Here is a 57671-nt window from a genome sequence, read left to right as displayed (position 1 = left end):
TACAGGCGATATTTTAAGCAAAATATGCGTGGTGGGTGGCTAGAATAGACACAGTTTATGAGATAAAGAGAGTTAATTGTTATGGGACCAACAAAACTGAAATAGCCAATAAAGGTTCAGAGGCATGAAGATAGATAGGGAGGGTCGGAAATAAAAAAGTGGCCTGCAGGTGATAGGCCTGCCGACCACTTCACGTTCTTCGGTATGTTTCTTTTATCGACCAATATTATCCGACGTAAGTCAGTAATCCTGCCGAGGAAGGAACATTAAAATCAACCGACATCATGACGCTCAATGACGTAATGGCAATGATAGAGAATACAAAGAGTTTTCTCGCCCATACGATGTCATTGGTTGCCTTATAACCGCGTAATGCCATGCCTAGCCACCAAACACTCACTGCTGCAGCAACGACTAGGTATTTATAGCCAGCATAGCCACTCAGTGTCAGCATCAGGGTTGCCACCATAAATGCCAGAATATAAAGGGTAATATGGTTTTTGGTGACCGATATTCCTTTTATCACGGGCAATACTGGGATGTTGGCAGCCTGATAATCCTTAAAGCGGAAGATCGCAATGGCGTAAGAATGGGGCATTTGCCACAGGCTGAAGATCAGCAACAGGATCAATGCACCCATATCGAACTGGCCCGTAACAGCGCAGTAGCCAATGACGGGCGGTGCGGCACCTGACAAACTGCCAATCAACGTCCCGTAGACTGATTTACGTTTCATGTAGAGGCTATAAACCCCGACATAGATAACGAAACCAATGACTGCCAGCATCATCGCTAATGCATTCGCGGCGACATAAAGTAGCAGCATGCCAGCAATACCCAATACTGAAGCATAAATCAGGCTCACTTTCGGATCGATAAGCCCTTTGACCAGGACGCGATTCTTCGTTCTCTCCATGATGCGGTCGATATCGCGGTCGATATAGTTGTTAAACACACACCCGGAGGCGACAACTAACGAGACACCGAACAGGGTGGCGAGAAATAGGGGGTAATCAATCACGCCCTTGGACGCAAGAAGAAATCCCCCAACGACAGAAATTAAATTGCCGAAGATAATTCCTGGTTTAGTTACTTGCAGGTATTGCTTAATCATCACATGCAGCTCTTTAGTCAACCATCATATTGATGTTGAGGTTGTACATAATCCAGAGTGAGCCCACAACAACGATTGCAATAATCATAGCGGTGAACAGGAACGCCACCAGATTCCAACGCTCTTCGGATGATCCATTCATATGCAGGAAGTACACTAAGTGCACGATAATCTGCACAACGGCTAAACCGACCACCGTGGCCAGAATAGTGGTATGAGAGGCAGTCCCGCTCATGACCATAGCGAATGGAATAACGGTCAGAATGACCGATAGAATGAAGCCAATAATATATGACTTCAAACTACCGTGGCTGGCTCCACCGTGAGACGTCGTTGAATGGCTAGATGTTGGATGGCTCATTACATGGCTCCTAACAGATAGACAACGGTGAATACGCAGATCCAGACCACATCCAAGAAATGCCAGAACAAGCTTAGGCACATCAGACGGGTACGGTTCGTTTCATTCAGGCCGCGTTTTGCTACTTGGATCATCATAATGATGATCCAAACCAGGCCTGCGGTAACGTGAATACCGTGGGTGGCGACCAATGCGAAGAAACTAGACAAGAACGCACTGCGATCTGGCCCGTAACCTTCGGCAATAAGATGATGGAATTCGTAGATTTCCATCGCCACAAAGCCTAGACCGAACAAGAATGTCAGACCCAACCAAGTATTCACTTGGTTTTTATGGCCTTTATTCATGCCCAGCATAGCGATGCCGTAAGTGATGCTACTGAACAGCAACAGGAAGGTTTCGACCAGAACAAAGTTCAAATCGAAGATATCCCGTCCAGAAGGACCGCCAGCTGTTCCGTTTACCAGCACTGCATAGGTCGCGAACAAGGTCGCAAACAAAATACAGTCGCTCATCAGGTAGATCCAGAAGCCGAATACTTTGGTGGCTCCTGCATCGTGATGCCCATGCTCGACATGGGCGACGTTATGGTTAGTCAGAGTTTCAGTTGACATGATTCACGCCTGCTTTGCTGATTTGTTCATGATGAAGATCTTCAATGCGCTCAACTTCTGCAACTGGCACATAGTAATCAACATCCTCGTCGAAGCTTTTCACAATCCAGGTCACAATCATGCCGACGAAGCCAACAATGGCCAGCCACCAGATATACCAGATCATGGCAAAGCCAAAGATCAAGCTGAAGCCAGCAATAATCACACCTGCACCAGTATTCTTCGGCATGTGGATTTCTTCATATTTAGCCGGACGTTTGTACGCTTCGCCTTTCTCTTTCATGTCCCAGAATTCATCACGGTCGGTCACTTCAGGTACTACAGCGAAGTTATAGAACGGTGGTGGGGAAGAGGTAGACCACTCCAACGTACGGCCACCCCATGGGTCACCGGTCAGATCGCGGTTCTGTTCACGGTCACGGATACTGACGAAGACCTGAATAACCTGACACAAAATACCGCACGCAATTAATGCTGCACCACCAGCGGCTACCATTAACATCGGATGGAACTCTGGATTGATGTCTTGGCTTAAACGACGGGTCATCCCCATAAAGCCCAGCACGTACAGCGGCATGAAGGCAACGAAGAAACCAATGATCCAGAACCAGAACGCACGGATGCCCCATTTCTCATTCAGCGTAAAGCCGAAGGACTTAGGCCACCAGTAAGTCAGGCCAGCGAAGCAACCGAAGACTACACCACCGATAATAACGTTATGGAAGTGAGCAATCAGGAACAAGCTGTTATGCAGAACAAAGTTTGCACCCGGAACAGCAAGCAGAACGCCAGTCATACCACCGATAGAGAAGGTGATGATGAAACCAACAGTCCACAGCATTGCGGAGTTAAACTGAATACGGCCTTGGTACATAGTGAACAGCCAGTTGAATATTTTCACCCCTGTAGGGATGGAAATGATCATCGTGGCGATACCGAAGAAGGCGTTAACGTTGGCACCTGACCCCATGGTAAAGAAGTGGTGCAGCCAAACGATAAACGACAATACGGTAATCGCGATGGTTGCCCAAACTAATGAGGTGTAACCAAACAGACGTTTTCTTGAGAAGGTTGCGGTAACTTCAGAGAACACCCCGAACACCGGCAGAACCAAAATGTACACTTCCGGATGGCCCCAGGCCCAAATCAGGTTGATGTACATCATCATGTTGCCACCCATATCATTAGTGAAGAAATGGGTGCCAAGGTAACGATCCAGTGTCAGCAACGCGACGGTTACTGTCAGAATCGGGAAAGAAACGATAATCAAAATGTTGGTGCAAAGTGCCGCCCATGTGAAGACAGGCATCTTCATCATAGACATACCTGGCGCACGCATCTTCAAGATAGTAGCGAAGAAGTTAACACCGGTCAGCAAGGTCCCTAAACCGGAGATCTGTAGACTCCAGATCCAGTAATCGACTCCGACACCTGGATTGTACTCGATACCCGACAGCGGCGGATAAGCCAGCCAACCAGTTTGTGCAAATTCACCGACCCCCAGAGAGATGTTAATCAACACCACTCCGACAACGAAGAACCAGAAACTGAGTGAGTTCAGGAACGGGAAGGCTACGTCGCGAGCACCGATTTGTAGCGGTACAACGACGTTCATTAAGCCCACAACAAAAGGCATCGCCATGAAGAAAATCATGATGACGCCGTGAGCGGTGAAAATCTGATCATAATGGTGAGGTGGTAAGAACCCAGCCTCACCAGCAGAAGCAAGTGCTTGCTGGCTACGCATCATGATGGCATCGGCAAAGCCACGCAAAAGCATGACCATGGCGACCAGAATATACATGATACCGATTTTTTTATGGTCAACTGACGTGAGCCATTCGCTCCATAACCATTTCCATTTGCCGAAATAGGTCAGGGCAGCGACAAGTGCTAATCCACCCAGAACGATTGCAGCAACGGTAACCATAATGATTGGTTCGTGTAGCGGAACCGCATCAAGTGTTAATTTTCCCAACATCGTTTTATTCCTCGGCTCCGGCGTGAGCGGCGTGTTCGCCCATATCCATGCCCTGGCTCATATCCATACCTTTATGGGGATCATTGCCTTTACTGTGCATGTTCATATCACCCATAAATTTGCCAATGATTCCTTTAAACATCTCCGGTTTAACACTGGAGAAATACTCAACCGGGTTATTTTCGCTCGGTTCAGCCAGCTTATTGAAATCGTCAGTAGTATTCAGGGTATTCGGCGATTTTTTCACCTGTGCGACCCATTGGTCGAAGTCTTCTTGCGTTGGTGTTGCAATCGCAGTGAATTTCATACCAGAGAAGCCCTTACCGCTGAAGCTACTGGAAATACCATTGTATTTTCCGGCTTCGTTGGCAATCAGATGCAGCTTGGTTTGCATCCCAGCCATCGCGTAGATTTGCCCGCCTAACTGAGGAATAAAGAACGAGTTCATTACTGAGTTAGAGGTGATTTTAAAGTTCACCGGAACACCAGTAGGGAAAGCCAGTTCATTTACTGTAGCGATACCTTGTTCTGGATAGATAAATAACCATTTCCAGTCAAGGGAGACCACTTCAATGGTAATCGGCTCTTTGCCGGCTACTTCAAGTGGTTTGAACGGGTCAAGTTCATGAGAGGTTTTCCAAGTTATCGTCGCCAAAATCGCGATGATAATGATTGGAACAGCCCATACAACAAGCTCAATTTTGTTGGAATGGGACCAGTTTGGGGTGTAGGTCGCACTTTTGTTGGATGCGCGATACTTCCATGCAAAAGCGAACGCCATAAAAATAACCGGAATCACGACGATCAACATCAAACCGATAGCAGTGAGTATCAGTGTTTTTTGTTCGACTCCGATTGCGCCTTTGGGATTCATCAATACCATATCGCAACCACTAAGCATTACCGTGGCTGCAAATAAAGACAACATACCCATATTTTTAATGTATTTCTTAAGTCTCATCTAACGACCTCAATAACAAAAGGGCTCTATTGTCGTTTCATGTGTGCGGGCATTTTACGGGAAGGTTGCGAGACTGTAAACATGCTTAAGATTGTGTCAGCGGCTTGTTGACACTTTATGTTAAGGGGGTCACAGATGTTGACTGGTGTGATAATTTACTAATAGCAACAATATGTTGGCGTTAAGCTTGGGTAATCACACAGAGATACTAAGGAAAAACAACGTCAATTAGCGTTTTATTTAGGTGGAATACTGATTTTAAATTCGTAAGTAGACTTATTTTCTGTGAAAAATATGTGATGAGAAAGTAAATTAAAATATATCCCGAGGTGACATATTTCAGCACCTCGGAATCATTTAGTTAGAAATTATATTTAATTGAATAAATGATGCCATCTTGTAAAAAGTCTTCGCCTAATTTGTTATAAGCATAACGATACTGAATACCCGTGGTGAATTGTTTAATGGGTGTCCACCAGAGTGCGATGGCACCATTTACCCCGTTACGCCCTCCATTGCCTGCGGCGTAGCGCTCTGCGCGGTTGAACTCCAGTTCATTCCAGTTGGTGATGCTAAATTTCTCATCAAACGCAGTAAAATCATACCCAGCAACCCAGCCTACGACATAACCGTTATTGCCTGAATAGTAAGTTTGGTCGACATAATGTAGCGCAACGAAAGGCTTCATCCACACGCCTGCGATCGTTGCATTATAGCCAATACCATACAGCGTATTCACTTCATGGAAGTTGCTGTAATCGTTGCCTTCTGCACTTGGCAGCGAGTAAGTACCATAGATGTGACCATAAAGATTGAAGCCGGTATCACCCAAATAGTAGCGACCTGTAGTTTTGAAGGTATAACGCTGGTTGTCACCCGGCTGAGCCGTTTTGGAATTGAACGGGTTTTCTAAATCAAAAAAGCCGTAGATCTCACCCCAGCTATAACCTGCACCGCCTTCCAACTCAATATAGGCAAAGTCATCTTTATGCGATGAATCACCTGATTTATGCGTAGTACTGCGCGTCCAGTCGAGATAGTTCATGCTGATATTACCGAACCCCCATTGGTATTCAGCTTGTACGGCTGGCGCTAAAGTAACCGTGCTCAGTGCGATAGCACCGATAAGAATTTTACGCATAAATGCCTCTGTGCAGTTGAAAGATGTCAGTGAAAACAAAAGGACACAGTCCTTAACAAAAAGTGCGCTCATCATAATCTCACCGCACGAAAGGATAAACCCACCAAAGTGACACTGATCTCGTTTTGAATATAATGTTTTGCAACTGTTACCGATTCATGTGACTTGAGTCACTAATTTTGCGGGGTAGTTTCAAAAGGGCTTATCGAGAGACACTGTTTTATTGGCTGATAAAAACAAAAAAGGCCGGTGTTAATGCCAGCCTTTGAATGTTAATTTAGTGGATTAAGCTAGTTTTTCTCGCCGAAGCGCCAGATAATCTAATACGCCGCCAAAAACCATTCCGACCACGCTAAGCTGAATGCCTCGAAGTAGTAAGATGTCCGCTATCTGTGGTGCAGCGGTCCAATCCAATGCGTTACTTATCAGTAGAATCAGCCACGCGGAAAGCAATATGCAACCTACTGTTAAGAAGCGTAGTGCCCAACGATACGCCGTTTTAAATTCAGTTCTTGGCATAAACTCATCTGTCTGCTGAGTATGTTCGAGAGTTTGACGACAAACATAGAGCAGCAATAAGCCGGGGACGGCTGCGGCAATAGAGAACAAGTAGAACTGCGGCCAGCCATGGGTTTCAACAAACCAGCCAGCGATAGGGCCAACGTAAACACGACCGACTGCGGATAGCGCAGAAAGCAAAGCAAATTGCGTGGCAGAAAAGGACTTGTTACACAGCGTCATGAGTAAGGCAACGAATGCTGCAGTGCCCATTCCTCCACAGAGGTTTTCTAGGAAGATAGCGCTGCCCATCGAGAATATATTCTTATCAGTGATGGATAAAAGCCAATAGCCCACATTGGAAATGGCTTGTAAAATGCCAAATATCATTAATGCTCGGAATAAGCTCAACCGCTGCATTAACAGACCGCCATAAAGCGCACCAATAATGGTGGCAATCAATCCTAGCGTTTTATTGACCAGACCTACTTCACCGGCATCGAATCCAACACCACGTATTAAGAAGGTCGTGCTCAGACTCGCCGCAAAAGCATCACCCATTTTGTAAAATACAATTAGTAGGAGAATTAGCCATGCATTGTTGCGGCCAAAGAAATCACGTAATGGGGCAACAACTGCTTGCTCCAATGTTTTGGGGGGGGCAATACGAATATCGGGTTCGGGAGCGAATAAGGTGGCAAATACCCCAATGAGCATCAACCCAGCCATTAACCAGTAGGTTGATTGCCAGCCGAGGTAGCGATCGGCTATCCACAGCGCTAATCCGCCTGAAACCAACATGGCCAGACGATAACCTAAGACTGAAACTGCCGCCCCAGTGCCTCGTTCCTCAGATGTAAGTAAATCGGTCTTATAGGCATCAAAAACAATATCTTGAGATGCAGAGCAAAATGCGACTAATACGGCAATAGCCGCTAGCCACCATAAATGCTTAGCAGGCTCCATAAAGCCCATAGCGATAATTGCTACAATCAATAGTACTTGGCTTATCAATAACCAACCGCGTCTACGGCCAAGAAACGAAGGTGTGTAACGGTCCATCAGGGGGGACCAGAGGAACTTAAACACATAAGCTTGACCAACCAAAGAAAAGATACCAATGGTTTTCAGATCGACGTTTTCAACGGTCATCCATGCTTGTAGCGTACCGCCAGTCAGGGCTAAAGGTAGGCCCGAAGCAAACCCCAACAGCAGCAGGATGAGTGAATTACGTTGGGTAAAAAGGTTTGAATAGCGATTGGACATGTGAGACCTACATGCTCCACCCGATCAAAGAGGGCGGAGCATTCTGTTAAGCAGTAATGATGATGCTAAGCAAACGCCTTATTTAGCGCGCGTTTTGTTTAATAAAGCTGCTGACACTGGTGTCTTGCGCCATATCCGCAATCACATCGCTTAGCACGGTATTGACGGCATCAGTGATTTTTTCGTTAGTGGCAGTAAATGCACCTTGGACATTGTAGCTGGCACGATAGTTTTTCACCTGCTTATTGCCATTTTTCGCGGTGGCAGTAATAGAGATATCTGCTTTAGTGGTGATGTTATAACGCAGATTACCTTCCTGAACATCGGCAAAGAGCTGGTTCACAACGATTTGCAGGTCAACAGGGGCGTCGGAGCCAATCATGTAACCACGGGCCGTCATCTGTTTCTCTAACACTTCTTGTAACAAGAAACGAAGGTCGCGAGAAGGTGTTAACACGACCAGTTGCCCATCACGATTGACTCTTGCCAGCGCGGAATCTTGGCGTTGATCAGCACCATTGATACTGATAGTGACTCCCATTAAAGTTGGATCTTGCGGTGGCAATACCACTTTGGGCGTGACATTCAATGTGTTGTTGCTGGCAGCACAACCCGCCAGGATAAAAACAGCCAACAGCGGGAAAAGAATTTTCTTTAGCATGTTCACTTTATCTCAATAGTTATGGAATTCTTTAATAATCAGAGCGGGATAGCAGCCATGTTATTTTGCAAGTTTGCAATGGCGACATCATAGCACCGGGATTGGCCGGTGGAAGATCCCGATGCAGAGAATTTCAGCAAAAAAGGCAATTTATACTCAAGCGGGAGTGTAATTGACATAAAGACCTTACAAGTCACGTTTTTACCTGACTATCAGATTCACCTCATATCTAACGTTAGTTTCATACCCTCAGCGACCTGACAGTAGATATACGGGCTATTTTGTATCTGAAATGTTATAAAACAACGAAAATCAGCTAATATTGCATTAGAGAGTAGGCAGTTTTTTGCCTTGGCAGTAAGGAGAATATGATGATTTTGATTCGAGAACAAATTGAAGAAAAACTTAAAAAGGCATTCGAACCGGATCATCTGGAGGTCATTAATGAAAGCTACCGCCACAATGTTCCTGCGGGTTCCGAAAGCCATTTTAAAATCGTGATCGTCAGTAATAAATTTCAAGACCAACGCTTTTTGAGCCGTCATCGTGCCATTTACAGTGTGTTAGCTGATGAGTTGGCTGGCAGTGTCCATGCACTGGCTTTGCACACTTACACATCAAAAGAGTGGGCTGGTTTACAAGATACTGTTCCCAATTCACCCTCTTGTCGTGGTGCAGGGACATTGGCTTAAACTGTGGATTTAATCAAAAACAGACTGGATAACAGTAGTAATTCTGGCCTGATTTAGGGTATTAGTAGATGAGAATTTCGCAAGCGGCCTAAGGGCCGCTTGTTTTTCTGTATAGGCGACACCGCTGTTTTTATTCGTGCGTGACAGGAGTTTTAGCCGAGGGAACGATTCACGCGTGAATTTTACCGCGACAACATTCGCTTGCTTTCCTCGACTCATACCTTGAGCGCCGCTATAATGTCGCGTCTTATTTTTCCGGAATGGTTTCGGGACGCTTCTGACATCTGGGATACTCGGTTCTGTTTAATGCGGCCGTCCCGGTTCTTAGAGGGTGTTTTCAGAGTTTGCATCATTCCTGAAAAGGTAAATGGTGCTGCTTCGTTTGCAGCTTCTGGAGTTGACCGAGCACTGTGATTTTTTTGAGGTAACAAGATGCAAGTTTCTGTTGAAACCACTCAAGGCCTTGGCCGCCGTGTAACAATTACTGTTGCTGCTGACAGCATTGAGAAAGCAGTAAAAAGTGAATTAGTGAAAGCCGCTAAAAGTGTTCGTATTGACGGTTTCCGTAAAGGCCATGTGCCAATGAACATCGTTGAACAGCGCTATGGCGCATCTGTTCGCCAAGACGTACTGGGTGACCTGATGCAACGTAATTTCGTTGACACGATCATTAAAGAAAAAATTAATCCAGCTGGCGCGCCAAATTATGTGCCAGGTGAATACAAGCAGGGTGAAGATTTTACTTTCTCTGTTGAGTTTGAAGTATACCCAGAAGTTGAGCTGAAAGATCTGGAAAGCATTGAAGTCGAAAAGCCAGTTGTTGAAGTCAATGACGCTGACGTTGATACCATGCTGGAAACTCTGCGTAAGCAACAAGCAACGTGGAAAGACACTGATGCTGCAGCAACGGCTGAAGATCGCGTAACACTGGATTTCACCGGTTCTATCGACGGTGAAGTATTCGAAGGTGGCAAAGCGACTGATTTCGTGCTGGCAATGGGTCAGGGTCGTATGATCCCAGGCTTCGAAGAAGGTGTTATCGGCCATAAAGCCGGTGAAGAGTTCACCATCGACGTTAATTTCCCAGAAGATTACCACGCAGAAAACCTGAAAGGTAAATCAGCTAAATTCGACATCGTGTTGAAGAAAGTTGAAGTGCGTGAGCTGCCAGAATTGACTGAAGAATTTATCAAACGTTTCGGCGTTGCTGATGGTTCAGTTGCTGGCCTGCGTGCCGAAGTGCGTAAAAACATGGAACGTGAGCTGAAAGGTGCTGTACGTAACCGTGTTAAAACTCAGGCAATCGACGGTTTAGTCAGTGCAAATGAAATCGACGTTCCTGCTGCACTGGTTGAAGGTGAAATCGATGTTCTGCGCCGTCAAGCTGCTCAGCGTTTCGGTGGTAATGAGAAGCAAGCTGCTGAACTGCCACGTGAACTGTTTGAAGAACAAGCGAAACGTCGTGTTGTTGTCGGTCTGCTGTTGGGCGAAGTTATCAGCAAGCATGAACTGAAAGCTGATGAAGATCGTGTTAAGGCATTGATCGAAGAAATGGCTTCTGCTTACGAAGATCCGCAAGAAGTTGTTGAGTTCTACAGCAAAAACAAAGAGCTGATGAACAACATGCGCAGTGTTGCTCTGGAAGAACAAGCTGTAGAAACTCTGCTGGCTAAAGCCAAAGTGACTGAAAAACCAACGACCTTCAGTGAACTGATGAATCAGACCACTAATGCGTAATGTTTTTTAGCGCATCAAGCTGGATATAACCCATCTCCTAAAACTGGAAAGGGTGTAACAGTTTTTGATTGATGAAGCCCGTTGCCTTTGGCCACGGGCTTTTCTTTTGGTAACAACAATCACTCAATAGTATGATTAATCTGGCATGTTGCTGTGTAATTTGCGCTATATTTGACAAGTGATATACGGATAAAAAACAATTTGGCGTCTGGATTAGGGTAGGGATAGCGAACGGTTGTTAGGCTAAAAAATGTGAGGGGACTTGAAAAAGAAGATTAATCCCCAATTTATTTAGTGAACGTTCATAAGATGTTGATGAAACACGGGCTGATTACCGCTGTAGAATGCGTCTGGATAACCAGGCAGTTTGCACGCACCTTGATGCATGGACATAGTCATCATTACTTATCTCAAGTAGAATCGGTTATGAATGGCGCCAAAGTAAATTCTATTAGGAGACGGTAATGTCATACAGTGGCGAACGAGATCAATTTGCACCTAACATGGCTCTGGTGCCAATGGTGGTTGAGCAGACTTCACGTGGGGAGCGTTCTTACGATATCTTCTCTCGTCTGCTTAAAGAACGTATTATTTTCCTGACCGGTCAGGTTGAAGACCATATGGCCAACCTGATCACAGCGCAGATGCTGTTTCTGGAAGCAGAAAACCCAGAGAAAGATATATTCCTGTATATCAACTCACCAGGTGGGGTGATTACGGCTGGGATGTCAATTTATGACACCATGCAATTTATTAAGCCTGATGTCAGCACTATCTGTATGGGGCAAGCGTGCTCAATGGGTGCATTTCTGTTGACGGCTGGCGCGAAAGGTAAGCGTTTCTGTTTGCCGAATTCACGGGTAATGATTCACCAACCGTTGGGTGGTTTCCAGGGCCAAGCCACAGATATTGAAATTCATGCAAGAGAGATTTTAAAAGTGAAATCACGCATGAATGAACTGATGGCACTTCACACGGGAAAATCTCTTGAAGAAATAGAGAGAGACACTGAGCGCGACCGTTTCTTGTCAGCCGAAGAGGCTGTAGAATATGGATTAGTGGATTCCGTGTTCACCCGTCGTGACTAACGACTTATTTCTGTGAGCCGATAGACTATAATTGGATGTAAATAGAACAGGTCGTGTGTGTTATTAGAATAAATTGTGGCGCTTAAGGTGCTTAATGACTGGTTGCTCGTACACGACCCAATATATCGGCTGCCCGTTGAAGGCTAACGTGGTGTCCAGAAATAGCGATAATAGTCTCCCTGCCACTGTGTTTTTGGGTGTGGCAGATACTGAAAAAGAGGTTTACTGATGACAGATAAGCGCAAAGACGGTTCTGGAAAGCTGCTGTATTGCTCTTTCTGCGGCAAAAGCCAGCATGAAGTGCGTAAGCTAATAGCCGGGCCGTCAGTGTATATCTGCGATGAATGTGTCGACTTGTGTAACGACATTATTCGCGAAGAGATCAAAGAAGTTGCTCCGCACCGGGAGCGTAGTTCGCTGCCTACACCGCATGAAATTCGTCGCCACCTAGATGACTATGTCATTGGGCAAGAACCGGCGAAAAAAGTGCTGGCTGTTGCGGTATATAACCACTACAAGCGTTTACGCAACGGCGATACTAGCAATGGTATCGAGCTGGGTAAAAGTAATATCCTGCTGATTGGTCCAACAGGGAGTGGTAAAACGCTTCTGGCGGAAACATTAGCTCGCTTCTTAGATGTGCCATTCACAATGGCAGATGCCACCACGTTGACCGAAGCAGGTTACGTGGGTGAAGATGTGGAAAACATCATTCAGAAGCTTTTGCAGAAATGTGATTACGACGTTCAGAAAGCGCAACGTGGTATCGTCTATATCGATGAAATTGACAAAATTTCGCGTAAGTCTGATAACCCGTCAATCACCCGTGATGTTTCGGGTGAAGGTGTGCAGCAGGCTCTGTTGAAGCTGATAGAAGGTACAATTGCTGCCGTACCACCACAAGGTGGTCGTAAGCATCCGCAACAGGAGTTTTTACAGGTTGATACCTCTAAAATTCTGTTTATTTGCGGCGGTGCTTTTGCTGGCCTAGACAAAGTCATTGGGCAACGCATTAACACCGGTACGGGTATTGGTTTTGGCGCTAAGGTTAAAGGCAAGTTAGAGAAGGCAACGGAAGGCGAGTTATTAAGCCAAGCTGAGCCAGAAGACTTGATTAAGTTCGGTTTAATCCCTGAATTTATCGGTCGTCTACCTGTGGTTGCAACCTTGAGTGAATTGAGCGAAGACGCACTGATTCAAATCTTGAAAGAACCTAAAAACGCACTGACTAAGCAGTATCAGGCGTTGTTCAATCTGGAAGGTGTAGAGCTTGAATTCCGTGATGAGGCGCTGACAGCCATTGCCAAGAAAGCGATGGCACGGAAAACAGGTGCTCGTGGCCTGCGTTCTATCGTAGAAGCTGCATTACTGGATACCATGTACGATCTACCGTCAATGGAGAGTGTGGAGAAAGTGGTTGTAGATGAATCCGTTATTGCGGGTCAATCTGCACCGATGCTGATTTATGGCCAACCCGAAGCTCAAGCTTCTGGCGAATAATTAGCCAAATAATCCAGATGGTTAGTATGACAATGGGGGATTTTATCCCCCATTTCTTTTTCCTCGCATTGTAATCGTTGAATGTAAGACATTCGTCCCCATATACTCAATTACCTATTTAGTGAAACTCGTGATGATTCGTGTTTCACGAGATTTCCAGTAATCTGGCGGAAGCTAAACTAAGAGAGAGCTCTATGAACCCTGAGCGTTCTGAACGCATAGAAATCCCCGTATTGCCTCTGCGCGATGTGGTGGTTTATCCGCATATGGTGATCCCACTGTTTGTTGGCCGGGAAAAGTCGATTCGGTGTCTGGAAGCTGCAATGGATCATGATAAAAAAATCATGCTGGTTGCGCAGAAAGAAGCCTCGACAGATGAACCTGGTATCAATGATCTGTTTTCAGTTGGCACCGTAGCTTCGATTTTGCAAATGCTGAAATTGCCTGATGGTACGGTCAAAGTGTTGGTCGAAGGGCTGCAGCGTGCACGCATCACCACGCTTTCTGATAGTGGTGAGCATTTTGCTGCTCAGGCGGAATACCTTGAATCGCCTGTGATGGATGATCGTGAACAGGAAGTATTGGTTCGCACGGCCATTAATCAGTTTGAAGGCTACATCAAACTGAATAAAAAAATTCCACCTGAAGTGCTGGCATCGTTGCACAGCATTGATGATGCAGCACGTCTTGCCGACACGATCGCGGCGCATATGCCGTTGAAATTGAATGATAAACAAGCTGTTCTGGAAATGTTCGATGTGACTGAACGTCTGGAATATCTGATGGCGATGATGGAATCAGAAATCGACCTGCTACAGGTTGAAAAGCGGATTCGCAATCGCGTCAAACGGCAGATGGAAAAGAGCCAACGCGAGTACTATCTGAACGAGCAAATGAAAGCTATTCAGAAAGAACTGGGCGAGATGGACGATGCGCCTGACGAACATGAAGCGCTGAAGCGTAAAATCGAAGCGGCTAAGATGCCGAAAGATGCACGCGAGAAAACCGAAGCTGAGTTGCAGAAGCTGAAAATGATGTCGCCGATGTCGGCAGAGGCCACAGTAGTTCGTGGTTACATCGATTGGATGTTGCAGGTTCCATGGAACAGTCGCAGTAAAGTTAAGAAAGATTTGGTCAAAGCGCAGGAAGTTCTGGATACCGATCACTATGGCTTGGAACGGGTTAAAGATCGTATTTTGGAATATCTCGCAGTGCAGAGCCGAGTCAGCAAAATTAAGGGGCCAATCCTGTGTCTGGTAGGGCCTCCTGGGGTGGGTAAAACCTCTCTGGGGCAATCTATTGCCCGTGCGACAGGTCGCCAATATGTGCGTATGGCATTAGGTGGGGTGCGTGATGAAGCGGAAATCCGTGGTCACCGCCGTACCTATATCGGTTCTATGCCGGGTAAATTGATCCAGAAAATGGCAAAAGTTGGCGTCAAGAATCCGCTCTTCCTTTTGGATGAGATCGATAAAATGGCGTCCGACATGCGTGGTGATCCGGCTTCTGCCTTGCTTGAGGTATTAGATCCGGAGCAAAACGTTGCATTCAACGATCATTATCTGGAAGTGGATTATGATCTGTCTGACGTTATGTTTGTGGCGACGTCTAACTCCATGAATATTCCGGCCCCTTTGCTGGATCGTATGGAAGTGATTCGTCTGTCAGGCTATACCGAAGATGAAAAACTCAATATTGCCAAACAGCATTTGCTGCCGAAGCAATTTGAGCGCAATGCGATTAAGAAAGGCGAACTGACTATCGACGACAGTGCCATTATGAGCATTATCCGTTATTACACCCGCGAGGCAGGGGTACGTAGTTTGGAGCGTGAAATCTCCAAATTGTGCCGTAAAGCAGTCAAAAATCTGCTTATGGACAAAACGGTTAAGCATATTGAGATCACTGGCGAAAACCTGAAAGATTTCCTTGGCGTACAAAAGGTTGACTATGGCCGTGCGGATACCGAAAACCGCGTTGGTCAAGTCACTGGCTTGGCATGGACTGAGGTTGGCGGTGATTTGCTGACCATCGAGACCGCCTGTGTCCCAGGGAAAGGTAAGCTGACTTACACCGGTTCTCTGGGTGAAGTGATGCAAGAGTCTATTCAGGCGGCATTGACCGTGGTTCGCGCGCGAGCGGATAAATTAGGTATCAACCCTGATTTCTACGAGAAGCGTGATATTCACGTGCATGTGCCAGAAGGCGCGACACCGAAAGATGGCCCGAGCGCAGGTATCGCAATGTGTACTGCATTGGTTTCTTGCCTAACAGGTAACCCTGTGCGTGCAGATGTTGCTATGACCGGTGAAATCACCTTACGTGGTTTAGTTTTACCTATCGGTGGTTTGAAAGAGAAGTTGCTAGCCGCTCACCGCGGTGGGATCAAAGTTGTGCTAATCCCAGATGATAATAAGCGTGATTTGGAAGAGATTCCTGATAACGTTATTGCTGATCTGGAAATTCATCCGGTTAAGCGAATTGATGATGTTTTAGCCATTGCTTTGCAAAATCCTGCCTTCGGGGCACAGCCGGTAGCGTCAAAATAGTGACGTATCGCAAGAAGTATTGATAAAACTGATGCTGGTAAGTGAAATGCTACTTGCCAGCTATTTTTTGTGCCGCTAAGTTAGTTCGGCTGTCCGGTAAAAGTTTTGGCCTTCGGGCTGCTTGCTAAGGTCGGACAGGATTGATATAACAGCTGCGCTGTCGTGTTGTCCGTAGGGATTTTCGGCGCGACGATAGAATTCTAAAGGGGATGAAAGAGTGAATAAGTCACAACTGATCGACAAAATTGCCGCTGGTGCTGATATTTCTAAAGCGGCCGCTGGGCGTGCATTAGATGCAATTATTGCTTCTGTTACTGAATCTTTGAAAGAAGGTGATGACGTAGCTCTGGTTGGTTTTGGTACTTTTGCAGTCCGTGAGCGTTCTGCACGTACTGGCCGTAACCCTCAGACAGGCAAAGAAATCAGTATTCCAGCGGCTAAAGTACCAAGCTTCCGCGCCGGTAAAGGTCTGAAAGACGCTGTAAACTGATTTTTGCTTCAATTCTCACCTGTGTCTTTGTTTAAAAACTTGGGGTAGTGACCAGCATCTTCGCTACTTCAAATACAAAGGGTATATTGTTTGCTATAAACAATAACCTGACGCAGTTGAGCTGGTAAGGTAAGATACAAGGCGCATCGTTATTGATGCGCTTTTTTTCGTTTAGGTCGTAGTTTTTACGCGCAGCAGCACGAATGGCTGTCGCAAGGAATGCTGGGTTTATTTAGACCTGCGCAACAGTTTTAATTCATATTACAGCGGAGTATTGTCACATTATGATGGACAATTTACGCGCGGCTGCTAATAACGTCGTGCTCAAAATCCTTCTGGCCCTAATCATGCTGTCCTTCATCCTGACCGGGGTTGGCAGCTATCTGATTGGTGGTTCCAACGACTACGCAGCCAAAGTTAATGGCCAAGAGATTAGCCGTGCTCAGTTAGAACAAGCTGTGCAGAGTGAACGAGGCCGTTTGCAACAGCAATTAGGCGAGCAGTTCTCCGCGCTGGCCGCTAACGAAGGCTATATGTTGCAACTGCGTCAGCAAGTTCTCGGCCAGTTGGTCAATAACATGTTGCTTGACCAATACGCTAAAAAATTGGGTCTGACAGCCACTGATGAACAAGTCAAAGATGCCATTCGTCAGGCACCTTATTTCCAGACTGATAATAAGTTCGACAATAACAAATATCTCGAACTGGTGAATCGGATGGGCTACACCCCCGATCAGTTTGCTCAAATGCAGCGTCAGCAGCTTATTAACCAGCAATTGTTGCAAGCCTTTGGTGATACTGGCTTTGTTCTGCCTATCGAAGCACAGGCTATGTCAGAGCTGATTTTGCAGCAACGTGACGTACGATTGGCAACTATCGACCTTAAAGCGCTTCAAGCGCAGCAAAAAGTCACGGAAGATGAACTAAAAGCCTATTACGATCAGAACAAAAATAGCTTTATTGCACCGGAGCAGATGAAAATCAGCTTCATTGAGATGGATGCTGCGGTAATGCAAGACAAAATTACGGTGACTGAAGAAGATATCGCCGCATATTACGAGCAGCATAAAAGTAGCTACACCCAACCTGAGCGCCGTAACTACAGCGTTATCCAGTTTAAAACCGAAGCTGAAGCAAAAGCGGCGTTGGATGAGCTGAAAAAAGGTGCGGATTTTGCCACGATGGCAAAAGAGAAATCTACCGATATCATCTCCCGTAAGAATGGTGGCGAACTAGGTTGGTTAGAACCAGAAACAACAGCAGATGAGCTGAAACAAGCTAATCTGAGCGACAAAGGTCAGTTATCTGACGTGGTGAAATCCTCTGTTGGCTACTTAATTGTTCGTTTGAATGACATTAAGCCAGAGCAGGTTAAGCCACTGTCAGAAGTGCATGATGCTTTGGCGAAAAAGGTTAAGCAGGAAAAAGCGGTTGATGCATATTACGCGTTACAGCAAAAAGTGAGCGAAGCAGCAACCAGTGATAACGAATCCCTGGCTTCTGCTGAAGAAGCCGCTGGCGCGAAAGCAAAACAAACCGATTGGTTTACCCGTGATTCAGTCCCAGCCAACGTTAATTTTAAACCTGTTGTACAGGCTATCTTTGATGGTGGTTTAGTGGGTGAGAATGGTGCGCCTGGCAGCAACTCAGATGTTATTACTGTTGATGGCGATCGCGCTTTTGTGATCCGTATTGACGGCCATAAACCAGAAGGTATTGAGCCATTTGATCAAGTTCGTGATCAGGTCACTGAATTGGTTAAACGTCAAAAAGCTGAGCAGGTTGCACGTGTTGATGGTGAGAAGCTTCTGACCGCGCTGAAACAAGGCAAAGGTGAAGAAGCGATGAAAGCCGCTGGTATCGCCTTTGGTGAGAAGAAAGCCATGTCACGAGCACCTGATGACGATCAGTTAGTGCAAACGATCTTCACACTGCCGCACCCGAAAGAGGGTCAGCCAGTATATGGGTTGTCTCAAGACCGTCAGGACAATATCGTATTGATCGAGTTGTTATCGGTGACGCCGGGTAAATTACCGGAAGGCGAAATGAAGGCCTTTATGGCTAAAATGCTAGAAGGGTCGAGCAGTGTGACCTTTGATGCCCTGATGGCGAACCTGCACAAACAGGCAACCATCAAGATGGGCCCTGCGGAGCAACAGCAGCCACAGTAAAGAATAACCGCAATAGCTCTCGCATTCATTTGCAACTCAATGTAACAACGAAAGGTCGCTTTGGCGGCCTTTCGCATATCTAAAATCTGTCCTTTGCGATTAACAGGCTGTTGGGGCAAGGTAGCCACGCTGTCAAACACAAGGAGGATACAGCATGAAATTCATAGGAAAATTGTTCGTTATCACTGCATTGTTAGTTGGCGTTAATCTCCAACAGTTCGCTCATGCCGCACCATTAAGCTCAAATAATCCTGCGCAGGATAAAGCGCTAAATCAGCCTAACGATGTGAAAAAGGTCAGTCAGACCAATTCGGGCCAAACGCCTTTAAAAACGGTAGAGAAGGAGAGTGGGCTGTCCAATACCTCAGCCGCGTTAACTGCTGGCCATCTCTCTAGTGGCTCACAAGATCAGGCCAATATTAATAGTGACAATGCCGAACAGCTGGCTCAGAAGCTCAGTGGAATTGGTAAAAAGAAGGCTGATGCCATTATTCATTACCGAGAGCAGTTTGGCCCTTTTACTGATGTGGAACAGCTGCTTGAAGTGCAGGGAATTGGCCCTTCGTTTATAGAGCGAAACGGCGGAAAATTGAAACTGTAATCTAAATGAGTGGTGATTAACTCAGGTGCCAGGCAAGCGCTAGATGTGTTTGTCTGGGCCTTTTCGCCGCAAACAAATCCCAACGTCTCATAATGTAAATCGACGCCGTAAGGTCAAACTGTGATGTTGCTCCAGATTATATAATTAACACGCTATGTAGTTATTTTCCTCTGCTAATCTTGCTTTGAGGTCATACCAGTTGTGCTGGTAACTTGATAATGATTATTTCTGTCTGGAGACGTACGCCGCTATGCATACACACATCAAAGTCCGGGGCTACCACATTGACGTTTTTCAACATGTTAATAATGCCCGTTATTTAGAGTTTCTCGAAGAGGCTCGCTGGGAATGGCTTGATGATGAGCCAGCAGCACAGTGGATGGCGGAGAATCAAATTGCTTTTATCGTGGTAAATATCAATATTAGCTACCGCCGGCCTGCGGTGTTGGGGGACTTACTGCGTATTGATAGCCAGCTATTAAAACTCAACGGTAAAAGCGGGGTGATGAAACAGACTGTTTCGCTAGAACCTGAATTAACCCCTGTTGCAGATGCGGAATTAACCTTCGTTTGTATCGACTTACGTAGCCAAAAAGCAGTGCCATTGGAAGGGGAATTACGTGAGAAGTTGCAAGAGTTTGTCGACCGAAGCTTATAAGTGAACCGCACTGAGTTCGAATACTGTCATCGTGAATACAGTCATGGCAAATAAAATATTATCCCTCGCTCTAGTAGAGCGAGGCTAGGGTGCTATAACCGAAACGATCTGTGCTAGCCAGCGATTAAAACGATGAATGCATCAAACCAGCCCAGTTTTTTGTTTCAGGCTTAAAAGAACATTGGGTTTGTTTGCCAGATAAAACTCAAGCCCTTTGGCGCGTAGATGGCAAGCAGCACATTCGCCGCACCCATCACCTTGAATGCCGTTATAGCAAGTGAGGGTTGAGCTTCGTACACGATCGAGCTGCTGATAGTAGTCCGCTAACGCCCATGTTTCGGCTTTATCGAGCCACATTAGCGGCGTAATGAAGTCGATATTTCGGCCGATGCCTAAATTAATCGCTTGGTTAAGTGCTTTGACGAACTCATCGCGGCAATCGGGATAACCAGAAAAATCTGTTTCGCAAACCCCAGTGATCACTGCCTGTGCTTGTACCTGATAAGCGTAGATAGCCGCCAAGGTGAGAAATAGAATATTACGGCCGGGAACAAAGGTACTGGGAATGGCATCAGCATCTTCTTCGTCATGGTGGGGTACAGGAATATTCTCACGGGTCAGGCTACTGACGGCTAACTCATTGAGCATCCCCACATCCAATACTTTATGGGCTTTCGCGCCAAGTTGTGTGGCTAGCTCGCGGGCAACATCTATTTCTGCGCGGTGGCGCTGCCCATAATCAAATGTAATGCAATGGACTTCATCATATTGCTGCAATGCTTGAATTAAGCAGGTGGTGGAGTCTTGTCCACCACTAAAAACAACTACGGCACGTTTCATACTGCGACCTCGTACGACTGCGGTTTTGAATGATATAGCCCGCAGCAAAATAAAGAACTGACGGTATGGTACTCAGTTCGCCTGCTAAAAGGTAGCAGCCTGCGCTTGCTTGTCAGCTTGTCGTTGGCGGTAGCCATGCTTGGCTAAAATCGAACCAACCATAAGCGGTTAAAGTGACACCATTAATACGTGGCGGAGCATTAACCTGATATTGATAATTGAATAGCGGCAAAATCAAGCCTGATAGCATCAGGTTATTGTAATACGCCTGTAACTGACGGAATCGTTCCGATTCCAGTTCGATTTGTTGAATATCAGTTAGTATTTTTTGCTGTTGCAGTAATTGTGCAGGGGAAAGAATGCCGCGCCAAATTGGATCGAGGCGAAGCCAGCTTTCCATTGTAGCTTCAGGAGACTCACCGACTAGGTGGTCTGCTAATAATAAGTCTGCACTTTCAATTTGATGAGTACCTTTCCACCGTTTATCGTGGCTGGCTCTGATTTCTAATGTACAACCCTGCGCCGCTAATAGGTTTTTTAGTTGTTCAGCGACACTTTTGAGTTCCATCGGAGGTTGGTAAGTCAATATCAGATGAGTGGGTAATGCAGGATTATCATCAGAGACAAAATGCGGGATCGGCCAACCCGGTAGCATTTCATGGCTGGGAGTTATGACTCCACGGCTCATGGATAATTCTTCCAATATGCCGGAGGTTTGCACAATCATCAGTAGTTTGGTTATTTGCTGCGGCGTCATATTACTGAGGTGCTGGTTAATGGCCAGATAGCAAAAGCCTAGACTCATACTGCGTTGAACGGGACGGGCTAGCGGGTAATCCTCTTCTTGGCCGATGGTGATACGCACGGGATGTTGGCAACTGCCATCAGTAGAAGGCATCACAAGATTTGGTGTTATCCAGTATTCAATAATTTCCAGATATGGATGCTGTAAATGGTAATACTCATGTTGTTCTAGCCGGACCAAACGTTGGTCAAAGGTAGCCAACTTGAATGGACCTGCGCCCCACTGCGGATTATCAGGATGAAACAGTCGGCATGGTAAGTCTGCCAACCGATGCGCTAGCCAGTAGTCAGGCTTGAAAAGTGTAAATTTAAGACACAGTGCATGGGGGAGGTCGATGGCTGAGATATTGGCAAAATTCGGCTCGCTGCGCGGATTTGCCCGTAACAGTGCCAATGTTTGTAATAATTGTTCTCCGCGAATGTGCTCCCCATTATGCCAACGCAATTGGCTGCGTAAGAAGAATTGCCAGGTTAATCCATCGTCACTGACTTGCCAATGATGTGCTAAATCTGGCTTTGGCTGTGGATCGCCGGTATTAAAGCGGGTCAACCCCGCATGTAAAGTATAAATCAGATGTTGTTCCGCCCGGCCAGTACTGAGCATCGGGTTTAAGGGTTCAAGTTCGCGGTAATAAGGAATACGCAGTATTGGGCTATCGGCTTGCCATTGCCCCCCCATATGAGGGTTGAGTAGCGTTTGTAGACGTTCAGGTTCCAACTGGGCTAACGCAAGCACTGCTTGATGGTCGCCTTGCTCAAGGAACAATTTAAGGTAGGTTGCCCGTAGCGTATCAGGGTTTTTCAGGCATTTTAGCTGCGCACGTTTCCCACGACCCACTTGCGAATGCCAACTGAGCCAGTCGTTTGACTGTAGCTGCTGGATAAGGGTTCGAGTATGCCTTTCGCTGCAAAAGAGTAATTCTGCCAGTTCCCCGACGGTGGTTGCTGCGAGTTGGTCGCCAAATTTCTGATACAACCGCTGGTATTGAGTGAGTCGGTGAATAATGCGCATATTTAAAGGTCTACCTTCAACAATGGCGTCTAGTCGGGTTAACACTAAATACGGAATAGTTTAAATCATTTGTTCACTATTAGTTCCGTAAATAGTACGCCATAATTCAATCTATACCACCAGAATGACTCTCAGTGAGGTTTTGAATGTACCGTTTAGCCGCTTTTGATATGGATGGAACCTTACTGATGCGCGACCATAATATTGGTGGCGCGACATTGAATGCATTGCATCAGTTAGTGGATAGCGGGATGATCCTGACATTCGCAACCGGCCGGCACTACATTGATATGAAAGGTATTTTATCTCATTCCGGTATTAACGGTTATCTGATTACCGGCAATGGAACACGGGTTTGCGATCTGAATGGTGCACCTTTATATGGAATGGATTTGCCCGCGGAGTTGGTGGAGTTTGTGCTGCGAACGCCTTGGCAGACGAATGCCAGTATCCATTTATTCCGCGATGAGGGCTGGTTTACTGATTTTCATGATCCCGCGCTGCTTACCGCTCATAAAACCAGTGGTTTCCAGTATCAGCTTACGGCATTGGATGCATTACCGTTAACGGGCAATCACAAGATTTGCTTTATTGCTTCACATCAAGAGTTAATTGAGCTTAAAGCTCAGTTGGAGCAACAGATGGGTGACAAAGCTGATTTCTGTTTCTCTGCTGTTGAGTGCCTTGAAGTGCTTCCCCGTGGTTGCAATAAAGGCGCGGCGTTGGAACAACTCAGTCATCACCTTGATTTAACTCTGGCCGATTGCATGGCTTTTGGTGATGCAATGAATGATAAAGAGATGCTGTCACGGGTCGGGCGTGGATTAGTGATGGGGAATGCCTTACCGCAATTGAAACAAGAATTGCCTCAGCTACAAGTTATTGGCCGCTGCGAGCACCAAGGCGTGGCGCACTATTTGCAACATTGGCTAAGTTCACCACACCTCACCTATTCCCCCGAATTCTGAGGTTAATACCCAATGCTTGGTGCAAAAACATCAATGACAAAGGGTATAGCTATTAGCCAACCGGATAACCATCCGGTTTTTTTCTTCCTCAAAGGGGGCACTTAACGCCCCTTTTTATCGGCAAGTTATAGGTTATTTAACTCATTGCGGAAGGGGGTTAAATCACCAATATTGCTACTCACCCATTGGGTGTCGTAATAAGTGTCCAGATAGCGTTCGCCACTATCACAAAGCAGTGTCACAATCGCGCCCGTTTTGCCTTGTTCACGCATTTGTTTGGCTAATTGCAAAGCTCCCCAGACGTTAGTCCCTGTCGATGCTCCGACTTTGCGCCCTAGAATGCCTTCAAGCCAATGAATCGTTGCAATACTGGCGGCATCGGGTACACGTAACATGCTGTCGATCACTTCGGGAATAAATGAAGGCTCCGCTCGTGGGCGGCCGATCCCCTCAATACGACTACCACAACTGCCAGTGACTGCGCGATCACGGTTGCAGAAGCAATCATAGAATACTGAATTTTCTGGGTCGACCACCATCAGTTGGGTGTCGTGACCTTGATAGCGGATATAACGACCCAAGGTGGCGGAAGTCCCACCCGTGCCCGCGCTCATCACAATGTAGTCCGGTACCGGGAAAGGCTCACGTGCCATTTGGCGGAAGATACTATCTGCAATGTTATTATTGCCACGCCAGTCAGTTGCTCGTTCCGCATACGTAAACTGGTCCATATAGTGGCCATTTAGTTCACGCGCCAATTGCTCCGATGCTGCATAGATTTGCCCTGCATGGTCGACAAAATGGCAGCGGCCGCCATAGAAAGTAATCTGCTCAACTTTTCGCTTCGCAGTGCAACTTGGCATGACCGCAATAAAAGGTAATCCAATTAGACGGGCAAAATAGGCTTCAGACACGGCTGTACTGCCTGAAGAAGCCTCAATGATAGTCGTCCCTTCCGTGATCCACCCATTACACAGCCCATAGAGGAACAATGAGCGGGCTAAACGGTGCTTTAAGCTACCGGTCGGATGAGTACTTTCATCTTTTAAATAGAGATAAATACCAGGAAAGGTCGGCAGGTTGAGGCGAATCAAGTGGGTATCAGCGGAGCGTTGAAAATCAGCTTCTATTTCACTGATAGCATTTTTTACCCAAGTATTGGTCATTTGCTGGCCTGTATATTAAGAGTCATCTAATGATAGCCATGATATCGACTTTCAAAGAAAAAAACGTTGCCATTTTTCCTTCTTTGTCGCCAAATGGTAGAAAATTATTCCATGGATAGTAGTTATGCTAGATAAAACAGACCGCAAGCTGCTGTGTATGTTGCAACAAGATTGCACGCAGTCACTGCAAGTTCTGGCGGAAGCAGTCAACTTGACGTCAACACCCTGTTGGAAGCGCCTGAAGCGACTCGAGGATGAAGGATTTATCCGTGGCCGCGTTGCCTTGCTGGATAGCGAAAAGTTAGGGCTGGGGCTGACGGCATTTGTGCTGATTAAGACGCAGCAGCATAATAGCGATTGGTATCAAGCTTTCGTCGAATTCACCAAGAAAATGCCTGAGGTGTTGGCATTCTATCGTATGGCGGGCGAATATGATTACCTGATGCAGGTAGAAGTCGCCGATATGAAAAGTTACGATAACTTCTACAAACGTATGGTGAATGGTGTGCCGGGCCTGATTGATGTGACATCGAGTTTTGCGATGGAGAAGATCAAATACACAACGATGCTACCGGTGCCCGAGTGAGAAAACTTTTTGAGTCAAAAGCCATTTTAACGATGGTACTCTACTTTCCTGTCGCTTTGAGCGAAATAATACCGACGCTATTCGGTATCAGACCATGGAATAAAACTGCGTGAGATTGTTTGCACAATTAGGCTGGTACTTCCGCCGAGAGTGGCGTCGCTATGTGGGTGCGGTGTTGCTGTTGATCATTATTGCTATCTTGCAATTACTGCCGCCCAAATTGGTAGGCGTGATAGTGGATGGCATCAGTACAAAACAGATGTCGACCAACATGTTACTGGTGTGGGTCGGTGTGATGTTAGTGACGGCAATCGTGGTCTACTTACTGCGCTATGTCTGGCGGGTTTTACTCTTTGGTGCATCCTATCAATTGGCTGTAGAGCTACGATCGAATTTTTATCGCCAACTGAGTCGCCAGGCTCCCGGTTTCTATTTGCGTCATCGTACTGGTGACTTAATGGCGCGTGCCACTAACGATGTCGACCGTGTGGTCTTTGCTGCGGGTGAAGGTGTGCTGACGCTAGTGGATTCGCTGGTAATGGGCTGCGCGGTGCTGATTGTCATGAGTACCCAAATTAGCTGGGAACTGACGTTGTTGTCGTTGTTACCCATGCCGGTGATGGCAATAGTGATCAAATACTATGGTGACCAACTACACCAGCGTTTTAAATCGGCGCAGGGGGCATTTTCTAATCTCAATAATCAGGCGCAAGAGAGCTTGACCAGTATCCGCATGATCAAATCCTTTGGTCTGGAAGATAATCAATCACAGCAATTTGCGCAGGTCGCCGCCGAAGCTGGCGCAAAGAATATGTATGTTGCGCGTATTGATGCCCGTTTTGATCCCACCATTTATATTGCGATCGGTGTAGCTAATCTGTTAGCCATTGGTGGTGGTAGCTGGATGGTGGTTAATCACAGCATTACGCTGGGGCAACTAACCAGTTTTGTTATGTATTTAGGATTAATGATATGGCCAATGTTGGCGCTGGCATGGATGTTTAATATCGTCGAGCGCGGCAGCGCGGCATATAGCCGTATTCGTAGTTTGCTGGATGAAGCACCGGTGGTGAAAGACGGTCACATCGAATTGTCTAACGAACGTGGTTCGTTAGTCGTCAATATTCGCCACTTCTACTATCCAGGAGCGGAGCAGCCAGCATTACATGATGTGGCACTGAAATTGGCGCCAGGGCAGATGTTAGGGCTTTGTGGACCAACAGGCTCAGGTAAAAGCACCTTACTGGCATTGATTCAGCGGCAGTTTGATGTTGATGACGGCGCTATCTGTTATCAAGGGCATTCACTGTCTGATATTCGTCTGCATGACTGGCGTGGGCGTTTATCTGTGGTCAGCCAAACCCCCTTTTTGTTCTCTGATACGGTCGCAGGCAACATCGCGTTGGGTAAGCCTGATGCCACTCAGGAACAAATCGAACGGGCCGCGCGTTTAGCCAGCGTACATGAAGATATTTTGCGTCTTCCTCAGGGGTATGACACTGAAGTTGGTGAGCGCGGTGTGATGCTGTCCGGCGGGCAAAAACAGCGGATTTCCATTGCGAGGGCACTATTACTGGAGACGGAGATCTTGATTCTGGATGATGCCCTTTCTGCGGTTGATGGCCAAACAGAGCATGACATCTTAAAAAATCTGCGCCTCTGGGGTGAGGGTCGTACTGTGATTATCAGCGCTCATCGTCTTTCAGCTTTAACGGAGGCCAGCGAAATTCTGGTGATGCAACACGGCGGTGTGATGCAGCGTGGCGCACATAACTTATTGGTCAATCAATCGGGTTGGTATCGCGAGATGTACCGTTATCAGCAATTAGAAGCTGCGCTTGATGATGGTGAACCGGAGGCTAAAACGGATGAGTAAGTCTCAACAAGTTTCGCCGACGGTAAAGTTTTTGCCAGTATTAAAACTTTGGCCGACATTAAAACGCTTACTTTCCTACGGTTCCCCATATCGTAAACCATTAGGGTTAGCGGTATTGATGCTATGGGTCGCCGCTGCCGCTGAAGTCAGTGGCCCACTCTTAATCAGCTATTTTATTGACCATGTAGTGGCAAAAGGCACGCTACCCCTCGGTTTAGTCGGTGGGTTAGCGGTGGCATATTTACTGCTGCAATTACTGGCTGCTTCATTGCACTATTTTCAGGCATTACTGTTTAACCGTGCTGCCGTCGGGGTCGTTCAGCGGTTACGCATTGAAGTCATGGATGCTGCTTTGCGCCAGCCCCTCAGTGCATTTGATACCCAGCCCGTGGGTCAATTGATTTCCCGCGTTACTAATGACACTGAAGTCATCAAAGATTTATATGTGATGGTGGTATCAACGGTACTCAAAAGTGCGGCATTAATTGGCGCGATGCTGGTGGCGATGTTCAGTCTAGATTGGCGCATGGCGTTGATTTCGATCTGCATTTTCCCCGCAGTATTGGTGGTGATGGCTATCTACCAGCGCTATAGCACACCCATAGTCAGGCGTGTTCGGGCTTATCTCGCTGATATCAACGACGGTTTTAACGAAGTTATCAATGGTATGGGTGTCATTCAGCAATTCCGCCAGCAAGCACGTTTCGGTGAGCGTATGGATTCTGCTAGCCGCGCGCATTATATGGCGCGGATGCAAACATTGCGCTTAGAAGGTTTTCTATTACGTCCCTTGCTGAGTTTGTTCTCTGCCATGGTGCTATGCGGTTTGTTACTTCTTTTCGGTTTTAGCCCTGAAGGTTCGGTTGGGGTAGGGGTGTTGTATGCGTTTATCAACTACCTTGGTCGGCTTAATGAGCCATTGATTGAACTGACGTCTCAGCAGTCAATCTTGCAACAGGCAGTCGTCGCTGGGGAGCGTATTTTTGATCTGATGGATCGCGCTCAACAAGGCTACGGAACAGATGACCGTCCGCTGACCAGCGGCCGCATCCAAGTGAATAATGTCAGCTTTGCTTATCGTCACGATAAAATGGTGCTGCAAAATATTTCGCTTGAGGTACCTTCACGCGGGTTTGTCGCTCTGGTCGGGCATACGGGCAGTGGTAAGAGTACGCTGGCTAATTTATTAATGGGCTATTATCCGGTGCAGCAAGGCGAGATATTGCTTGATGGTCGACCGTTGTCCGAGCTATCCCATCAGACTTTGCGCCAAGGCGTTGCCATGGTGCAACAAGACCCTGTGGTGTTGGCCGATTCCTTTTTTGCCAATGTCACCTTAGGTCGTGACATTAGCGAGCAGCAAGTTTGGGATGCTTTGGAAACGGTACAGCTTGCGCCATTGGTTCATGCGCTACCTGATGGGTTGCATAGCCTGTTAGGGGAGCAGGGCAATACCTTATCGGTTGGGCAAAAACAGCTACTCGCGCTGGCTCGGGTATTGGTACAAGCACCGCAAATTTTGATTTTGGATGAAGCAACCGCGAACATTGATTCTGGTACTGAACAGGCCATCCAACGGGCATTGCAGCTGATTCGGAAAAAAACCACTTTAGTCGTGATTGCTCATCGCCTCTCAACTATTGTCGATGCCGATACCATCTTAGTTCTGCACCGCGGTGTGGCAGTTGAGCAAGGTACGCACCAAGAGCTGCTCGCGGCTCATGGCCGTTATTATCAAATGTACCAGTTGCAGCTAGTCAGCGAAGATTTAGCTGCCATTGACCAATTAGAAAGCGCAGTAAATTAAAGGGTAAGCTGCGGGGCCAAATGGCCTCGCTTTCTTTTAGGCGCAGCACGTCAAACTCCTTTTCCATCGAAACACCCTGCAAATGCACCAAAATCTGGAAAAATAGCGTCTATAGCGCACCAATATCTTGCAGCCTAATCACGCATCGATACGTCCGTGCACTTTTGTGACGCGTGTCGCACTAATTTGGTGCGCAAAAAACACACAGCACTATCAGTCCAACGCCATCGTATCTGGGTTGCCTATCTCAACCGCCCTCTGATCGCCATTTTTAGACTAATTCTCTGCAATTAATATTTATGGCATAGCCTTTGCTTTATCTATTTCGTGGAGACTTAAATTCGACTTAATTCGAGAAGGGGCAAATATGAAGCTGGTTACCGTGGTGATCAAACCATTCAAGCTGGAGGATGTGCGTGAAGCCTTATCCTCTGTGGGTATTCAGGGGCTGACCGTAACCGAAGTGAAAGGATTTGGTCGCCAAAAAGGACATGCAGAACTCTATCGGGGAGCTGAATACAGCGTTAATTTCTTACCCAAAGTTAAAATTGATATTGCCATTGCTGATGATCAATTGGATGAAGTCATTGATGTGATCAGTAAGGCTGCCTATACCGGCAAGATTGGTGATGGCAAAATTTTCGTTGCTGAATTGCAACGTGTTATTCGCATCCGTACTGGTGAAACAGACGAAGCAGCACTGTAATTTGCAGGCTCAAATTTAGTGAATAGGGATGGGTTGATGATGAAAAAACTTTTATCCGTGTTGGGCCTGAGTGCGGTAGCGATGCTGCCTTCTTTGGCAATGGCTGCTGAAACGGCTGTAGCTGACAAAGCTGATAATGCTTTTATGATGATTTGCACCGCGTTGGTGCTGTTTATGACCGTACCCGGTATTGCCCTGTTCTACGGCGGCTTGCTGCGTTCCAAAAACGTATTATCGATGATGACGCAAGTCACTGTCACTTTCGCACTCGTCTGCGTGTTGTGGATTCTCTACGGTTACAGCTTAGCCTTCAGTGCGGGTAATGCTTTCTTCGGTGGCTTTGAAACGGCGATGTTGAAAGGCATCGGTTTGACCAGTTTAAGTGGCACGTTCTACCAATATATCCATGTGGCATTCCAAGCTTCATTTGCCTGTATCACTGTTGCACTGGTAGTCGGTGCGTTCGCTGAACGTATTCGTTTCTCTGCGGTGCTGATTTTCGCGGTATTGTGGTTCACCTTCTCTTATCTGCCAATGGCACACATGGTGTGGGGCGGTGGTTTCTTGGCAATGGACGGCGCGTTGGACTTTGCGGGTGGTACAGTGGTGCACATTAACGCCGCTATTGCAGGTCTGGTCGGTGCTTACTTGCTTGGCAAACGTGCTGGTTTTGGTAAAGAGGCATTTAAGCCACACAACTTGCCAATGGTCTTTACCGGTACTGCGATTCTGTATATTGGTTGGTTCGGCTTCAACGCGGGTTCAGCGAGTGCCGCTAATGAAATTGCTGCCCTTGCGTTCTTGAATACTGTAGTCGCCACAGCGGGTGCCATTCTTTCTTGGGTATTTGCTGAGTGGATTTTACGTGGCAAACCTTCATTACTGGGTGCCTGTTCAGGTTGTATCGCAGGTTTGGTTGCGATTACGCCAGCGGCAGGGACTGTGGGTGTAGGTGGTGCGTTGATTATCGGCTTGATCGGTGGTGTTGCTGGCCTATGGGGTGTGGTACTACTGAAAAAATGGCTGCGAGTCGATGATACATGCGATGTGTTCGGTGTCCATGGCGTATGCGGGATTGTCGGTTGTATCCTGACCGGTGTCTTCACTTCCGCTTCATTGGGTGGTACAGGTTACGCCGCTGGCGTCACTATGGGTCATCAAGTTGGTGTACAGTTGTTCAGCGTTGGTGTGTGTTTGGTCTGGTCCGGTGTTGTTGCATTCGTTGCCTTTAAAATTGCTGACTTGATTGTGGGTCTGCGAGTACCAGAAGAGCAAGAACGCGAAGGTCTGGATGTGAACAGCCACGGTGAGAATGCTTACAACCAATAAGAATATTAGTCAGAAAGATGTTTGTTAGACGGTCGAAACAGACTGAGATGTAAAAGATAAATAATAATGATGATGGGCAGAAGGGGCGATGGAAACATCGCCCCTTTTATTTATTGAGTACTACCGTTATTGAGCAGCACCGTTATTCAATATCACCGATGTAAACGAATAACACCTTCCTGCACGGTAGACGCAACCAACACACCTTGCTGATTGTAGATCTGTCCACGTACAAACCCGCGAGCACCAGAAGCTGATGTGCTTTCTACGGCATACAACAACCAGTCATCCAAACGGAACGGACGGTGGAACCACATCGAGTGGTCAATAGTGGCAATCTGCACGCCAGGTTCTAGGAAGCCAATACCATGTGGTTGCAGCGCGGTGGGGAGGAAATTAAAGTCTGAAGCATAGCCCAGTAAATACTGATGAACTCGGAAGTCATCGGGCATCTCGCCGTTGGCACGGAACCAAACATAGCGATTTGGCTCTTCTACCGAGCCTTGCAGTGGGTTATGGAATTTCACGGGGCGCATTTCAATGGGCTGGTTACCAATAAACTTCTCGCGCACTTTTTCAGGGATCAAATGTGCAAATTGACGTGCTATGTCAGTCTCTGACATCAAACCATCCGGCTGTGGTACGTTCGGCATGGTGTTTTGATGCTCAAACCCGTCTTCCTGACTTTGGAACGAGGCGGTCATGTAGAAGATAGGTTTACCATTTTGAATCGCGCTGATCCGTCTGGCGCTGAAGCTGGTGCCATCACGCAACGTTTCTACGTCATAGATAATAGGCTTGCTACTGTCCCCTGGACGGAGGAAATAACTGTGAAATGAGTGAACGATGCGATCAACAGGGACAGTTTGTTTGGCGGCATAAATCGCCTGACCGACGACCTGTCCGCCAAAAACTTGGCGTAAACCGAGATCTTCACTTTGGCCACGAAAGATCCCTTCTTCAATTTTTTCCAGATGGAGTAGATCGAGCAGTTTTGCTAATGGCTGGCTCATGATTGTGGCCCTTGATGATGAGTACTGCCACAGTGTGCTGAATCTGTTGGGGGTGCGTCAATATATTGCTGTGATCCCGGTTGTGTTTATCTACATATTTTAAGGAATCGTCTGATAAATGGCTGAATCTTGGCGTAAACGGTCAGTATCAGCAGATCGTGCTATAATTAGCTTGCTAGGTGGTTGAAGCCACTTATTAAACGCGGGCTTATTCTGTGAATAGTCAGCATCTTAATAATAAGAAGGAGTGCGACCTATGAAACCTTGGCAATCCATAAAATTTTGGCAAATAGCGAGTGGGGCAGCACTTGTGATGAGCTTAACCGTCGGTGCGCAACAAGGGGTTGAAGTACCGGTTCCTGCGCCTGCTGGTGCAGCGACGGCAGCGCCTATTGCACAACCTGCGGTGCAGGGGACATTGAACATCCGCGAGCGCATTGCATTGCCACCTGATGCCGTTGTGACGGTGACGCTGTCGGATGCTTCATTGGCTGATGCACCGTCACGGGTCATTGCTCAGAAAGCCATTCGCACCGAGGGTAAGCAGGCTCCGTTTACATTTACGCTGCCATTTAACCCCTCAGATATCCAACCTAACGCGCGCGTTATTGTCAGTGCGGCTATCACCCATAACGGACAGTTAATGTTTATCACGGATACTTTCCAAGAAGTGATAAATCATGGTGCGGGTACACAGGCCAATATAACGTTGGTCCCAGCCACTGCTGTTGCGATAGAAACGGTTCCGGCGACCACCTCAAGTGAGGCGACAATACAGTAGTTGAGATTGCTGACAATGTGCCTGTTGTGGCGAGAATAAGCAGATCGTAAAGACGCCGTAAAATCATCCCTGATGGCTCGAGCCACGCCATCCTTGGCGCGGACGCTTTACTCTTCGGCTTGTTCTCGCCGTTTGCGATAGGGGCTGCTGGTATTTGTCAACAGTCTGGTCGTTTTTGGTTGTTATGCGTCGTGATTGGACGTTTTCAGTCGTCACTGCATTCCTACTATGCGGTGGCGCTGATCTTAACGGTATTGCCAACGATAGCGTTGTAAATCGATTCTACCCGTTACCTCAATTTCAATGCCTTCGTCCAATAAGGCGTTTTTTTGCCTAAGATAATCATCACCAATTAGCGATATTTCACCGTGTCGGTTAATGACTCGATACCATGGCAATGCAGAACCTTCCGGTAAACGCTTTAAAACGCCACCAACTTGACGCGCTGCTCTAGGTGAACCAATTAGCCGCGCGATATCCCCATAAGTCGTCACCTGCCCATAGGGAATTGCGGCAACCACTTGGAATACCCGTTGGCGAAAGCTGTCCATTATTGGTGGGTTATCATGCTCATCCTGATTTTTCGACATGGCTGGATTACTCTGACTTTTAGGATGGTTTTCAATAATACGACGGCATCATATTGGGTTGTATTATCGCCACAAAAGATAGCTTCGCACGAAATAAATAACAGTGGCGATGATATTTTTGTTGGAATAAATGCTGAGCTAAAGGTGAGTGAGCAATAATCCACCGGTTAGCTTGTGTTACCTTGCTATTTGGCGGGGCATGGCTGATAATGCCCACCGCTCCAGAGTACAAGGAGCCGTCAACGTCAATGGAGGTCCTGTTGGTTCTCCCGCAACACTAACTTGTGAACTCGGTCAGGTCCGGAAGGAAGCAGCCGCAGCAGGCGAGGTGTGTGCCGGGATGTAGCTGGCAGGGCCTCCACCATTTCAGCTAACTGCATGATATTCATCATGTTATCCCCTTGTTCTTTGCATTGAACGGCAGTGATATAACTTTTGTTTATCACCTAAGGCGCTAATCAATGTAGTTCAATCACCTATACGTGGTACGGGAAAGGGGTTGCTCGCTATTGTCGGGTTGATAGATGCCCTTAAAATACAGGGCAACATCACCCAATGGGTTGATCAGTTCAGCACTGAGATTTCTGTTATCTCCATGAGCTTTCCCTCGCCACAGTTGATTACAACTCGCTTCAGATCCCGGCTCACTTCAGGTACTTCAGCTTTTACCGCATGAGGTGTAATCATCTGCGATACCATTGCGTCGGCGGGTGGTGGGACGATTTTGAGATCCAACGTTACAATAGCAGGATTGAGCTCTGTTTCACCATGCTCAAGCGTAACCTCATACCCACCTGTAGAAGTCTCAACCTCACCCAACACGATAAGCTTGGCTGGACCGGACTGTTGCATATTGACAGATGCCTTCCATTCGCCGGGTGATAGGGCTCGGCATTGCGCGGGTATTTCAGCCGCAGCAGTGCTGGTACTCAACATCAAGGATGTCGTCAACACGCTAACGAGTATTAGTGCAGTTTTGTCCAACATAGTCTATATCTCCTAAATAATCGCAAGTGATTGATTTTAAAAACCCGTTCTGATGGGGCTGGGCATGCTGAAAAATAAAGTTTTGTAATGAAATTCTTACATTGAAACGGCTGCGATACAACTTTTGTGTATCAGTTGGGACACATAATTAATGTCGCATCATATGCTTTCCCATCACGGAATTTTGTCCTGTCGTAGAGTCTACCTGACACCTCGGAAACGCGACGAAATTCGAATTTTTTTCACACATCCAGAAAATATAGAATACTCAAATTTGATTGAATTTGATGAAACTATTGTAAATGAAATATAAACGACACATTAAGTTTAGATGATCTTAATCAACTAATTACCACTTATTTTAATCCGCCTAATAGGTGGCTTTAAGTCAATGCATTGAATTTAAATTGAAATAAATTAATTCGATATGGCTGTAGGAAGATTCATACAAGAAGGGGTGGCGTGATCCTACATTATTGTCTTACTGGTTGGTGATATATTTCTCTAGAAGTAACCAAGATGTTTTTTTCATAAAAATAAAAGAAAGAGTGAATTTTTAATAGAAATTCACGAAGGTTATTATTTTCTATTTTTTAGTTTTTCACCGAGCAACCAGGACATTAATATGAAGAATTCCCCAGCTAAAACGTTTAAAAAGAAAAGAATAACAATTATCATTTCATTGGCGGTGGGTTTGTTTAGTACCCCTGGTTTTGCCGGATGTAATTTAACCATTTGTACTGACACAACTTTTTGGGACGGTATTTTTGGGGATGATTACTCTATCACTAATACATTTGATTTAGTTTCCAGTCCGACTAATGCTGTTGTCGGGTTATATAAGAACCAAGCTGGTGAGATGAAGTTTGGCAATAATCTCTACATCAGTGTATCGGGCAACAAAGCTGATGCCATACAGGTAAAATCAGGGGCATCTGCTAATAATCCTGCCATCATTACTGTGGGCAATAATGCCACTATTTACGCATTAGGGGCTTCGGGTGACGGCATAAATGCGGGAAACAACACCGGTTCAAGTCTCATTACACTGGGTAGTGATGCTGAGATTTTCGCTAAGTATGGTATTGGTGTACGTGCCAACCTGACCAATACCGCAGGGCAGTATAATAATATTGTCTTGGGCGACAGGGCTAACATCACAACCGAAGGTTCAGGATCTAATCTTCTTGATGGTCTAGGTTATGGTGTTTATGCCGGTAACCGTGAGATGGGGGATTCTGGGCAAACAGGATCGGCCAGTGTGACTCTCGGTAAAGATAGCTCAATCACCACCTCTGGTAATTCTGCTGATGGGATTTTTGCCAATAAAAGTGGCGTAGTAAATCTAGGTGATGGCACCAAGGTGACGACCAGTGGTACAAATGCCAACGGTCTAAAAGCAAGTACAGGGCTTTATACTAATACCAGTGGCGGCATTATTAATATACTGGGCGGCCTGACAATTAATGTCAGTGGCAGTAATTCTAATGCCATTTACGCTACGGGTACAGGGTCAGAAATAAAGTCTTATGATGCTGTTAATCATCAATCAACTACCGGTGTTTTCAATGTTGACGGTAATATTCTGGCAGAAAAAGGTGGCTTAATTGACTTGAACCTTGCTGAAGGTTCTGTTTTTAGCGGAGCGACTAAAAGTCTTGGCAGTACCAGCAGCAATAATGGCATTATTAATCTGGCAATGAGTGGTAATTCCAGTATCTGGAATATGTCTGGCAATTCAGATCTGACCTCATTGAATTTAGCCAATGGCGCCATTGTCAATTATGTTGATAACAGTTCTACCTTTAAAACACTGACCGTGACGGGGAATTACCACAGTGATGGCGGCTATATCTATTTTAATACTGCGCTGAATGACGATACTTCTGAAACCGATAAGCTCTTAATTGAGGGCAACACCTCTGGGACCACTTACGTCGTGGTACGGAATGCGGGTGGGGCGGGTAATGAAACCCTAGAGGGTATTGAGTTAATTCGGGTCAATGGTGATTCTGATGGTGAATTTATCCAATCAGGTCGTATTGTTGCTGGTGCTTATGATTACAGCCTGAATCGTGGGCAGGATAACAGCTTAGGCCGCAGCCATGATGGTAAGAGCAGCCACTGGTATTTAACGAATGTTTCAGCTCCGATCGTTACACCGGTCGACCCGCCTGAGACAGTCGACCCCACACCTCCGGTTGAGGTAGGACCGAAACAGAAAGTTGAGCGCCCAGAAGCCAGTGGTTACTCCGCCAACCTAGCCGCAGCAAACAATATGTTTGTCACACGTTTGCATGATCGTGTGGGGGATACTCAATATATCGACGCCTTTACGGGTGAGCAGAAAGTCACCAGTCTGTGGATGCGTAATGAGGGCGGGCATACTCGTTCTAGAGACAGCTATGATCAATTAGGTACCCAGAGCAACCGCTATGTATTGCAACTGGGGGGAGATATTGCTCAGTGGAGTAACAATGATGTGGACAGTTTCCATCTGGGCATCATGGGGGGCTACGGTAACAGTAAAAGCCGGACCGAATCCCGTTTATCCGGTTACAGCGCGCGCTCCTCTGTCGATGGTTATAGCCTTGGCATGTATGGCACTTGGTATGCCAATGAGGCCGACAAGTCGGGTTTATACGTGGATAGTTGGGCGCAATACAGCTGGTTTAATAACCGAGTTGAAGGGCAGGATCTAGCAACTGAAAGTTATAAGTCCAGTGGTGTTACAGCCTCAATTGAGAGTGGCTATACCTTTAACGTGGGCGAGAATACCACTAAAAATGCGACCTATTTTATCCAACCTAAAGCGCAAATTACTTGGATGGGCGTGAAAGCTGATGACCATAAAGAAGATAATGGAACTCAAGTTTCCGGTGAAGGTGATGGCAATATTCAAACTCGTCTTGGAGTGAAAGCCTTTATGAAAGGCTACGCCGATCAGGATAAAGGAAAAAACCGTGTATTCCAGCCTTTTGTGGAAGTTAACTGGATTCACAATACCAAAGACTTTGGTACCACTATGGATGGCATGACGGTGAAGCAGGACGGTGCTGCCAATATTGGCGAGTTGAAGTTAGGTGTTGAAGGCCAGTTGAACAAAAATATGAATATCTGGGGTAATGTTGGACAACAATTAGGCAATAAAGGTTACAGTGATACGGCAGTGATGTTAGGGGTTAAATATCACTTTTGATTTTGACTAAAAATTGTCAATAACCAGACCGGGCAATTAAGCCCGGTTTTGACTTTTACACTTCGATAAAACAGCTTCTACTGATAATGGTCTAGGATTTATTGGGCCATTGGATACTCTGTTTCAACACTCATCTGACAACAAGGTCATAGCCAGTGATTAACACATGGGACTGCTAAGCTATACGCATCAATGCGTGCTTGTATGGTTAACACACGAGTGAGGATATAGGGTGTTTTGATACACCATTTTAAGATGTGCCCCGCTAAATCTTATTGAGTATATCCGGGTCTCTAGCCCTTCGATAGCATGCTATTTCAGTCATTTTATTCATCTGTTTGATATCGTTGATAGACTAAAAGTTGAGCATTAAAATAAGATTTATCTTATTCAATATGGAAATAAAATTTTTAATAGCACAGTAAATCTAACATATGAGTAATAATATCTTAGAATAAATAGCAGCTAGGCAAAATTTTTATAAATAGAGTGTTAAATCATTTGGGCTGGATTTTTTGACATCAGCCTGATAAATCACAGAATTTAATCTAATTACTAGTAGCGCTAACGCGATAACATACTACGCCTTCAATATTTACATCTTATTTAGGGCATTTATCTTAAATTAATACACATACAAATCACCTAGTGCATTGAAGCCGATAGCGGTTATCGGCTCAACGTTGTTGTGCCTTGACCAGCGTTAAGCGGACTATTTTACATGCTGCCAAACTGTAGGTGGAATTTTATCATAAAGCTTATTCATTGTGAGCTCAGCTAAGCGATGATCGGCTGCTGAGTAGAATAACTCCAACTCATCGTCAGAAAGTTCATATTTATTTTTTTCAATTACACGCTCAAGCGTGTCAATAGTCGTACACTTTCTTAAACGCATCAGGTAGTCAGTTTTAGTCATGGTGATTTTTCTTCTCGATATACAAATTAATATAGGAAAACTATCTCTTAACTTTTCATCAGCGTACAGATGTATTCCCCTGAGAAAAGTCTGAATAAACGCTCTTTAGTTTTTTGCCAGCGACGCAATTCGGGATCGTTGATCCCGTAACTACTAAACAGAGTATAAGTATCGTCTAAATATTCTTCCACTAGCTCTGATAGGTCGCCGTCGTCTGGGTATTTTATTTTAAAACTCATCACAAATGAAGCTATATGCTCGATCAAATCATTAAGTTGCAGATTGACAGCTGCTGTGGGGTCGTTCACCCACCCATGATGGCTATCGCCGAGCGTAGCAATACCTTCATCATACAAACTCTCACAGAGAAACTTCAGTTGGGCAATATCATGCCTTTTTGGCGAGTACTCATCCATATCATCCCCTCCGTAAAGTCTTTATTCGGTGTTGATAACACAATGTGAGCAGATTGATTGTCATATAAATGATGAAGCTTATCGTTAACGTAAATAAGCTTGCCTTTCTATGAATATAAATCATTTCCTCGTTTACCGCGAAACTTTATTACTTAATCTTACAATTCATCAGCAGTGGAAGGTCGGTCATTGTTAATTATATCAAAGATGATTTTTTCTGGATGTACAATAAATGTTACAGCATTTGTTAGGGATTCTTGAGTGTTGATATCCAAACAGGGGTTGAAAATATGCCACTGATAGCGGTAACTCATTGAATATCGGTCTCCTTCTAAAGGGTAAATATCCAGAACCTCTAATGAGCCGGCTGTGTATCTGGCATTTTCCGAATAATACATTAAGCCGGAAACTAAACTTCCTTCAATGTCAGAGATATTATTGCTGATAACACACTTGAGTAATGAAATCGAATAACCACCTGATGAGAAGTCACCAGCTATTTCATTGTTCATTAATTGCCCGCTTATTGTTAATGACATTAATTTATTATTGCATGAGCATTGTGGCAAAAAGTGCGATGAAAGGGGATGTTTTCAACTATTTTCATGATTTGAATGAAAAATTTCAAATTTAATGAGGTTTTTCAACCAATGTTGAGCCTCTACATGCTTTGAAATAATTTGACCCTAATCTGTCAATAACACTATTTGCCAATAAAATAACAATCTTGACAGAGAGTTTCTCATATTGGGGCTTATTACAGAGTATTGATGTCGCAATAGACTATTAATTTAGAATGCTTTGCGAGTTTTATCAAGCTAAAGGGCCACTGCATGGCTTGGTTTCTATGGCGTCATTAGTCTTATCCATCATTTTGAGCGTCTTGGCAGTCAATCCGACGCAAGAGTAGCAAATTCAAGCCCAATTCTGCCAGTTAAGTATCAGTAAAGAAAACTTCATTTAGTGTAACTGATGATGTAATTCCTTCCCGCTTTCCGATCCTCAGAAGCTTTCTTTCCGCCGGTTGATCAGCATGAATCAAACCAAGCGGTAAGACTCATTGTTTTTGGTACTGATTATTCATCGATGTTGCCTTGAAATTCACAATGACATGTGATGTTATAATGTATCATTATCTGGTGTCGCTTATTAACATGAATAAACATACTTTTTTTGCTCGATTAAATCTTTTTCCTGAGTGGACATTGTTCTCGCTCTCATCCTTACAGCGAATCTGCGGGGCAGTAGTGCTTTGCTCATTACTGTGGTGTGCGATTTATTGGGCGAATGCATTACCATGATTAATTTAAATAAGGCTGAAATTGGTTATGAGCGCAATGCCATTACCGCACCCATTGATGGCTGTTTTTCCGCAGGTTCACTCACCGCTATCATTGGTGCAAATGGAGCGGGTAAATCTACATTGCTCAAAACGCTGGCTGGTTTACAGCCGCTGGTGGCAGGAAAAATCGTTTTTACTGCTGGGTCACCGGCTCAAATGGCCTATCTTCCTCAGCAAGTTGAAATCGATAAGCAGTTCCCGATGATCGTGCAAGATGTGGTTGCTATGGGGTGTTGGCCGCAAAGTGGGTTACTAGGTGGGATTAATCGCGCATCACGTGAGCGAATAAAGCAAGCACTCAGCTTGGTCGGTATGCAGGATAGGGTCCGTCATCCTGTCGGGGAACTTTCCGGTGGTCAGTTGCAACGAGTGTTGTTCGCTCGTCTATGGGTACAGCAGGCCCCGTTGATTTTGTTGGATGAGCCTTTTACCGGTATCGACACCCAAACGGTACAACTTCTTCTTAAGGTCATCCATCAGCTACATCAAGAGGGGAGAACCGTTATTGCCGTTTTGCACGATATGTCTATGGTGGCTGAACATTTCCCCCAAGCGCTTTGGCTGACTCCTCAGGGATATCGCTGGCAGCATTCTGAGCAGGTTTTAATCGAATTGCATCGCTCGCACAGTGACACTTGTGCACTCTCTTCCGTGACTCAGCAGCCCAACTCCTCGAAAGTGATCAACGTATGACATTAATCCATCTACTTATTGATCCCTTTATGGATTTTGGATTTATGCGCCGAGCATTAGTGGCATGTTTGGCCCTTTCACTCAGTTCTGCGCCTTTAGGTGTTTTCTTATTATTGCGGCGAATGAGTTTAGTTGGCGATGCGCTATCTCACGCCGTACTACCGGGCGCGGCTATTGGTTACTTAATTTCTGGCATGTCACTGGTTGCAATGGGGGTTGGCGGTTTTATCGCGGGATTAGCGGTTGCGGTGATGTCGGGGTGGGTCAGCCGTCGAACGCCATTAAAAGAAGATGCCAGTTTTGCCGGTTTTTATCTGGGGTCATTAGCGTTAGGGGTCACGCTGGTATCGCTACGAGGTTCGAGCATGGATCTGCTCCATGTGCTATTCGGTTCAATTTTAGCGGTAGATATTCATGCCATGACGATGGTGGGCGTGATAACGACATTTTCGATGTTGGCATTAGCAGCGATTTATCGTGCACTCGTGGTTGAGTCTTTTGATCCTGTCTTTCTGCGAGTCAGCATGGGGCGTTGGTTGATGCTGGTTCATGCACTGTTCTTGTCATTGGTGGTGCTCAACCTAGTGGCTGGTTTTCAGATCCTCGGAACGCTTATGTCGGTCGGGTTAATGATGCTCCCAGCTGCGAGCGCTCGCTTTTGGGCCAAAAATTTACCACATACATTGGCTATCGCCATGGTGATCGGCATGGTCGCCAGTATCGTTGGCCTACTGTGGTCTTATTACGCCTCGCTTCCTGCGGGTCCAGCGATTGTACTCAGCGCTAGCCTGATTTTCTTTTTGTCGATTCTATTCGGTACGCGCGGTGGTGTTTTGTCCACTGTACGTCGTTAAGCAGTGCCTGTTAATAAAGGAGAGAGAAATGAAGGGTTTATCAATTAGTTTGGCGGTAGCTGCCCTACTGTCAAGCCCACTGGCGATGGCGAAAACCGTTGAAGTTGTTGCCAGTTTTTCTATTTTAGGGGACATCGTTCAGCAAGTGGGTGGGGAGCATGTCAATGTGACTACCTTAGTCGGGCCAAATGGTGATCCTCATGGTTTCGAACCGACACCGAAGAATAGCCGGCAGTTATCTAAAGCGGATATCGTGTTTATCAGTGGGCTGGGGCTAGAAGGGTGGTTGGAACGGTTGATCAGTGCGTCAGGCTATAAAGGCCAAGTCGTTATCACTTCCACGGGGGTGGATACCCGCAAACTGGATGAGGACGGTAAGATGGTCACTGATCCCCATGCATGGAATAGCATGGCGAATGGCATCAAGTATGCCAATAACGTGATGAATGCATTAATTGTTGCTGATCCAGAAGATGCTGATTATTTCCGCAAACGGGGCGGGGAATATATCCAGCAACTAGAAAAATTAGATGCCTATGCGAAGGCACAATTTGCCGCGATCCCTGCCGAGAAGCGAAAAGTCCTAACCAGCCATGATGCATTTGGCTATTTTAGCCAAGAGTATGGTGTTAACTTCTTGTCACCAGTGGGGTTCTCAACGGAATCTGAAGCCAGTGCCAGCGGTGTGGCTGCTTTAATTAACCAAATCAAGCAAGAGAAAATCAAAACCTATTTTATTGAAAATCAAACTGATCCACGCTTAGTTAAACAGATTGCGACTGCCAGTGGCGCGAAAGCGGGTGGGGAGCTCTACCCTGAAGCTTTGTCTCCAGCAAATGGACCCGCCGCGACTTACGCCGACGCTTTCAAGCACAATGTGGATACTCTTGTGGGCAGCATGAAATAATTGAATTAACGATACGATTTTCGTCAAAAACCCCGTTGGGCAGCAACGGGGCTTTTTATTATCGGTGAAAACGAACTCAGTCTTAACGCTTCTTATGAGTTCCACCTTGAACGGCTTTAAAGCGAGGATTACTTTTACAAATGACATACACCCGACCACGGCGACGAACGATTTTGCAATCAGGGTGACGATTTTTTGCTGAACGTAATGAACTCAATACTTGCATGATTAACTCTCAAATTTAGCTGGCTTTTTTAGTGAGGAAGCGGCCAAAACGTTGTTGGAACCGCGCAGTACTTCCTTCTTTGGAGAACTCTTTTTGTTTTCCTGTGTAATACGGATGCGAGGCTGAGGAAATATCCAGCGTGACATACGGATAGGTCTGTCCATCACGTTCAATGGTACGAGTTGTCGCAATGGTCGAACCGACAGTGAAATAAGTATCTGCACTGGTATCGTGGAAAACGACAGTCCGATAGTTAGGATGAATACCCGATTTCATAAACGCTCCAATTGTTATGTTATAATATAACAATAATTATGCACCTTTCATTTTCTCGTTTCAAGGCCAGAATAAAGAAAAACCCGCGAACGTCAGTTAGCGGGTTTTTCTTTAAGATGAACGGTGGAAGGTTTGAGGCTATTCCATCAGTGATGAGTTCGGGTCAGTTGCTGCCAAAATGATTGGCCATTTTGTGGGGCGGGTGCGGAGAAAAACTCACAGACGGTCGCGCCAACATCTGACATTGTTTTTCGAATTCCCAGTTGAATGGCTTGCTGCGGTAAATTTTTTTCTTGTGCAAGATAAACCAACAAGGGGACTTGCTCTCGCGTATGTTTGCTGTGACCGATAGTGGGGTCATTACCGTGATCAGCCATAACGACTAAACAATCACCGGCTACCATCGCCTCTGTTATCTTGCCTAGCATGTTATCGACCAACTGCAGACGTTCGGCGTAACGTTCAACGTCCTGCCCATGACCGGCGAGATCAGTTTCTTGAATATTGGTGCAGATAAAGGCACTCCCTGCACGTTGAACTTCTGCCAGAGTAATATCTAAAATAGTTTGGGAATCAACTAAACGTTGGTAGTTACGCCCTGCGGGATTCGCGACGATATCTGCAACTTTGCCAACGAGGACCGTGGGGATATTGATTTTCTCAAGCTGGGAAGGAACCTGTACTTCGGCATCGACACCATAGCCCAGATGGATAACCTGAAAACCATTGTCGTAAACACCCGATTTTGGGCTATTGATGCCAATATAATGCTGCTGCTTGATTTGTGCCGCACTGACTATCGCTTGGCTATTCGCCAGTTGTCCACCGTATGCAATCACGCGGTTTACGGCCACGCAGCGACGGACTATCTGGCCAATCTTTTCCACCTGCTCAAAATCAATGGCGGCTAAATTAGCGCAAACATTAAAAACTTGCCCTAAATCTGCTTCAAGATTATCGCCAATCGCCACGGCATCATTAACCCAAAGGAATTGCAGGTCACTGTTATCATGTCGGTCACTGTTATCATGTGGCGCATTACGCTGTTCAACTTGATATCCCGCCAGACTTAGAGCATCCGCTACCTGAGATTTTACCGTAGAGAAAGGCATGCTTAGTGGCGAACGCGGTAAAGTGCCCATGATTTCTTGATGGCCCATGAAAGTGTCGCCACCTTCATGCTGCAATAAAGCCACGCCAAAGTTGGCCTGCTCATCGTCTTGCATGATGCTGTCGTTAAAATCCGGTGAGCCGATATGCAGGGCATTTAGCAACCCTAGTTTTTCCAATTGAGGTAAACGCATATTGGGATAAGTTTGCAAAATATGAGCGCAGGTATTGGCGGTAATATCTTGTGGGCGAACATCAGCAACATCTGGCATAGCGCCTACGCCAAAACTGTCGATGACCAAGACGATAAATTTACTCATAACCTCTCCTGTCCGGTGGACGATGGAATGGTGTTACCTTGGCTATCAAAAACGCCGAGTAATTTAGGCTGACCTGACTGAATTCCTACAACGAGGGCCACATCACTACGGGTGACAAAAATTTGAGTGCGAAAACACATGACGACAGGCCTGCCCACCTCGAAACGCTCGGTGAGGCTTAGGCTGTAATCGATGCAGTCAGGATCAGGGCTAAGTACCTTGCTTGGTTGCCACTGTTTGTCAAATATCAACGCATGACTCAAATGACCGCGTTGATAGTAACCGCCCCCGTAGCAGTAGCTTTTGCCTTGATGGATATGGGATATTTCGGTCAGATAGAGCATGGCGATAAGCTCCGGCTGTTCACCTTGCTGGTTGGATGGCATGGTACCGGTCAACGAATGGCCCGGTTCTGCATGGGTGATGCCATAGCGTGCCAACAGCGGAATACTTTCTACGCAAGTTGCAGAAGGGCCATTGACCTGTTCTACGTGAACACCTTCTCGCGTAAGAATATTTTTTGCTTCAATGAGCGTGTTGAGATTTGGACTGGGTAAGGTTTTACCCTGCTCGTCATCAAAAAGCATACAAGGGAAATGTGTCACCCCGACAAGCCTGACACCGGTTAAGGTTTTTATCTCACGGATCACGTTAGGTAGTTCATCCAGTGAAAAACCTGCTTCTTGGCCTGGATAAATAAGATCGTTGGGGTGCCATACTTTGACCAATAGTGCCTGTTCAGTGCCTTGGCGAAGCGCAGCGGCGGCAATCTCACGAGCTTTGGCAATACTGTATACCGTGATGACATCCGGTTGATGTGAGACAACTTCATCCACCATCCCACTAGGGATTTGCACCAAATGACCGATGTGGGCGACGGGGAGATTGTGTTGATAGAGCTGGCGGGCTTCTTTGAAATCCACGGCAACGATACCTTTATAACCGCACTCCAGCAGCAGTTTGCAAAGTAGCGGGTTTCGGCCAAACTGCTTACTCATCAGATAAAGAGTCATGCCGTGGCGAGTGGCTGTTTCTAGCAGCAAAGCGGCATTTTTTTTGACTTGATCAACGTCAATCACATAGCTGTCTGGCTTTATCTCTCCTTGCTGCCACAATAAAAGAGCGGCATTCATAAGCGCAGGATTCTGTTTTTGTAACGCTTTCAGTAGCATTGATGATCCTTAAATTACTGCATAACTATCATTTTTTTGAATATTTAATTTATGCAGGAACGATCAGTGTTCCGTTGACTGAGAAAGGGATAATCCATAGAGGTTCGCTAATAAATAGCCGATTTCATTTTCATGGATATCGAAGGTAAACAAGGCCAGCAAATCATTGTTAATGATGACGACTTCAGAAAAAGTTGCTGTGGTTTCAATCTCTTTTAATATTTCATCATCAATAGCCTGAATCACCTCCCCACGACGTGACCGCATCAATGCGTTAGCCATGTGAGTGATCAATATTTCTCCCTGAGGGTGGCGCACGGATAATTTCCAATGTTGCTCTAAACGCTCGAGAACGTTCAACATCCCCAGATAGACCCCTGAATCAATAACCTGTGCGTCACAGAGAATTTTTAATCTAGTTTCCATTTATGATTGTCCGATGACTGTCATTATCTTCAATTTTATGAATATTTATATCATAGTTATTTATGGGGGTACTGCAAATCCTCAATAGGCTATTTGGCATAGAAGTCACAATATATTCCAATTGACCGAATTGGCTGCTTTCTATGGTGAGTTAAACCCTGTTTTCTACTGTGACAATTCTGGGAGGAGGGGCAAAGAAAAAGGCCGCTAAGTGCGGCCTTTAAGAGATGACATTGGTGGTGAATAAGGTTTACTTCGCCTTATGGTCAACAGGATGTGCGTGTTCGATATCTTCACTTTTCCGGCTAAAGCGGCGGCGAACCACCACAAAGAATACCGGAACGAAGAATATTGCCAGTACAGTCGCGGTCACCATCCCGCCCATTACCCCTGTACCAACCGCATTCTGTGCACCTGAACCGGCACCACTACTGATAACCAGCGGTAGAACCCCAAGGATAAAGGCCAGTGAGGTCATCAGAATTGGGCGCAGACGCATACGCACCGCTTCCAATGTTGATTCCACTAAACCTTTACCTTCTTTGTCCATCAAGTCCTTAGCGAACTCGACAATCAAAATGGCGTTCTTCGCCGATAGCCCAATCGTAGTCAACAAGCCGACTTGGAAGTAAACGTCGTTGTTTAATCCACGCAGTGAGGCAGCCAATAGCGCACCAACCACACCCAATGGAACCACCAGCATGACCGAGAATGGAATAGACCAGCTTTCATACAAGGCCGCCAAACACAAGAAGACCACAATCAGTGAGATAGCATACAGTGCGGGAGCTTGGTTACCCGACAGACGTTCCTGATAGGACATACCAGTCCAGTCATAACCTATGCCACTTGGCAATTTAGCCGCCAAATCTTGCATCAGGTCCATGGCTTCACCGGTACTTTTCCCTGGTGCTGCTTGGCCCAGAATTTCCATGGATGGCAAACCATTGTAACGTTCAAGCCGTGGTGAGCCGTATTCCCATTTCGCGCTGGAGAAGGTAGAGAACGACACCATTTGGCCGGAACTGTTACGGACATACCACTTATCAATATCACCCGGTAACATGCGGAATGGCGCGTCAGCTTGCACGTAAACTTTCTTAACACGACCACGGTCGATAAAGTCATTTACATAGCTACCACCCATTGCAGAACCGAGCGTGGTATTGATATCAGAAATGGCGACGCCAAGTGCCTGTGCTTTTTCCTGATCAACTTCCACTTTGAACTGCGGTGTATCTTCCAGTCCGTTAGGACGCATACCGACTAACATATCGGGATGTTGCGCCGCCATGCCAAGCAGTTGGTTACGTGCTTCAGTTAATTTCTGATGCCCAACGTTACCCTGATCGATCAACTGGAAGTCGAAGCCACTTGCTGTACCCAGTTCCACAATGGCTGGCAAGTTAAAGGCAAAGACTAAACCGTCTTTAATTTGCGAGAAGGCAGCGGAAGCGCGGCCCACAATCGCAGGCACTTTGTTTTGCTCACCCGGACGCTCATCCCAGTTTTTCAGACTAACGAATGCCAGACCGGTGTTCTGACCTTGACCACTGAAACCGAAGCCGTTAACGGTAAATACCGAGTTAACTACGTCTTTTTCTTTGTCGAGATAATAGTCAGTCACCTGATTGAGCACTTTCTGAGTACGCTCTTGTGTCGCACCAGCAGGCAGCTGCACCATGGTCAAGAACACACCCTGATCTTCTTCCGGCAAGAATGAGGACGGCAAGCGCAAGAACAACACGCCCATACCGATCACGATCGCCAGATAAATCACAAGATAACGCCCCGTGCTGCGCAAAATATTGGCAACACTGTCGGTATAGTGGTGAGTACTTTTCTCGAACATGCGGTTAAACCAACCGAAGAAGCCAGTTTTTGGCCCATGCTCGCCTTTAGCGATAGGTTTCAGCATCGTTGCACACAATGCTGGTGTCAGAATCAATGCCACCAAGACCGAGAGCACCATCGCGGAAACGATGGTAATGGAGAACTGACGATAAATTGCCCCTGTAGCCCCACCGAAGAAGGCCATTGGGATAAATACCGCAGACAGTACCATCGCGATCCCCACCAAAGCACCTTGGATTTGCTCCATGGATTTTTTGGTGGCTTCTTTCGGCGGTAACCCTTCCTCTTGCATAACACGTTCGACGTTCTCGACGACGACGATGGCGTCATCCACCAATAGACCTATCGCCAACACCATCCCGAACATCGTTAGGGTGTTTATCGAATAGCCCAAAGCGGAGAGAATGGCGAATGTCCCAAGCAATACCACCGGTACCGCAATCGTTGGAATCAACGTTGCACGGAAGTTTTGCAGGAACAGATACATAACCAAGAACACCAGAATAATGGCTTCTACCAATGTTTTAACCACTTCGTTGATAGAGATTTTAACGAATGGTGTGGTGTCATACGGATAAACCACTTTCAGCCCAGCAGGGAAGAACGGCTGTAATTTTGCCAGTTCCGCTTTTACCGCAGCAGAGGTGTTCAGGGCGTTAGCCCCTGTCGCCAGCTTGATACCAATACCCGCAGCTGGCTTACCGTTATAACGGGCAATAATGTTATAGTTTTCAGCACCCAACTGCACGATTGCCACATCTTTTAGCCGAACTTGCGAACCATCTGTATTCACTTTCAGCATGATCTGGCTGAACTCTTCTGCGCTGGTTAAACGTGTCTGCGCAATGATAGATGAGTTCAGTTGCTGGCCTGGTACCGGAGGTGTTCCGCCCAACTGGCCTGCGGCGACTTGGTTATTTTGGACTTTAATGGCATTGATAACATCAACTGGCGTCAGGTTGTAGTTATTCAGTTTGTGCGGATCCATCCAGATACGCATCGCATACTGGGAACCGAATAGCTGAACATCACCTACACCTGCGGTACGGCTGATAGGATCTTTAACGTTAGAACCCACATAGTCAGCGATATCTTCTTGTAGCATGGTGCCGTCTTCAGAAATAAAACCGGCAACCATTAGGAAGCTACTACTGGACTTTTCAACGCTCACACCTTGTTGCTGCACTTCTTGCGGCAATAGTGGCATGGCTAATTGCAGTTTGTTCTGAACCTGAACCTGAGCGATATCCGGGTCAGTGCCAGAGTTAAAGGTCAACGTCAACTGAACGTTACCGGATGAGTCACTGCTGGAAGACATATACAGCAAGTTATCGATACCATTCATGTTCTGTTCGATAACCTGCGTAACTGTATTCTGAACAGTAGTCGCATCGGCGCCAGGGTAGTTGGCGGAGATTGAGATTGCCGGTGGCGCAATAGTTGGATATTGCGCAACAGGTAATTTCATTATCGCGAGTATACCGGCCAACATCAGGATGATAGCCAGAACCCACGCGAAAATAGGGCGATCTATAAAGAACTTAGCCATGAATTACCGGCTCCTTTTAAGACTTCTTCGCTGTATCAGCTGGGGCTTCTTTTGGTGCTTCTGCCGTAGCTTCTTGCACTTTTACCTGTACGCCCGGTCTGATTTTCTGCAAGCCGGAAACAATCACGCGATCACCTGCTTTAAGCCCTTCAGTGACCAACCACTTATCACCAATAGCTTGGTTAGCAACTAACGTGCGCAATTCAACCTTGTCATCTGCACCAACAACCATCGCGGTAGCTTCCCCACGTGGGTTACGTGTTATGCCTTGCTGAGGAACTAACAACGCATCCGGTCGAACACCTTCATCTAAACGAGCGCGGACAAACATCCCCGGTAGCAACGTTTCGTTCGGGTTAGGGAAAATGGCACGAATCGTAATCGAACCGGTGGTTTCATCAACGGTCACACCTGAGAATTCCAACGTACCGATTTCTGGATACTCCGCGCCATTTTCCAACAGTAGGCGAACCTTAGCTTTACCGTTTTCTTGTTTCAGCGTGCCATCAGTCAGTTCTTTTTTCAGGCGCAGGAATTCATCGCTTGATTGCGTGACATCAACATACATCGGATCAAGTTGTTGAACCGTGGTCAACGCCGTTGCCTGACCACTGGTCACCAACGCGCCTTCAGTCACGGTAGATTTACCTGTACGACCACTAATCGGTGAGGTTACTTGGGTATAAGCCAAATTAATGCGCGCAGTTTCTACCGCAGCTTTTGCAGCAAGCACTGTCGCATTTGCTTGCATAGCACTAGAGACCGCTTGGTCATATTCTTGCTTACTGATGTAGTTTGTACCCAGTAATGGTTTGTAGCGATTCACTGTCAGACGCGCAATTTCAGCAGCAGCTTGCGCTTTGGCTAAATCACCTTTTGCACTGTCATAAGCTGCCTGATAGGTAGCTGGGTCAATTTGATAAAGTGACGTTCCGGCGGTGACATCACTGCCTTCAACATAGTTACGTTTGAGAATAATCCCACTAACTTGTGGGCGAACTTCTGCAACACGAAATGCGGACGTGCGGCCCGGTAGCTCGGTTGTGATATTCAGTGGTGCCGCTTTCAATGTCACAATGCCGACTTCAGGTGCCTGTTGAGCATGGGCTTGCGCCGCATCTTTGTCATTACATCCTATAAGTACTAAGCTGCCTGAAAGTACCAGAATTGCAGCCAGAGGCATTACCCCTCTGTTTTTGCTCATAGATAAACCTCAAGTGTCCGATTTTTAATTTAATTCAATGGATCACAAGCTTTAAAACCCATTGCTGCGTAAATTATATGTGCGTGCTATGGTACATACATTCGTGAATGTATGTAAATCGCACCCCTTCGAAAAAACAACGCTATGGCACGAAAAACCAAACAGCAAGCCGAAGAAACTCGGCAACAAATTCTAGATGCCGCAGTGCGGGAGTTTTCTGCGCATGGCGTTTCCGGCACTTCGCTGACTGATATTGCTGCGGCAGCAGGGGTAACCCGTGGCGCAATTTACTGGCACTTCAAGAATAAGGTAGACCTGTTTAACGAAATTTGGGAGTTATCAGAGTCTAAAATTGATCAACTCGAATCAGAGTATCAGGCAAAATATCCCGATAATCCACTCCGAATATTACGTGAAATACTTATCTATGTTCTTGTTTCTACGCAGGTGGATTGCCGACGCCGTGCTTTGATGGAAATCGTCTTCCATAAATGTGAGTTTGTCGGAGAGATGTCCTCGGTCCATGATGCACGTAAAGTCCTTGATTTAGCTAGTTATGATCGTATCGAATCTGTTTTGAAAGGCTGTGTTGACGCCCAGCAATTACCTGCCAATCTTGATACTTATCGTGCTGCGATTATCATGAGAGCTTATATTACAGGTTTGATGGAAAACTGGCTCTTTATGCCAGAAAGTTTTGATATAAAACAAGAAGCACCAATATTAATCGATGCTTATCTGGATATGTTGGTCCACAGCCCTTCATTGCTTAAGAAAGCGGAATAGCAAGGCATCGGATTAACTGTAGTGGATTATTATAAGGAGCGTGTTATGAGTTCAATGGTTGTGATTGCAAACGGGGCTGCTTATGGTCATGAATCACTCTTTAATGCTCTGCGTTTATCTATCGCACTAAAAGAGCAACAAACCGATCTCGATTTACGCCTATTTCTCATGTCTGATGCTGTTATTGCAGGGATTAACGGGCAACAGCCACGAGAAGGTTATAATTTACAACAGATGTTGGAAATTCTTAGCGCGCAGAATGTACCGATTAAATTATGTAAGACCTGTGCAGATGCTCGTGGCGTAAGTGGGCTAACACTGGTAGATGGTGTGGAAATAGGCACATTAGTTGAGTTGGCTCAGTGGACATTGGCGGCTGAGAAAGTGCTAACGTTCTAAGTGAGTTAATGAATAGCGGTAAGTTAATGGATAGCAATTTAACAATTTCCTATCCATTCGGTTTTCTATCTCGTCGCTAATGCTGGCAGTTGCATGTTATCCAATAACAAATGCGTAACAGCCCGCATTATTACAGTTATTCACGCCCAGAAAGAATTTTCTTACTGATGGCTTGAGACTGAACGTGATAGGATTTCAGCCTTCTTGTTGAAATGAAGTTCAATATGAACAGCAGATTTCACAATCAATTCTCTCTATCGATCTCGTGGCCAATCATACCGTCGGCAGGCGTAATAGTATTACGATTCCAAACGATGGTTTTCCTGCTAATTATTTCATTGCTATTTTCATCGTTCAGCGAGGCGGCCAATATCAATGTCGATGTGCCGACTCGTAGTGAAGTGTTGAGTCAACTTGATGCCTTGTCAAAACAGAAAGTCTTATCGCCCACAGAGAAACTCACCCAGCAAGATTTGACTAAAACGCTGGAATACCTTGATACGATTGAGCGAACTAAGCAGGAAGCTAACCAACTTAAACAGCAAGTTGCACAGGCACCGGCAAAATTACGCCAAGCAACTGCCGAACTGGATGCTCTCAACAACAATTCAGCGGATACTTTAACGCGTGAAACACTGGCTAATTACTCATTGCGGCAGCTAGAGTCACGCCTGAATGAAACGTTGGATGATTTACAATCTGCTCAAGAAGATCTCTCGGCTTATAATAGCCAACTTATTTCCCTGCAAACACAGCCAGAACGTGTACAGAGTGCGATGTACAACGCATCGATGCGATTAATGCAGATTCGCAATCAACTCAATGGACTATTACCTAATCAAGATGTTCAGCGCCCGACTGAACAGCAAGAATTACTGACTGAGCAGGTTATGCTAAACGCACAGTTAGACTTGCAACGTAAATATCTGGAAGCCAATACCACGCTGCAAGATTTGCTTCAAAAACAGCGGGATTACACCACTGCGCACATCGATCAACTTGAGCGTTACATTCAGCTACTGCAAGAGGTGGTCAGCGGTAAGCGCTTAATTCTTTCCGAGAAAACAGCCAAAGAAGCGCAAGCCCCCAGTGATGCCACTGATATCCAAAATGACCCATTGGTGAGTCGCGAACTGGCCATTAACAAACAACTTAGCCAGCAGCTGATTAGTGCCACGAAAGAAGGTAATACGTTGGTACAACAGAATATCCGAGTCAAAAACTGGTTAGATCGCGCCCTACAGTCTGAACGAAATTTAAAAGAGCAAATCACGATATTACGTGGCAGCTTGCTGCTTTCCCGAATTCTCTATCAGCAGCAACTCAATTTGCCGGCATCGGGTTTGATAACCAATATGGGGCCGCGCATTGCTGACCTGCGCCTTGAGCAGTTTGAAATTAATCAGCAGCGTGACCAGTTATTCCAAGGGAATGATTATATTGAAACCCTGATGAAGGATAGCAAAGAAACTATCAGCCCTGATGTTGAGGAAGCACTGGGGCAGATCGTTGATATTCGCCGAGAACTCTTAGACCAACTGAATAAGCAACTCGGCAACCAGTTGACGCTGGCTATAAATCTGCAAATTAACCAACAGCAGTTACTCAGCGTAAATGAATCATTGCAACATACACTGACGCAGCAGATCTTTTGGGTAAGCAGCAATAAACCGATGGATTGGACTTGGTTAAAAGCATTACCGAGTGCACTAAAGGCTGAGTTGAGTAATTTTCATTTTACACTGTCACTGGATGATGTTTTAGCTGGCTTACTCAAGTCATTGGTTTTTCTGATTCCGATGATGATTGTGGTGGGGGTCCTCCGGTCCCGCTATAAAATTATCGATGAGCATTTGACAAGGCTAGCCGCTGATGTCGGGCAATTAAAGCACGATAGTCAAATGCACACTCCAAAAGCCATCTTACTGACCTTACTGAAGGTGATACCAGGTAGCTTAATTATTCTTGGCATCGGCTATTGGTGCCTACGTTCGGGTTTCAATCTCAGTGATTTACTCTGGAGCTTCTTCCAGCGGTTGTCCTTGCTCTGGCTGGTATTTGACCTCACCTACCGTATGCTATCCCCAGGAGGCATCACTGAACGGCACTTTATGATAGCGAGTGAACGATGCGCGCATTATCGCCGTCAATTGGTGCGTTTGGCGATGGCATTAATTCCTGTGATTTTCTGGTTTGCGTTGGGGACAAAAAGTCCACTTCGGTTAGTAGATGATGTCATCGGGCAGGTGGTCATTGTCATTGCGTTGGCACTACTGGCATTATTCGTCTATCCATTTTGTCGTGATAGCTGGCGGGAAAAGGACACTCATGCCGTAAGGCTAGTGATTGTAACCGCCGTGGCTGTTACCCCCATAGTATTGATTGGATTAATGGTTGCTGGGTATTTTTATACGGCACTTCAACTGGCCGGGCGTTGGATTGATAGTCTGTACTTACTCTTTTTATGGAATATTGTTTATCTTACGGCGATCCGTGGCTTGGGCGTTGCGGCACGGCGTCTGGCATATCGTCGGGCGATTGCTCGGCGGCAAAGCATGGTGAAAGAAGGGGCTGAGGGTAGTGAGCCTGTCGAAGAGCCACCGCTGGCAATGGATCAAATCAACCAACAGTCATTACGTCTGACCACCTTGGCACTGTTCCTGATTTTCGGTACCTGTTTCTATTGGGTATGGGCTGATTTGATAACCGTGATTTCTTATCTGGACAGTGTCTCATTGTGGCATTACACCTCAACCGTGGCAGGGGCAGTTGTCACTCAGGCTGTCACATTAGGTAATTTCCTCGTAGCCTTATTGGCATTGGCGGCCGCCTATATTTTGACGCGTAACTTACCGGGCTTACTCGAGGTATTGGTGTTGTCGCGTTTACAACTACGCCAAGGCACCTCCTATGCGATTACCACGATCTTGACCTACCTCATTACCGCTATTGGGGGAATCACAGCACTCAGTTCACTCGGCGTTTCGTGGGATAAATTACAATGGCTGGTGGCCGCACTTTCTGTTGGGCTAGGTTTCGGTTTACAAGAAATTTTCGCTAACTTCGTGTCTGGCTTGATTATTCTGTTCGAACGCCCTGTCCGTATTGGCGACACCATTACCATTGGTACCTATTCGGGTAAGGTCAGCAAAATACGTATTCGTGCGACAACCATTACCGATTTTGATCGTAAAGAAGTGATCGTTCCGAATAAGGCGTTTGTGACTGAGCGTTTGATCAACTGGTCGCTGTCAGACACGGTTACCCGTATCATTATTAAGGTTGGGGTCGCGTATGGCTCTGATTTAGCAAAAGTAAAAGAGATCCTTCTTCAAGCCGCTCATGAGAATCCACGGGTCATGACTGATCCTGAGCCGCACGTCTTCTTCTTGGATTTTGGCGCTAGCACCCTTGATCACGAGTTACGTGTGTATGTGCGTGAACTTGGCGATCGTAGCTATACGGTAGATGAATTGAATCGAGCGATTGATAAGTTATGTCGCGAGAATGACATCAATATCGCCTTTAATCAGTTAGAGGTGTATTTGCATCAACCGGATGGGACCCAAGTTCAGGAAGTTAACCGCCCGATTGAGGCACAAAGTCCACTAAGCCCACGCGCTAATTTGAGTGAGTGTAAACCTGAATTACCCGATATCAATAAACCGCTGGCTTGAGGTTTTCTGGCTGGCAGGGGATAGACATCATCACTCACGATAATAGATAGGGTAAATTATTTGCGCCCTATCTATTTAATTATTTTATTCTGAAGTTTGGCGGCGAAGTTTACGCTGATAATCAAGTTGCACGATCTCCAATGCTGCCAATGCTGTTTCTGGCGCTATCTCATTGCATTCCAGCAAGTAGATAAGATCTACTGCCAGTTGCAGTTCTGGTGAAGCTTTTTCAACTGACATAATGTAACCAACATTGCATAGTGACGATATAAAACATTATAGAAAACTATTTGCTGTCGAAACCCTAATGATTCAAAAAATGTGACAAATATTCAAAATCCGTTCTCTTTTTTCTCAATATTGCGCTCTATCTTTATCAATGCTTGTCGGCAACGTAATAAACGGCCTTCCAACGCCGCCAGTTCTTTTTGTAGTTTTTGCTGCTCGGAGAGCAAACTTTGCTGACCAAGCATGCTTTCTCTGTCTTGAATCATGGCTAGAATACGCCGCTCATAATCCTGATGTTCAGCCAGCTTATGGTAAAGGTCCAATTTATTATCTTTTGGCTCAGGATTGGATGTCCTTAATTTTTGTGTTGCCAATTCTCTTTGCAATGCAGATATTTGCGCGACTAATTTCTCGGCCAGAAAGGCGACTTGTTGGGTTCGATTCTCTGCTACAACTTGCTTTAGCTGAGCCATGTTTTTACGCACTTCCAGCAGATAATCACGAAAACGGTTACCATGATTGCTAAATAAATTCAGGTCAAAACGCGCCTGCTGTGAGGGCGTGTTGGCTTGAGGGCCAACCTGCGCAGATAATGCCTCAATTTGGCTTTCAAGCACCTGCAATAATTTTTCTGTACTCATGGTGCTTCTCCTCGGTGTTTTCCCGCCAGCTTGCCTTCGAATGATTGGCGTGACAAGTAAAGGGGTGGCGAAATAAAGTGGATATCGTGGATATCAAAGTACAGCGCGAAATAATGGCAAGAATAACTGTTGATGATAAACAGTGCATGCGTTAATGATAAGGCATGTTGATGAGCGCAGTAATGTGCATAAAGGGAGTGTATGTCTCGTTGGTTGTTAATCATTTTGGGTTGGCTGGCAGTAATATTAGCCACCTTGGGTGTTGTGTTACCCCTTTTGCCCACCACGCCTTTTTTACTGTTGGCCGCGTGGTGCTTTGCTCGATCCTCCCCTCGTTTCCACAATTGGCTGCTCTATCGTTCATGGTTTGGCAGTTACATCCGCACATGGCAGGAACATCGTGCTCTGCCGCCGGGCGTAAAGTGGAAAGCCATATTGGTTACTGTCGCGACTTTTTCCCTGTCACTTTGGTTAGTGAAAATTTGGTGGGTTAGAGGCTTATTGATTATCATATTAACGGTGTTACTGACCTTTATGTTGCGAATGCCTGTAATTGACCTATCGCAACAAAATAAGCGCTGAGCCGATCACACTAGTTGCTTTTTGAAGTCAGTTTGCATAGATTTGAGCGTTTTCGTGCGCGGGGTGATCCCTCGTTGCATCCTTAGGGTTAAGGATGCGGTAACTTGAGCTATCGAGGCATCATTGGCAGATAGAGTAAGTTACTCAGCTGGTGCTGTTATTCGCATTGGTTGGCCGCGCTTTAGTATGTACAGCAGTTTTATCAGGCACAAATTATGACCGCTACTGCACCTAATACAGCACAACAGCTTAAATATATTAAAGACAGTATCAAAACCATCCCCGATTATCCAAAAGCGGGAATACTGTTTCGCGATGTGACCAGCTTGCTGGAAGATCCCTTAGC

General features: G+C 46.1%; 51 protein-coding genes and 1 other RNA gene (1 of these 52 cut by a window edge). 26 read left to right on the top strand and 26 right to left on the bottom strand.

Annotation, left to right across the window (positions count from 1 at the left end; all coding sequences use genetic code 11):
- Positions 1-226: 226 nt before the first annotated feature.
- The 8 genes from cyoE to DA391_RS16950 form a co-directional block, all read right to left on the bottom strand.
- Positions 227-1114: a heme o synthase gene (cyoE, locus tag DA391_RS16985; RefSeq protein WP_019212909.1), complete on the bottom strand. Its 888-nt coding sequence runs from the start codon at positions 1112-1114 to the stop codon at positions 227-229.
- Positions 1115-1127: 13 nt separating this feature from the next.
- Complete coding sequence (locus tag DA391_RS16980; RefSeq protein ID WP_019212908.1) at positions 1128-1475, bottom strand: cytochrome o ubiquinol oxidase subunit IV; 348 nt, start codon at positions 1473-1475, stop codon at positions 1128-1130.
- A complete protein-coding gene (locus DA391_RS16975) occupies positions 1475-2089 on the bottom strand; it encodes a cytochrome o ubiquinol oxidase subunit III (RefSeq protein ID WP_019212907.1) in 615 nt (204 codons plus the stop codon). The genes DA391_RS16980 and DA391_RS16975 overlap by 1 nt, the downstream gene beginning before the upstream one ends.
- A complete protein-coding gene (gene cyoB, locus DA391_RS16970; RefSeq protein ID WP_050286531.1) occupies positions 2079-4070 on the bottom strand; it encodes a cytochrome o ubiquinol oxidase subunit I in 1992 nt (663 codons plus the stop codon). The genes DA391_RS16975 and cyoB overlap by 11 nt, the downstream gene beginning before the upstream one ends.
- Positions 4071-4074: 4 nt before the next feature.
- Positions 4075-5031, bottom strand: coding sequence for a cytochrome o ubiquinol oxidase subunit II (gene cyoA, locus DA391_RS16965; RefSeq protein WP_049605870.1), 957 nt, complete (start codon positions 5029-5031; stop codon positions 4075-4077).
- Between the two features lie 361 nt (positions 5032-5392).
- On the bottom strand, positions 5393-6172 hold the full coding sequence (locus DA391_RS16960; RefSeq protein ID WP_050082591.1) for an outer membrane protein OmpK: 780 nt from the start codon (positions 6170-6172) through the stop codon (positions 5393-5395).
- Between the two features lie 285 nt (positions 6173-6457).
- A complete protein-coding gene (gene ampG / locus DA391_RS16955) occupies positions 6458-7936 on the bottom strand; it encodes a muropeptide MFS transporter AmpG (protein WP_050082593.1) in 1479 nt (492 codons plus the stop codon).
- Positions 7937-8018: 82 nt separating this feature from the next.
- On the bottom strand, positions 8019-8597 hold the full coding sequence (locus tag DA391_RS16950; RefSeq protein ID WP_019212902.1) for a lipoprotein: 579 nt from the start codon (positions 8595-8597) through the stop codon (positions 8019-8021).
- Positions 8598-8968: 371 nt separating this feature from the next.
- Between DA391_RS16950 and bolA the strand changes: the two genes are divergently transcribed.
- The 9 genes from bolA to DA391_RS16900 all read left to right on the top strand — a co-directional run bounded on the left by bolA (position 8969) and on the right by DA391_RS16900 (position 20083).
- Positions 8969-9289, top strand: a complete 321-nt coding sequence (gene bolA / locus DA391_RS16945) for a transcriptional regulator BolA (RefSeq protein ID WP_072084787.1) — start codon at positions 8969-8971, stop codon at positions 9287-9289.
- 432 nt (positions 9290-9721) lie between these two features.
- Entirely contained in the window at positions 9722-11026 is a 1305-nt protein-coding gene (tig, locus tag DA391_RS16935; RefSeq protein ID WP_050286530.1) for a trigger factor, read from the top strand.
- A gap of 464 nt (positions 11027-11490) precedes the next feature.
- Positions 11491-12114, top strand: a complete 624-nt coding sequence (clpP, locus tag DA391_RS16930; protein ID WP_049605864.1) for an ATP-dependent Clp endopeptidase proteolytic subunit ClpP — start codon at positions 11491-11493, stop codon at positions 12112-12114.
- A gap of 228 nt (positions 12115-12342) precedes the next feature.
- Positions 12343-13614, top strand: coding sequence for an ATP-dependent protease ATP-binding subunit ClpX (clpX, locus tag DA391_RS16925; RefSeq protein WP_050082596.1), 1272 nt, complete (start codon positions 12343-12345; stop codon positions 13612-13614).
- 194 nt (positions 13615-13808) lie between these two features.
- Entirely contained in the window at positions 13809-16163 is a 2355-nt protein-coding gene (lon, locus tag DA391_RS16920) for an endopeptidase La (RefSeq protein ID WP_050082598.1), read from the top strand.
- A 217-nt stretch (positions 16164-16380) separates the two neighbouring features.
- Complete coding sequence (hupB, locus tag DA391_RS16915; protein WP_019212896.1) at positions 16381-16653, top strand: nucleoid-associated protein HU-beta; 273 nt, start codon at positions 16381-16383, stop codon at positions 16651-16653.
- Positions 16654-16937: 284 nt separating this feature from the next.
- Entirely contained in the window at positions 16938-18824 is a 1887-nt protein-coding gene (gene ppiD / locus DA391_RS16910; protein WP_050082600.1) for a peptidylprolyl isomerase, read from the top strand.
- A gap of 154 nt (positions 18825-18978) precedes the next feature.
- On the top strand, positions 18979-19425 hold the full coding sequence (locus tag DA391_RS16905; RefSeq protein WP_050082602.1) for a ComEA family DNA-binding protein: 447 nt from the start codon (positions 18979-18981) through the stop codon (positions 19423-19425).
- A gap of 250 nt (positions 19426-19675) precedes the next feature.
- The gene (locus DA391_RS16900) at positions 19676-20083 is read left to right on the top strand and encodes an acyl-CoA thioesterase (protein ID WP_050873619.1); all 408 of its coding nucleotides are present in this window, start codon (positions 19676-19678) and stop codon (positions 20081-20083) included.
- Positions 20084-20224: 141 nt separating this feature from the next.
- On the opposite strand, the gene queC is transcribed toward DA391_RS16900, so the two are convergent.
- Together queC and DA391_RS16890 are read right to left on the bottom strand one after the other, a co-directional pair.
- Entirely contained in the window at positions 20225-20923 is a 699-nt protein-coding gene (gene queC / locus DA391_RS16895) for a 7-cyano-7-deazaguanine synthase QueC (protein ID WP_050082605.1), read from the bottom strand.
- Between the two features lie 112 nt (positions 20924-21035).
- The gene (locus tag DA391_RS16890; protein WP_050082607.1) at positions 21036-22739 is read right to left on the bottom strand and encodes an SgrR family transcriptional regulator; all 1704 of its coding nucleotides are present in this window, start codon (positions 22737-22739) and stop codon (positions 21036-21038) included.
- Between the two features lie 146 nt (positions 22740-22885).
- Here DA391_RS16890 and cof point away from each other — a divergent pair, with 146 nt between their 5' ends.
- On the top strand, positions 22886-23707 hold the full coding sequence (gene cof / locus DA391_RS16885; protein ID WP_050286527.1) for an HMP-PP phosphatase: 822 nt from the start codon (positions 22886-22888) through the stop codon (positions 23705-23707).
- Between the two features lie 125 nt (positions 23708-23832).
- Here the strand turns inward: cof and DA391_RS16880 are convergent, their stop codons facing one another.
- Positions 23833-24873: a PLP-dependent cysteine synthase family protein gene (locus DA391_RS16880; RefSeq protein WP_019212889.1), complete on the bottom strand. Its 1041-nt coding sequence runs from the start codon at positions 24871-24873 to the stop codon at positions 23833-23835.
- 124 nt (positions 24874-24997) lie between these two features.
- On the opposite strand from DA391_RS16880, the gene DA391_RS16875 reads away from it, so the two are divergent.
- The 5 genes from DA391_RS16875 (at position 24998) to amtB (ending at position 31177) form a co-directional block, all read left to right on the top strand.
- Positions 24998-25459 (top strand): Lrp/AsnC family transcriptional regulator, encoded by a 462-nt coding sequence (locus DA391_RS16875; RefSeq protein ID WP_019212888.1) that lies wholly within the window; start codon positions 24998-25000, stop codon positions 25457-25459.
- 109 nt (positions 25460-25568) lie between these two features.
- Complete coding sequence (locus tag DA391_RS16870; RefSeq protein WP_050082610.1) at positions 25569-27335, top strand: SmdA family multidrug ABC transporter permease/ATP-binding protein; 1767 nt, start codon at positions 25569-25571, stop codon at positions 27333-27335.
- The gene (locus tag DA391_RS16865) at positions 27328-29142 is read left to right on the top strand and encodes a SmdB family multidrug efflux ABC transporter permease/ATP-binding protein (RefSeq protein ID WP_050082613.1); all 1815 of its coding nucleotides are present in this window, start codon (positions 27328-27330) and stop codon (positions 29140-29142) included. Before DA391_RS16870 ends, DA391_RS16865 begins: the two co-directional genes overlap by 8 nt.
- Before the next feature lie 367 nt (positions 29143-29509).
- Positions 29510-29848, top strand: coding sequence for a P-II family nitrogen regulator (glnK, locus tag DA391_RS16860; RefSeq protein WP_002208627.1), 339 nt, complete (start codon positions 29510-29512; stop codon positions 29846-29848).
- 39 nt (positions 29849-29887) lie between these two features.
- Positions 29888-31177, top strand: a complete 1290-nt coding sequence (gene amtB / locus DA391_RS16855) for an ammonium transporter AmtB (RefSeq protein ID WP_050082718.1) — start codon at positions 29888-29890, stop codon at positions 31175-31177.
- A 152-nt stretch (positions 31178-31329) separates the two neighbouring features.
- On the opposite strand, the gene tesB is transcribed toward amtB, so the two are convergent.
- Positions 31330-32190 carry an acyl-CoA thioesterase II gene (tesB, locus tag DA391_RS16850; protein ID WP_019212884.1) on the bottom strand — a complete coding sequence of 287 codons (861 nt, stop codon included), beginning with the start codon at positions 32188-32190 and terminating at the stop codon, positions 31330-31332.
- Between the two features lie 256 nt (positions 32191-32446).
- On the opposite strand from tesB, the gene DA391_RS16845 reads away from it, so the two are divergent.
- Positions 32447-32971 (top strand): YbaY family lipoprotein, encoded by a 525-nt coding sequence (locus DA391_RS16845; protein ID WP_050286526.1) that lies wholly within the window; start codon positions 32447-32449, stop codon positions 32969-32971.
- Positions 32972-33216: 245 nt separating this feature from the next.
- Here the strand turns inward: DA391_RS16845 and DA391_RS16840 are convergent, their stop codons facing one another.
- Positions 33217-33561 carry an MGMT family protein gene (locus DA391_RS16840; protein WP_050082617.1) on the bottom strand — a complete coding sequence of 115 codons (345 nt, stop codon included), beginning with the start codon at positions 33559-33561 and terminating at the stop codon, positions 33217-33219.
- 258 nt (positions 33562-33819) lie between these two features.
- Here DA391_RS16840 and ffs point away from each other — a divergent pair.
- Positions 33820-33916, top strand: an RNA gene (ffs, locus tag DA391_RS16830) — signal recognition particle sRNA small type.
- Positions 33917-34125: 209 nt separating this feature from the next.
- Here the strand turns inward: ffs and DA391_RS16825 are convergent.
- Positions 34126-34548, bottom strand: a complete 423-nt coding sequence (locus tag DA391_RS16825; RefSeq protein WP_050082618.1) for a hypothetical protein — start codon at positions 34546-34548, stop codon at positions 34126-34128.
- Between the two features lie 625 nt (positions 34549-35173).
- On the opposite strand from DA391_RS16825, the gene DA391_RS16820 reads away from it, so the two are divergent.
- Positions 35174-37747: an autotransporter outer membrane beta-barrel domain-containing protein gene (locus DA391_RS16820; RefSeq protein ID WP_276308711.1), complete on the top strand. Its 2574-nt coding sequence runs from the start codon at positions 35174-35176 to the stop codon at positions 37745-37747.
- 712 nt (positions 37748-38459) lie between these two features.
- Here the strand turns inward: DA391_RS16820 and ymoA are convergent.
- The 3 genes from ymoA to DA391_RS16805 form a co-directional block, all read right to left on the bottom strand.
- On the bottom strand, positions 38460-38663 hold the full coding sequence (gene ymoA, locus DA391_RS16815) for an expression modulating protein YmoA (RefSeq protein ID WP_002208622.1): 204 nt from the start codon (positions 38661-38663) through the stop codon (positions 38460-38462).
- A gap of 47 nt (positions 38664-38710) precedes the next feature.
- Positions 38711-39079, bottom strand: coding sequence for an Hha toxicity modulator TomB (gene tomB, locus DA391_RS16810; RefSeq protein WP_019212878.1), 369 nt, complete (start codon positions 39077-39079; stop codon positions 38711-38713).
- Positions 39080-39237: 158 nt separating this feature from the next.
- Entirely contained in the window at positions 39238-39591 is a 354-nt protein-coding gene (locus DA391_RS16805; RefSeq protein ID WP_050286524.1) for a hypothetical protein, read from the bottom strand.
- Between the two features lie 785 nt (positions 39592-40376).
- Here DA391_RS16805 and DA391_RS16800 point away from each other — a divergent pair.
- From DA391_RS16800 to DA391_RS16790, 3 genes are read left to right on the top strand one after another with little or no spacing between them, the layout of a single operon-like run.
- Entirely contained in the window at positions 40377-41114 is a 738-nt protein-coding gene (locus DA391_RS16800) for a metal ABC transporter ATP-binding protein (protein ID WP_057644342.1), read from the top strand.
- Complete coding sequence (locus DA391_RS16795; RefSeq protein WP_050082626.1) at positions 41111-41968, top strand: metal ABC transporter permease; 858 nt, start codon at positions 41111-41113, stop codon at positions 41966-41968. The genes DA391_RS16800 and DA391_RS16795 overlap by 4 nt, the downstream gene beginning before the upstream one ends.
- A gap of 28 nt (positions 41969-41996) precedes the next feature.
- A complete protein-coding gene (locus tag DA391_RS16790) occupies positions 41997-42875 on the top strand; it encodes a metal ABC transporter substrate-binding protein (RefSeq protein ID WP_108088009.1) in 879 nt (292 codons plus the stop codon).
- A gap of 82 nt (positions 42876-42957) precedes the next feature.
- On the opposite strand, the gene ykgO is transcribed toward DA391_RS16790, so the two are convergent.
- The 7 genes from ykgO to acrA form a co-directional block, all read right to left on the bottom strand.
- A complete protein-coding gene (ykgO, locus tag DA391_RS16785) occupies positions 42958-43101 on the bottom strand; it encodes a type B 50S ribosomal protein L36 (protein ID WP_002208618.1) in 144 nt (47 codons plus the stop codon).
- Between the two features lie 15 nt (positions 43102-43116).
- Entirely contained in the window at positions 43117-43377 is a 261-nt protein-coding gene (locus tag DA391_RS16780) for a type B 50S ribosomal protein L31 (RefSeq protein ID WP_050082629.1), read from the bottom strand.
- Positions 43378-43523: 146 nt separating this feature from the next.
- Entirely contained in the window at positions 43524-44807 is a 1284-nt protein-coding gene (locus tag DA391_RS16775; RefSeq protein ID WP_050082630.1) for a phosphopentomutase, read from the bottom strand.
- Positions 44804-45979, bottom strand: coding sequence for a YhfX family PLP-dependent enzyme (locus DA391_RS16770; RefSeq protein WP_050873610.1), 1176 nt, complete (start codon positions 45977-45979; stop codon positions 44804-44806). The genes DA391_RS16775 and DA391_RS16770 overlap by 4 nt, the downstream gene beginning before the upstream one ends.
- A 63-nt stretch (positions 45980-46042) precedes the next feature.
- On the bottom strand, positions 46043-46405 hold the full coding sequence (locus DA391_RS16765; protein WP_050082632.1) for a PRD domain-containing protein: 363 nt from the start codon (positions 46403-46405) through the stop codon (positions 46043-46045).
- A gap of 250 nt (positions 46406-46655) precedes the next feature.
- Positions 46656-49808: an efflux RND transporter permease AcrB gene (acrB, locus tag DA391_RS16760; RefSeq protein ID WP_019212869.1), complete on the bottom strand. Its 3153-nt coding sequence runs from the start codon at positions 49806-49808 to the stop codon at positions 46656-46658.
- A gap of 16 nt (positions 49809-49824) precedes the next feature.
- Positions 49825-51012 (bottom strand): efflux RND transporter adaptor subunit AcrA, encoded by a 1188-nt coding sequence (gene acrA, locus DA391_RS16755; RefSeq protein WP_050082634.1) that lies wholly within the window; start codon positions 51010-51012, stop codon positions 49825-49827.
- Between the two features lie 144 nt (positions 51013-51156).
- Between acrA and acrR the strand changes: the two genes are divergently transcribed.
- From acrR to mscK, 3 genes are all read left to right on the top strand, one after another.
- Positions 51157-51798 (top strand): multidrug efflux transporter transcriptional repressor AcrR, encoded by a 642-nt coding sequence (gene acrR / locus DA391_RS16750; RefSeq protein ID WP_019212867.1) that lies wholly within the window; start codon positions 51157-51159, stop codon positions 51796-51798.
- A 45-nt stretch (positions 51799-51843) separates the two neighbouring features.
- The gene (locus DA391_RS16745) at positions 51844-52197 is read left to right on the top strand and encodes a DsrE/DsrF/TusD sulfur relay family protein (protein WP_050082636.1); all 354 of its coding nucleotides are present in this window, start codon (positions 51844-51846) and stop codon (positions 52195-52197) included.
- Between the two features lie 224 nt (positions 52198-52421).
- On the top strand, positions 52422-55874 hold the full coding sequence (mscK, locus tag DA391_RS16740) for a mechanosensitive channel MscK (protein ID WP_108088008.1): 3453 nt from the start codon (positions 52422-52424) through the stop codon (positions 55872-55874).
- A gap of 84 nt (positions 55875-55958) precedes the next feature.
- Here mscK and rsmS read toward each other — a convergent pair whose 3' ends face one another.
- Both rsmS and priC read right to left on the bottom strand, forming a co-directional pair.
- A complete protein-coding gene (gene rsmS, locus DA391_RS16735) occupies positions 55959-56114 on the bottom strand; it encodes a pleiotropic regulatory protein RsmS (RefSeq protein ID WP_019212864.1) in 156 nt (51 codons plus the stop codon).
- A gap of 92 nt (positions 56115-56206) precedes the next feature.
- Entirely contained in the window at positions 56207-56743 is a 537-nt protein-coding gene (priC, locus tag DA391_RS16730; protein ID WP_050873606.1) for a primosomal replication protein PriC, read from the bottom strand.
- A gap of 201 nt (positions 56744-56944) precedes the next feature.
- Here priC and DA391_RS16725 point away from each other — a divergent pair, with 201 nt between their 5' ends.
- Together DA391_RS16725 and apt are read left to right on the top strand one after the other, a co-directional pair.
- Positions 56945-57325 carry a DUF454 family protein gene (locus tag DA391_RS16725; RefSeq protein WP_050286521.1) on the top strand — a complete coding sequence of 127 codons (381 nt, stop codon included), beginning with the start codon at positions 56945-56947 and terminating at the stop codon, positions 57323-57325.
- A 215-nt stretch (positions 57326-57540) separates the two neighbouring features.
- Positions 57541-57671 carry the 5' end (the start) of an adenine phosphoribosyltransferase gene (apt, locus tag DA391_RS16720; RefSeq protein ID WP_019212861.1) on the top strand. 433 nt of this gene lie beyond the right edge of the window, so 131 of the gene's 564 nt are visible here — the first part of the coding sequence; it begins with the start codon at positions 57541-57543; its stop codon lies beyond the right edge, outside the window.

It is taken from the genome of Yersinia massiliensis (genome assembly GCF_003048255.1).
GTDB lineage: Bacteria > Pseudomonadota > Gammaproteobacteria > Enterobacterales > Enterobacteriaceae > Yersinia > Yersinia massiliensis_A.
The sequence above is the reverse complement of the archived record's forward strand: the minus strand, read 5'-3'. Positions and strand labels throughout refer to the sequence as shown.

Coding starts and splice junctions, on each gene's coding strand:
- cyoE (WP_019212909.1), bottom strand. CDS start 1,114: ATGATTAAGCAATACCTGCAAGTAACTAAACCAGGAATTATCTTCGGC.
- DA391_RS16980 (WP_019212908.1), bottom strand. CDS start 1,475: ATGAGCCATCCAACATCTAGCCATTCAACGACGTCTCACGGTGGAGCC.
- DA391_RS16975 (WP_019212907.1), bottom strand. CDS start 2,089: ATGTCAACTGAAACTCTGACTAACCATAACGTCGCCCATGTCGAGCAT.
- cyoB (WP_050286531.1), bottom strand. CDS start 4,070: ATGTTGGGAAAATTAACACTTGATGCGGTTCCGCTACACGAACCAATC.
- cyoA (WP_049605870.1), bottom strand. CDS start 5,031: ATGAGACTTAAGAAATACATTAAAAATATGGGTATGTTGTCTTTATTT.
- DA391_RS16960 (WP_050082591.1), bottom strand. CDS start 6,172: ATGCGTAAAATTCTTATCGGTGCTATCGCACTGAGCACGGTTACTTTA.
- ampG (WP_050082593.1), bottom strand. CDS start 7,936: ATGTCCAATCGCTATTCAAACCTTTTTACCCAACGTAATTCACTCATC.
- DA391_RS16950 (WP_019212902.1), bottom strand. CDS start 8,597: ATGCTAAAGAAAATTCTTTTCCCGCTGTTGGCTGTTTTTATCCTGGCG.
- bolA (WP_072084787.1), top strand. CDS start 8,969: ATGATTTTGATTCGAGAACAAATTGAAGAAAAACTTAAAAAGGCATTC.
- tig (WP_050286530.1), top strand. CDS start 9,722: ATGCAAGTTTCTGTTGAAACCACTCAAGGCCTTGGCCGCCGTGTAACA.
- clpP (WP_049605864.1), top strand. CDS start 11,491: ATGTCATACAGTGGCGAACGAGATCAATTTGCACCTAACATGGCTCTG.
- clpX (WP_050082596.1), top strand. CDS start 12,343: ATGACAGATAAGCGCAAAGACGGTTCTGGAAAGCTGCTGTATTGCTCT.
- lon (WP_050082598.1), top strand. CDS start 13,809: ATGAACCCTGAGCGTTCTGAACGCATAGAAATCCCCGTATTGCCTCTG.
- ppiD (WP_050082600.1), top strand. CDS start 16,938: ATGATGGACAATTTACGCGCGGCTGCTAATAACGTCGTGCTCAAAATC.
- DA391_RS16905 (WP_050082602.1), top strand. CDS start 18,979: ATGAAATTCATAGGAAAATTGTTCGTTATCACTGCATTGTTAGTTGGC.
- DA391_RS16900 (WP_050873619.1), top strand. CDS start 19,676: ATGCATACACACATCAAAGTCCGGGGCTACCACATTGACGTTTTTCAA.
- queC (WP_050082605.1), bottom strand. CDS start 20,923: ATGAAACGTGCCGTAGTTGTTTTTAGTGGTGGACAAGACTCCACCACC.
- DA391_RS16890 (WP_050082607.1), bottom strand. CDS start 22,739: ATGCGCATTATTCACCGACTCACTCAATACCAGCGGTTGTATCAGAAA.
- cof (WP_050286527.1), top strand. CDS start 22,886: ATGTACCGTTTAGCCGCTTTTGATATGGATGGAACCTTACTGATGCGC.
- DA391_RS16880 (WP_019212889.1), bottom strand. CDS start 24,873: ATGACCAATACTTGGGTAAAAAATGCTATCAGTGAAATAGAAGCTGAT.
- DA391_RS16875 (WP_019212888.1), top strand. CDS start 24,998: ATGCTAGATAAAACAGACCGCAAGCTGCTGTGTATGTTGCAACAAGAT.
- DA391_RS16865 (WP_050082613.1), top strand. CDS start 27,328: ATGAGTAAGTCTCAACAAGTTTCGCCGACGGTAAAGTTTTTGCCAGTA.
- glnK (WP_002208627.1), top strand. CDS start 29,510: ATGAAGCTGGTTACCGTGGTGATCAAACCATTCAAGCTGGAGGATGTG.
- amtB (WP_050082718.1), top strand. CDS start 29,888: ATGAAAAAACTTTTATCCGTGTTGGGCCTGAGTGCGGTAGCGATGCTG.
- tesB (WP_019212884.1), bottom strand. CDS start 32,190: ATGAGCCAGCCATTAGCAAAACTGCTCGATCTACTCCATCTGGAAAAA.
- DA391_RS16845 (WP_050286526.1), top strand. CDS start 32,447: ATGAAACCTTGGCAATCCATAAAATTTTGGCAAATAGCGAGTGGGGCA.
- DA391_RS16840 (WP_050082617.1), bottom strand. CDS start 33,561: ATGTCGAAAAATCAGGATGAGCATGATAACCCACCAATAATGGACAGC.
- DA391_RS16825 (WP_050082618.1), bottom strand. CDS start 34,548: ATGTTGGACAAAACTGCACTAATACTCGTTAGCGTGTTGACGACATCC.
- DA391_RS16820 (WP_276308711.1), top strand. CDS start 35,174: ATGAAGAATTCCCCAGCTAAAACGTTTAAAAAGAAAAGAATAACAATT.
- ymoA (WP_002208622.1), bottom strand. CDS start 38,663: ATGACTAAAACTGACTACCTGATGCGTTTAAGAAAGTGTACGACTATT.
- tomB (WP_019212878.1), bottom strand. CDS start 39,079: ATGGATGAGTACTCGCCAAAAAGGCATGATATTGCCCAACTGAAGTTT.
- DA391_RS16805 (WP_050286524.1), bottom strand. CDS start 39,591: ATGAACAATGAAATAGCTGGTGACTTCTCATCAGGTGGTTATTCGATT.
- DA391_RS16800 (WP_057644342.1), top strand. CDS start 40,377: ATGATTAATTTAAATAAGGCTGAAATTGGTTATGAGCGCAATGCCATT.
- DA391_RS16795 (WP_050082626.1), top strand. CDS start 41,111: ATGACATTAATCCATCTACTTATTGATCCCTTTATGGATTTTGGATTT.
- DA391_RS16790 (WP_108088009.1), top strand. CDS start 41,997: ATGAAGGGTTTATCAATTAGTTTGGCGGTAGCTGCCCTACTGTCAAGC.
- ykgO (WP_002208618.1), bottom strand. CDS start 43,101: ATGCAAGTATTGAGTTCATTACGTTCAGCAAAAAATCGTCACCCTGAT.
- DA391_RS16780 (WP_050082629.1), bottom strand. CDS start 43,377: ATGAAATCGGGTATTCATCCTAACTATCGGACTGTCGTTTTCCACGAT.
- DA391_RS16775 (WP_050082630.1), bottom strand. CDS start 44,807: ATGAGTAAATTTATCGTCTTGGTCATCGACAGTTTTGGCGTAGGCGCT.
- DA391_RS16770 (WP_050873610.1), bottom strand. CDS start 45,979: ATGCTACTGAAAGCGTTACAAAAACAGAATCCTGCGCTTATGAATGCC.
- DA391_RS16765 (WP_050082632.1), bottom strand. CDS start 46,405: ATGGAAACTAGATTAAAAATTCTCTGTGACGCACAGGTTATTGATTCA.
- acrB (WP_019212869.1), bottom strand. CDS start 49,808: ATGGCTAAGTTCTTTATAGATCGCCCTATTTTCGCGTGGGTTCTGGCT.
- acrA (WP_050082634.1), bottom strand. CDS start 51,012: ATGAGCAAAAACAGAGGGGTAATGCCTCTGGCTGCAATTCTGGTACTT.
- acrR (WP_019212867.1), top strand. CDS start 51,157: ATGGCACGAAAAACCAAACAGCAAGCCGAAGAAACTCGGCAACAAATT.
- DA391_RS16745 (WP_050082636.1), top strand. CDS start 51,844: ATGAGTTCAATGGTTGTGATTGCAAACGGGGCTGCTTATGGTCATGAA.
- mscK (WP_108088008.1), top strand. CDS start 52,422: ATGAACAGCAGATTTCACAATCAATTCTCTCTATCGATCTCGTGGCCA.
- rsmS (WP_019212864.1), bottom strand. CDS start 56,114: ATGTCAGTTGAAAAAGCTTCACCAGAACTGCAACTGGCAGTAGATCTT.
- priC (WP_050873606.1), bottom strand. CDS start 56,743: ATGAGTACAGAAAAATTATTGCAGGTGCTTGAAAGCCAAATTGAGGCA.
- DA391_RS16725 (WP_050286521.1), top strand. CDS start 56,945: ATGTCTCGTTGGTTGTTAATCATTTTGGGTTGGCTGGCAGTAATATTA.